The sequence below is a fragment of the Natronomonas salinimetallica genome (assembly GCF_013839515.1).
Classification (GTDB): domain Archaea; phylum Halobacteriota; class Halobacteria; order Halobacteriales; family Haloarculaceae; genus Natronomonas.
In genome coordinates, this window is record NZ_JACDNQ010000006.1 from 1 (window position 1) to 56,416 (window position 56,416).

At 66.5% G+C, this 56,416-nt stretch carries 53 protein-coding genes, 1 tRNA gene and 1 pseudogene (1 of these 55 cut by a window edge); 27 read left to right on the plus strand and 28 right to left on the minus strand.

Annotated elements, in window-relative coordinates:
• Both HZR14_RS14365 and HZR14_RS06135 read right to left on the minus strand, forming a co-directional pair.
• Positions 1–198 (minus strand): SDR family NAD(P)-dependent oxidoreductase (locus HZR14_RS14365; protein ID WP_255479187.1); only part of this gene is annotated, 198 nt, incomplete at its 3' end.
• A 104-nt stretch (positions 199–302) separates the two neighbouring features.
• The gene (locus tag HZR14_RS06135; protein WP_181691991.1) at positions 303–1,283 is read right to left on the minus strand and encodes a DUF4382 domain-containing protein; all 981 of its coding nucleotides are present in this window, start codon (positions 1,281–1,283) and stop codon (positions 303–305) included.
• A 667-nt stretch (positions 1,284–1,950) separates the two neighbouring features.
• Here HZR14_RS06135 and HZR14_RS06140 point away from each other — a divergent pair.
• Positions 1,951–2,388 carry a universal stress protein gene (locus tag HZR14_RS06140; RefSeq protein WP_181691992.1) on the plus strand — a complete coding sequence of 146 codons (438 nt, stop codon included), beginning with the start codon at positions 1,951–1,953 and terminating at the stop codon, positions 2,386–2,388.
• On the opposite strand, the pseudogene HZR14_RS06145 reads toward HZR14_RS06140, so the two are convergent.
• From HZR14_RS06145 to HZR14_RS06155, 3 genes and pseudogenes are all read right to left on the minus strand, one after another.
• Positions 2,387–2,857 (minus strand): annotated as a pseudogene (locus HZR14_RS06145) (LLM class flavin-dependent oxidoreductase); the annotation flags it as partial. The gene HZR14_RS06140 and the pseudogene HZR14_RS06145 overlap by 2 nt on opposite strands.
• 92 nt (positions 2,858–2,949) lie before the next feature.
• On the minus strand, positions 2,950–4,917 hold the full coding sequence (dnaK, locus tag HZR14_RS06150; protein WP_181691993.1) for a molecular chaperone DnaK: 1,968 nt from the start codon (positions 4,915–4,917) through the stop codon (positions 2,950–2,952).
• A 133-nt stretch (positions 4,918–5,050) separates the two neighbouring features.
• Positions 5,051–5,764, minus strand: coding sequence for a nucleotide exchange factor GrpE (locus tag HZR14_RS06155; protein WP_181691994.1), 714 nt, complete (start codon positions 5,762–5,764; stop codon positions 5,051–5,053).
• Between the two features lie 85 nt (positions 5,765–5,849).
• On the opposite strand from HZR14_RS06155, the gene HZR14_RS06160 reads away from it, so the two are divergent.
• Positions 5,850–7,238 (plus strand): DEAD/DEAH box helicase family protein, encoded by a 1,389-nt coding sequence (locus tag HZR14_RS06160; RefSeq protein ID WP_181691995.1) that lies wholly within the window; start codon positions 5,850–5,852, stop codon positions 7,236–7,238.
• A 138-nt stretch (positions 7,239–7,376) separates the two neighbouring features.
• Here the strand turns inward: HZR14_RS06160 and HZR14_RS06165 are convergent, their stop codons facing one another.
• On the minus strand, positions 7,377–9,296 hold the full coding sequence (locus HZR14_RS06165) for a beta-CASP ribonuclease aCPSF1 (RefSeq protein WP_181691996.1): 1,920 nt from the start codon (positions 9,294–9,296) through the stop codon (positions 7,377–7,379).
• A gap of 209 nt (positions 9,297–9,505) precedes the next feature.
• Between HZR14_RS06165 and HZR14_RS06170 the strand changes: the two genes are divergently transcribed.
• Positions 9,506–9,988 (plus strand): DUF7984 family protein, encoded by a 483-nt coding sequence (locus tag HZR14_RS06170; RefSeq protein WP_181691997.1) that lies wholly within the window; start codon positions 9,506–9,508, stop codon positions 9,986–9,988.
• A gap of 17 nt (positions 9,989–10,005) precedes the next feature.
• Here HZR14_RS06170 and recJ read toward each other — a convergent pair whose 3' ends face one another.
• A complete protein-coding gene (recJ, locus tag HZR14_RS06175) occupies positions 10,006–11,442 on the minus strand; it encodes a RecJ family nuclease (RefSeq protein WP_181691998.1) in 1,437 nt (478 codons plus the stop codon).
• 86 nt (positions 11,443–11,528) lie between these two features.
• Here recJ and HZR14_RS06180 point away from each other — a divergent pair, with 86 nt between their 5' ends.
• The 3 genes from HZR14_RS06180 (at position 11,529) to HZR14_RS06190 (ending at position 18,165) form a co-directional block, all read left to right on the plus strand.
• Entirely contained in the window at positions 11,529–12,899 is a 1,371-nt protein-coding gene (locus HZR14_RS06180) for a phosphohexomutase domain-containing protein (protein ID WP_181691999.1), read from the plus strand.
• A 116-nt stretch (positions 12,900–13,015) separates the two neighbouring features.
• Positions 13,016–16,246 carry an isoleucine--tRNA ligase gene (gene ileS / locus HZR14_RS06185; RefSeq protein ID WP_181692000.1) on the plus strand — a complete coding sequence of 1,077 codons (3,231 nt, stop codon included), beginning with the start codon at positions 13,016–13,018 and terminating at the stop codon, positions 16,244–16,246.
• Positions 16,246–18,165: a hypothetical protein gene (locus tag HZR14_RS06190; protein ID WP_181692001.1), complete on the plus strand. Its 1,920-nt coding sequence runs from the start codon at positions 16,246–16,248 to the stop codon at positions 18,163–18,165. Before ileS ends, HZR14_RS06190 begins: the two co-directional genes overlap by 1 nt.
• Before the next feature lie 96 nt (positions 18,166–18,261).
• On the opposite strand, the gene HZR14_RS06195 is transcribed toward HZR14_RS06190, so the two are convergent.
• Positions 18,262–18,365, minus strand: a tRNA-Arg gene (locus HZR14_RS06195).
• Between the two features lie 114 nt (positions 18,366–18,479).
• Here HZR14_RS06195 and HZR14_RS06200 point away from each other — a divergent pair.
• From HZR14_RS06200 to HZR14_RS06215, 4 genes are all read left to right on the plus strand, one after another.
• Positions 18,480–19,016, plus strand: a complete 537-nt coding sequence (locus HZR14_RS06200; protein WP_181692002.1) for an AAA family ATPase — start codon at positions 18,480–18,482, stop codon at positions 19,014–19,016.
• Entirely contained in the window at positions 19,013–19,417 is a 405-nt protein-coding gene (locus tag HZR14_RS06205) for an RNA-binding domain-containing protein (RefSeq protein WP_181692003.1), read from the plus strand. Before HZR14_RS06200 ends, HZR14_RS06205 begins: the two co-directional genes overlap by 4 nt.
• 56 nt (positions 19,418–19,473) lie before the next feature.
• Positions 19,474–20,703, plus strand: coding sequence for an SPFH domain-containing protein (locus HZR14_RS06210; RefSeq protein WP_181692004.1), 1,230 nt, complete (start codon positions 19,474–19,476; stop codon positions 20,701–20,703).
• 68 nt (positions 20,704–20,771) lie between these two features.
• Entirely contained in the window at positions 20,772–21,371 is a 600-nt protein-coding gene (locus HZR14_RS06215; RefSeq protein WP_181692005.1) for a winged helix-turn-helix transcriptional regulator, read from the plus strand.
• 239 nt (positions 21,372–21,610) lie between these two features.
• Here HZR14_RS06215 and HZR14_RS06220 read toward each other — a convergent pair whose 3' ends face one another.
• The gene (locus HZR14_RS06220; protein ID WP_181692006.1) at positions 21,611–22,678 is read right to left on the minus strand and encodes a phytoene/squalene synthase family protein; all 1,068 of its coding nucleotides are present in this window, start codon (positions 22,676–22,678) and stop codon (positions 21,611–21,613) included.
• 745 nt (positions 22,679–23,423) lie between these two features.
• Positions 23,424–24,515, minus strand: coding sequence for an aminopeptidase (locus HZR14_RS06225; RefSeq protein ID WP_181692007.1), 1,092 nt, complete (start codon positions 24,513–24,515; stop codon positions 23,424–23,426).
• 161 nt (positions 24,516–24,676) lie between these two features.
• On the opposite strand from HZR14_RS06225, the gene HZR14_RS06230 reads away from it, so the two are divergent.
• The 3 genes from HZR14_RS06230 (at position 24,677) to HZR14_RS06240 (ending at position 27,396) form a co-directional block, all read left to right on the plus strand.
• The gene (locus tag HZR14_RS06230) at positions 24,677–24,982 is read left to right on the plus strand and encodes a DUF7562 family protein (protein WP_181692008.1); all 306 of its coding nucleotides are present in this window, start codon (positions 24,677–24,679) and stop codon (positions 24,980–24,982) included.
• 60 nt (positions 24,983–25,042) lie between these two features.
• On the plus strand, positions 25,043–26,347 hold the full coding sequence (locus HZR14_RS06235; RefSeq protein WP_181692009.1) for a ribonuclease catalytic domain-containing protein: 1,305 nt from the start codon (positions 25,043–25,045) through the stop codon (positions 26,345–26,347).
• Positions 26,348–26,607: 260 nt separating this feature from the next.
• Positions 26,608–27,396: an SDR family oxidoreductase gene (locus HZR14_RS06240; RefSeq protein WP_181692010.1), complete on the plus strand. Its 789-nt coding sequence runs from the start codon at positions 26,608–26,610 to the stop codon at positions 27,394–27,396.
• 63 nt (positions 27,397–27,459) lie between these two features.
• Here HZR14_RS06240 and HZR14_RS06245 read toward each other — a convergent pair whose 3' ends face one another.
• Entirely contained in the window at positions 27,460–27,744 is a 285-nt protein-coding gene (locus tag HZR14_RS06245; protein ID WP_181692011.1) for a DUF7091 family protein, read from the minus strand.
• A gap of 231 nt (positions 27,745–27,975) precedes the next feature.
• Here HZR14_RS06245 and HZR14_RS06250 point away from each other — a divergent pair, with 231 nt between their 5' ends.
• Positions 27,976–28,905, plus strand: coding sequence for a replication factor A (locus tag HZR14_RS06250; RefSeq protein ID WP_181692012.1), 930 nt, complete (start codon positions 27,976–27,978; stop codon positions 28,903–28,905).
• On the plus strand, positions 28,906–29,502 hold the full coding sequence (locus tag HZR14_RS06255; RefSeq protein WP_181692013.1) for an RPA family protein: 597 nt from the start codon (positions 28,906–28,908) through the stop codon (positions 29,500–29,502).
• A 24-nt stretch (positions 29,503–29,526) separates the two neighbouring features.
• Here HZR14_RS06255 and HZR14_RS06260 read toward each other — a convergent pair whose 3' ends face one another.
• The 7 genes from HZR14_RS06260 to HZR14_RS06290 all read right to left on the minus strand — a co-directional run bounded on the left by HZR14_RS06260 (position 29,527) and on the right by HZR14_RS06290 (position 35,773).
• The gene (locus tag HZR14_RS06260) at positions 29,527–30,516 is read right to left on the minus strand and encodes an A24 family peptidase (RefSeq protein ID WP_370464961.1); all 990 of its coding nucleotides are present in this window, start codon (positions 30,514–30,516) and stop codon (positions 29,527–29,529) included.
• Positions 30,517–30,648: 132 nt separating this feature from the next.
• Positions 30,649–31,221 (minus strand): hypothetical protein, encoded by a 573-nt coding sequence (locus HZR14_RS14170; RefSeq protein WP_220132461.1) that lies wholly within the window; start codon positions 31,219–31,221, stop codon positions 30,649–30,651.
• Between the two features lie 81 nt (positions 31,222–31,302).
• Positions 31,303–31,866, minus strand: a complete 564-nt coding sequence (locus HZR14_RS06270) for a GMP synthase subunit A (protein WP_181692014.1) — start codon at positions 31,864–31,866, stop codon at positions 31,303–31,305.
• 72 nt (positions 31,867–31,938) lie between these two features.
• On the minus strand, positions 31,939–32,919 hold the full coding sequence (locus tag HZR14_RS06275; RefSeq protein ID WP_181692015.1) for a DUF7544 domain-containing protein: 981 nt from the start codon (positions 32,917–32,919) through the stop codon (positions 31,939–31,941).
• 339 nt (positions 32,920–33,258) lie between these two features.
• Positions 33,259–34,794 (minus strand): (R)-citramalate synthase, encoded by a 1,536-nt coding sequence (locus tag HZR14_RS06280; protein WP_181692016.1) that lies wholly within the window; start codon positions 34,792–34,794, stop codon positions 33,259–33,261.
• Positions 34,795–35,038: 244 nt separating this feature from the next.
• Positions 35,039–35,389 (minus strand): DUF192 domain-containing protein, encoded by a 351-nt coding sequence (locus tag HZR14_RS06285; protein ID WP_181692017.1) that lies wholly within the window; start codon positions 35,387–35,389, stop codon positions 35,039–35,041.
• A 222-nt stretch (positions 35,390–35,611) separates the two neighbouring features.
• Entirely contained in the window at positions 35,612–35,773 is a 162-nt protein-coding gene (locus HZR14_RS06290; RefSeq protein WP_015408294.1) for a preprotein translocase subunit Sec61beta, read from the minus strand.
• Positions 35,774–35,866: 93 nt separating this feature from the next.
• Here HZR14_RS06290 and trxA point away from each other — a divergent pair, with 93 nt between their 5' ends.
• Positions 35,867–36,133: a thioredoxin gene (gene trxA / locus HZR14_RS06295; RefSeq protein WP_181692018.1), complete on the plus strand. Its 267-nt coding sequence runs from the start codon at positions 35,867–35,869 to the stop codon at positions 36,131–36,133.
• Positions 36,134–36,230: 97 nt separating this feature from the next.
• Here trxA and argF read toward each other — a convergent pair whose 3' ends face one another.
• The 9 genes from argF to HZR14_RS06340 form a co-directional block, all read right to left on the minus strand.
• The gene (argF, locus tag HZR14_RS06300; RefSeq protein WP_181692019.1) at positions 36,231–37,121 is read right to left on the minus strand and encodes an ornithine carbamoyltransferase; all 891 of its coding nucleotides are present in this window, start codon (positions 37,119–37,121) and stop codon (positions 36,231–36,233) included.
• A 10-nt stretch (positions 37,122–37,131) separates the two neighbouring features.
• Positions 37,132–38,190: a [LysW]-lysine hydrolase gene (locus HZR14_RS06305; RefSeq protein ID WP_181692020.1), complete on the minus strand. Its 1,059-nt coding sequence runs from the start codon at positions 38,188–38,190 to the stop codon at positions 37,132–37,134.
• Positions 38,187–39,314 carry an aspartate aminotransferase family protein gene (locus HZR14_RS06310; protein WP_181692021.1) on the minus strand — a complete coding sequence of 376 codons (1,128 nt, stop codon included), beginning with the start codon at positions 39,312–39,314 and terminating at the stop codon, positions 38,187–38,189. Before HZR14_RS06310 ends, HZR14_RS06305 begins: the two co-directional genes overlap by 4 nt.
• Positions 39,315–39,327: 13 nt before the next feature.
• Positions 39,328–40,149 (minus strand): acetylglutamate/acetylaminoadipate kinase, encoded by an 822-nt coding sequence (locus tag HZR14_RS06315; RefSeq protein WP_181692022.1) that lies wholly within the window; start codon positions 40,147–40,149, stop codon positions 39,328–39,330.
• Positions 40,146–41,234 carry an N-acetyl-gamma-glutamyl-phosphate reductase gene (gene argC, locus HZR14_RS06320; RefSeq protein ID WP_181692023.1) on the minus strand — a complete coding sequence of 363 codons (1,089 nt, stop codon included), beginning with the start codon at positions 41,232–41,234 and terminating at the stop codon, positions 40,146–40,148. The genes HZR14_RS06315 and argC overlap by 4 nt, the downstream gene beginning before the upstream one ends.
• Positions 41,231–42,094, minus strand: coding sequence for a lysine biosynthesis protein LysX (gene lysX, locus HZR14_RS06325; RefSeq protein WP_181692024.1), 864 nt, complete (start codon positions 42,092–42,094; stop codon positions 41,231–41,233). Before lysX ends, argC begins: the two co-directional genes overlap by 4 nt.
• A 63-nt stretch (positions 42,095–42,157) precedes the next feature.
• The gene (gene lysW, locus HZR14_RS06330) at positions 42,158–42,340 is read right to left on the minus strand and encodes a lysine biosynthesis protein LysW (protein WP_181692025.1); all 183 of its coding nucleotides are present in this window, start codon (positions 42,338–42,340) and stop codon (positions 42,158–42,160) included.
• A gap of 211 nt (positions 42,341–42,551) precedes the next feature.
• Entirely contained in the window at positions 42,552–44,153 is a 1,602-nt protein-coding gene (argH, locus tag HZR14_RS06335) for an argininosuccinate lyase (protein WP_181692026.1), read from the minus strand.
• Positions 44,154–44,157: 4 nt separating this feature from the next.
• Entirely contained in the window at positions 44,158–45,357 is a 1,200-nt protein-coding gene (locus HZR14_RS06340; RefSeq protein WP_181692027.1) for an argininosuccinate synthase, read from the minus strand.
• A 287-nt stretch (positions 45,358–45,644) separates the two neighbouring features.
• Between HZR14_RS06340 and HZR14_RS06345 the strand changes: the two genes are divergently transcribed.
• On the plus strand, positions 45,645–46,121 hold the full coding sequence (locus HZR14_RS06345; RefSeq protein WP_181692028.1) for a DUF456 family protein: 477 nt from the start codon (positions 45,645–45,647) through the stop codon (positions 46,119–46,121).
• Positions 46,122–46,670: 549 nt separating this feature from the next.
• Positions 46,671–47,303: a hypothetical protein gene (locus HZR14_RS06350; protein ID WP_181692029.1), complete on the plus strand. Its 633-nt coding sequence runs from the start codon at positions 46,671–46,673 to the stop codon at positions 47,301–47,303.
• Positions 47,304–47,363: 60 nt separating this feature from the next.
• Here the strand turns inward: HZR14_RS06350 and HZR14_RS06355 are convergent, their stop codons facing one another.
• Positions 47,364–48,074, minus strand: a complete 711-nt coding sequence (locus tag HZR14_RS06355) for a DUF7345 domain-containing protein (protein ID WP_181692030.1) — start codon at positions 48,072–48,074, stop codon at positions 47,364–47,366.
• Positions 48,075–48,211: 137 nt separating this feature from the next.
• On the opposite strand from HZR14_RS06355, the gene HZR14_RS06360 reads away from it, so the two are divergent.
• The 9 genes from HZR14_RS06360 to HZR14_RS06400 all read left to right on the plus strand — a co-directional run.
• Positions 48,212–49,045, plus strand: coding sequence for a DUF7093 family protein (locus HZR14_RS06360; protein WP_181692031.1), 834 nt, complete (start codon positions 48,212–48,214; stop codon positions 49,043–49,045).
• A 26-nt stretch (positions 49,046–49,071) separates the two neighbouring features.
• Entirely contained in the window at positions 49,072–49,464 is a 393-nt protein-coding gene (locus HZR14_RS06365) for a DUF5611 family protein (RefSeq protein ID WP_181692032.1), read from the plus strand.
• A gap of 99 nt (positions 49,465–49,563) precedes the next feature.
• Complete coding sequence (locus tag HZR14_RS06370) at positions 49,564–50,001, plus strand: DUF302 domain-containing protein (RefSeq protein ID WP_181692033.1); 438 nt, start codon at positions 49,564–49,566, stop codon at positions 49,999–50,001.
• Between the two features lie 103 nt (positions 50,002–50,104).
• A complete protein-coding gene (locus tag HZR14_RS06375) occupies positions 50,105–51,133 on the plus strand; it encodes a radical SAM protein (RefSeq protein WP_181692034.1) in 1,029 nt (342 codons plus the stop codon).
• A gap of 303 nt (positions 51,134–51,436) precedes the next feature.
• Entirely contained in the window at positions 51,437–52,168 is a 732-nt protein-coding gene (locus tag HZR14_RS06380) for a GNAT family N-acetyltransferase (protein WP_181692035.1), read from the plus strand.
• A gap of 57 nt (positions 52,169–52,225) precedes the next feature.
• Positions 52,226–53,332, plus strand: coding sequence for a pyridoxal phosphate-dependent aminotransferase (locus HZR14_RS06385; protein WP_181692036.1), 1,107 nt, complete (start codon positions 52,226–52,228; stop codon positions 53,330–53,332).
• A 58-nt stretch (positions 53,333–53,390) separates the two neighbouring features.
• Entirely contained in the window at positions 53,391–54,266 is an 876-nt protein-coding gene (locus HZR14_RS06390) for a polyprenyl synthetase family protein (protein WP_181692037.1), read from the plus strand.
• Positions 54,267–54,361: 95 nt separating this feature from the next.
• Positions 54,362–55,195 (plus strand): ribose-phosphate diphosphokinase, encoded by an 834-nt coding sequence (gene prs, locus HZR14_RS06395; RefSeq protein WP_181692038.1) that lies wholly within the window; start codon positions 54,362–54,364, stop codon positions 55,193–55,195.
• 130 nt (positions 55,196–55,325) lie between these two features.
• Positions 55,326–56,416 carry the 5' portion of a DNA-methyltransferase gene (locus HZR14_RS06400; RefSeq protein WP_181692039.1) on the plus strand. 4 nt of this gene lie beyond the right edge of the window, so 1,091 of the gene's 1,095 nt are visible here — the first part of the coding sequence; its start codon is at positions 55,326–55,328; its stop codon lies off the right edge, out of view.

Sequence of the window (56,416 nt, forward strand, 5' to 3'; positions counted from 1 at the left end):
ACAGGCTGTCAGACGCAGTCTGACAACGTCGTCGAAACAGGAAGCCCCTGCCTCAACGAGTCCGCGACAGCGGGCGAGTAGGCAGGGGTAGTTCACGACGGTGGTTGCGCCCTCGCGGGCGAAGCGTTTCGCCATCGACGCGCCCAGACCCCGGCTCGCGCCGGTCACGATCACCGTCTCATCGTCGAGTCGTCCCATGACGGCTTGATCGGTGGGGTACGACAAAAGTAGTACGACGAAAATACGACCAGAGTACGACGAAAATACGACAAAATACGTGAATACGATCGAGCGTGGCCGCCCTAGTTCTTGGAATCGGCCGCGTCGGTTCCCGATTCGGTAGTGCCGCCGCTATCTGTGCTATTGGCGTCGGTGTCGGTGTCGGTGTCGGTGTCGGTGTCGGTGGTGTCGGTGTCGGTGGTGTCGGTGTCGGTGGTGTCGGTGTCGGTGTCGGTGGTGTCGGTGTCGGTGTCGGTGGTGTCGGTGTCGGTGTCGGTGGTGTCGGTCTCCGTCTCCCCTCCATCATCGTAGATGACCTGCGTCCCGCCGGCGACCGGGCGGACGAGATACTCCCCGTTTCCGCGCTGGAACGGCGCGAAATCGGCGATAAATCTCGTTCGTTCCCCCGCACGGATCTCGAAGGCCTGGTTGAATTTCAACGGTGCGTTGCCGGGCGTCTCGACGACGGCATCCTCACCGTTCGATTCGAGGACACCGTTCGCCTCGCGCACGTCTAGCTGGAGGAACTGATACTCGCCGGTCTCGAGTTCGGTCTCGTCGATGAGTTCGGTCTCCTCTCCCTGTAACTGGACGAGGTCGGCCTCCTGAGGCTCGTCGAACTCGATGTAGTAGCGGCCACCGTCTTCCCCGTCGTCGTCCTCATCGCCCCCGGCGACAGTCCCCTCGTCGTCCTCATCGCCCCCGGCGACAGTCCCCCCGTCGTCCTCATCGCCCCCGGCGACAGTCCCCCCGTCGTCCTCATCGCCCCCGGCGACAGTCCCCTCGTCGTCGGACCCGTCCTCACTCGTATCCCCCGGCTTGACCCAGATCCCATCGAGCGTGACGACGAGCGATTCGAAGTCTCCGATATCGTTCGGCTGGTCAGTGACGCTCGTCGAAAGGAAGCCGTACTGGTTCGTTTCGACACCGTCGTCTCCCGTGCGCTCGTCGTTTTCCCCGTCGGTAATGTCCCCATCCGTCCCCGATCCGCTGCCCGCACATCCGGCCAACGAACCGGTCGCAACGACTGCTCCGAGCCCTCCGAGATACTGTCGGCGTTCCATACCAAATGAAGTAGATCTGATAGTATATCTCTTCTGGCCGATTTGGAACGCCATAACGGCTGTCAACGACACGGCCACATATGACAATTTCTGAAGATAGTAGCTGGATCGAACGCGACCAAGGCGGCGGTCCCAGAGAGTCGGTGATCGATACTCGACGATCGATACCAAACGACCGATACCCCGGCAGACAGAGCCCCCAGGATCGGACGAGCTACGAGAGTCGTCGAAATGTGATCATTCGTTTTCCCACGAGAGGGTATACCGCTTCACAACTCCCGAAGAGTGGCGAAAATAAATGAAAAAGTACTCAACGACAGCCGAACATCCACGAGGCGGGGACAGTCGGTGTCGGCACGCCCTGGGTGCGGGTGGCTCCCGCAAACGTACGATCACAGCAACGTGACTCCGCCATCCCAACGTGTCCACGAAAGTTGAGTTACTGTTCCCACTCTACCGTCCAGCCCCACTCCGACCGTAGCGACGATCACTCCCTTCAGACGGATCGTCGTCGTTGCGTACCGGCGACGCCGGTCCGCGTCAGAGTGGATGGGTGGAGGAGCCACACGGCGGCGAGGTCCGCGCGGGCGTCGAGGACGGGGGCTCGTCCGGACTCGAACGGACGCTTCACCGGTATATTTTCCACGTCGGGACGCGTACGCGTGGTATGCAGTATGATAGCGTGCTGATCGCGACGGACGGAAGCGAGCAAGCGACCGACGCCGCGTCTCACGCCTGTGACCTCGCGAGGCGTCACGATGCGACACTGCATGCGGTCTTTGCGATGGATACCGAAAACCCGGATCTCGGCGACGCCGTCGAGACGGACGCCATCCGGGCGGAGCTCGAAGAGCACGGGGAGACGGCTCTCGAAGCGGTAGCCGAGGTCGCGGCGGCCCACGACGTCGAACTGGAGACGACGCTCCTCGAAGGCGAGCCCTTCGATGCGGTACTCACCTACGTCGAGGAAAACGACGTAAGCGTGATCGTGGTCGGACGCCGCGGCCGATCGGAAAACCTCCGGGTCCTCCTCGGGAGTACGGCCGACTCGATTCTCCGACACAGTTCGGTCCCGGTGTTCGTCTGCCCGAGGACGCCCGGCTGATCGCGTCGATGCTTTCGCGGACCAGCCGGCCCCTGTCGTCGGGATCGACGTCGAAGGCGGGGTATTCCGGATCGCGGTCCCCGGAGGCGACCCCGAGCACGAGCCGGCCGTCGGAGAGCCGATCGACGGTCGCGGCGGCCTTCGCGACGTGGATCGGATGACGCAGCGGGAGAACGACACTCGAGGTCCCGAGCGCGATCGTCTCCGTGTGGGCAGCGATATATGAGAGAAACGGCCACGTGTCGAACGCCCCGCCGGCATCGCCGAAACGCGGCCAGTACGTCGGCACGTCTCTCGCCCACAGCCCGTCGAAACCGAGCGACTCGGCGTGCGTTGCGAGACGGACTTCCGCCTCGATCGGCGGCGTCGATTCTCGCACGTCGGTGAGTGGCAACCCGACGCCAAACGAGAGTCCAGAGCCACCGAAGAGCCGCCGATACCCGGCGTTCGCGTGACCCACGTCGGTCATGGTGTCCACTCCGTGCTGTAGACGTATCCGTGCTCGGGAGCCGACAGACGGACGCCGTGCTCGGAGGCGAATCAAACGGCTGCTCGGAGGCGCTACTTCTCGTCGTCCTCGCCGTCTTCGTCGACGTCCTCGAAGTCCGCATCGACGAACTCCTCACCGTCGGCGTCAGGGCCACCACCGGCACCCATACCGCCGGGACCGCCGGCACCCATACCGCCGGGACCGCCGGCACCACCCATCCCACCGGGACCGCCGGCACCCATACCGCCAGCGCCACCCATACCGCCAGCACCGGCACCTTCAGCCCCCGCGGCCTGCTGTTGGTACATTTGCTTGCCGACCTCTTGGAGTTCCTCGGCGAGCGCTTCGGTGGCCTCGGTGAGCTCCTCGGTCGTGGCCTCCTCGTCCTCGACGACGGCCTCGAGGTCCTCGATCGAGGCCTCGATGTCGGCGCGGATCTCGTCGTCGATCTCCGCTTCGTTTTCCTCGAGTAGGGTCTCTGCGCGCTGGATCGTCGACTCGGCGTCGTTGCGGGCCTCGATGCGCTCGCGGCGTTTCTCGTCCTCTTCGGCGTGTTCTTCGGCTTCCTCCTGCATCCGATCGATCTCCTCCTCGGAGAGGCCGGCACCGCCCTCGATAGTGATGTCCTCGCTGTTGCCGGAGCCTTGATCCTCCGCGGAGACGTTGACGATGCCGTTCTCGTCGATGTCGAACGACACCTCAATCTGTGGCGTCCCGGCCGGAGCCGGCGGGATGCCGGTCAGCTGGAAGGCACCGAGCAGTTCGTTCTCCTCGGCGATCTCGCGTTCGCCCTGGAAGACGCGGATGTTGACGGATGTCTGATTCGGTGCCGCCGTCGTAAAGACCTTCGAGGCCTCGGTCGGAATCGTGGTGTTCTTGTCGATGAGTCGCTCGAAGAGGCCGCCTTTGACCTCGATCCCGAGGCTGAGCGGCGTCACGTCGAGCAGGACGATGTCGTCGACGTCGCCCGCGAGGACACCGCCCTGGATCGCCGCGCCCAGCGCGACCGCTTCGTCGGGGTTGACGTTCTTTTTGGGCTCTTGCCCCGTGAGTTCCTCGACGTTCTCTTGGACCTGCGGCATCCGCGTCGACCCGCCGACGAGAATGACCTCGTCGATGTCGCCCTTCGAGTAGCCGGCGTCGGAAAGCGCCTGCTCGGTCGGAGCGACGGTCCGCTCGAGGAGACCGGAGGTGAGCGATTCGAACTTCGCCCGCGAGAGTTTCTCCTCCAGGTTGAGCGGCCCCTCGTCGGTCGCGGCGATGAAAGGAAGGTTGATCGTCGTCTCCTTCCGGGAGGAGAGTTCGATCTTGGCCTCCTCGGCGGCCTCGGTCAGCCGCTGGAGGGCCTGTCGGTCGTCACGCAGATCGATCCCGTGTTCGGAGGCGAAGGAGTCGGCCAGATAGTCGATGATCGCCTCGTCCCAGTCGTCACCGCCGAGGTCGTTGTCGCCGTTCGTCGCGACGACCTCGTAGACGCCGCCGCCGAGATCGAGGATCGAGACGTCGAAGGTACCGCCACCGAGGTCGTAGACGAGGACCGTCTGATCGGCGTCGTCGTCGAGGCCGTAGGCCATCGCCGCCGCCGTCGGTTCGTTGACGATGCGTTCGACCTCGAAGCCGGCGATCTCGCCGGCGTCCTTCGTCGCCTGTCGCTGACGGTCGTTGAAGTACGCCGGAACGGTGATGACCGCCTTCTCGATCTCGTCGCCGAGGTACTCCTCGGCGTCGCGTTTGATCTTCTGGAGGATCATCGCCGAAATCTGCTCGGGCGTGTACTCCTCGCCGGCGGCCTCGACGGTGTAGTCGTCGTCGCCCATGTGGCGTTTGATCGAAGCGATCGTCCCGTCGGGGTTCTGGACGGCCTGGTTTTTCGCCGGTTTCCCGACGAGGCGTTCGTCGTCGTCGCTGAAGGCGACGATCGACGGTGTCGTCCGTTCGCCCTCGCCGTTGACGATGATCTCGGGGTCGCCACCCTCCATGACCGCAAACGCGGAGTTGGTGGTACCGAGGTCGATACCGAGGATCTTGTTGCTCGCCATGTTGGACGCAACTACCGGTCTGAATCGGTTAAAAGTTGCTAGACGCGGCGAGGCGGCTGTGAGGCGATCCGCGCCCCGTCCAGTGGTTTTCGAAATCCGGCGTTTCCACGACCGGGAGATATAAACAGAACCGCTATTCGTCCGGACTCCCGTCAGTCCCGTCCGACACCGTCACCTGTGCCGTCCGGAGCACCTTCTCGGCCATCTCGTAGCCGGGGCGGTGGAGTTCGGCCACGGTGCCCTCGGGGGCCTCGCTCTCGACGCGGAGAAGCACTTCGTGTCGTTTCGGGTCCGTCTCGGTCCCGGAGTCGGGTTCGATCGGTTCGACGCCCTCGTCGGTGAGGACCTCATCGAAGCTCCGGAAGGTCGCCTCGACACCCTCACGGATGTCCGCGTCCGCGTCCTGTTCGAGCGCCCGCGAGAGGTTGTCTCTGACCTCCAGGAGGTCCTCGACGAGGGACTCCGTCGCGCGGGCCTGTTCTTGTTCACGCAGCCGTTTTTGACGTTTCTTGTAGTTTTGGAACTCCGCCTGCTTGCGCTTGAGCCTGGATTCGAGGTCCTCGCGCTCGGCCCGGAGGGCGGCGGCTTCCTCCCGAAGCGTCGCGATTTCCTCGGCGATCGACTCGGGGGGATCCTCCGTGATCCGGTCTGTGATCTCCTCTATCGGCGGCCCGCCGGCCGCTCCGTCGTCTCCGGTCGGTTCCCCTTCGGTTCCGGTCGGTTCCCCTTCGGTTCCGGTCGGTTCCCCTTCGGTTCCGGTCGGTTCCCCTTCGGTTCCGGTCGGATCCACCGACGGCTCCTCGCCGTCTGCGTCCGCGTCGACGGCGTTCGCCTGCTCGTCGCTCATGTGTGGACGTACCCGTCGGCGGCAATAAGGATTCACAAACAGACTCGCCCGCTGGAATTAAACCGCAGCCACGCCGAACTCGGACGTGGTCACGCTCCGATACGACGGGGGGACGATCCGAATCGAAGACGCCCCCGACGAGCTCGCCCGACTGTCGTTCGTCGAGGCCGACCCTCGATCGAAGACGCACCGCGCGCCCGCCCACCGCTATCCGTTCGTGCGGCGGACGTGTACCGACCGGGGGCTTCACCCCGAGGACCGTGTCCTCGATTGCCCCCCGCTCGACGGTCTCTCGACGGACTACGACCTTCGGGGGTACCAGACCGAGGCGCTCGACGCCTGGCGTGACGCCGGCGACCGGGGCGTGATCGAACTGCCGACCGGCAGCGGCAAGACCGTCGTCGCGATCGGGGCCATGGCGGCGCTTTCGACCCCGACGCTCGTCGTCGTACCCACGATCGACCTCCTCGAACAGTGGTCCGACGAACTCGAATCGGAGTTCGGCGACAGGGTCGCGATCGGTCGCCTCGGCGGGGGCGAACAGCGCCTCGAACCGATCACCGTCGCGACCTACGATTCGGCGTACCTCCGGGCCGACGAGGTGGGAAACCGCTTCGGCCTGGTCGTCTTCGACGAGGTCCACCATCTCGGCGGCGAGGGGTATCGCGACGTCGCGCGGCTCTCGGCCGCACCGGCCCGACTCGGGCTCACGGCGACCTTCGAGCGCCCCGACGGTGCCCACGAGGCGGTCGAGAAGCTCCTCGGTCCCGTCGTCTACCGGCGTTCCGCGGACGACCTCGCGGGCGAACACCTCGCCGACTACGACATCAAGCGGATCGACGTCGAGTTGACCCCCGAGGAGCGCGAGACCTACGAGGCCCACCAGGGGACGTTCACGGATTACCTCGCGCGGTCGGGGCTCCAGCTTCGCTCCGGGAGCGACTACCAAGAACTCGTCAAGCGCTCGGGATCGGACCCCGAGGCCCGCGAGGCACTGCTCGCCAAACAGCGCGCACGCGAGGTGATGATGAACGCCGATCGGAAGGTCGACGCGCTCGCCGACGTCCTCGACCGTCACCGCGAGGATCGGGTCATCGTCTTCACCGCCTACACCGAGCTCGTCTACGAACTGGCCTCGCGGTTTCTGCTCCCGCCGATCACCAACGAGACGCCGGCCGACGAGCGTCGTGAGATCCTCGATCGGTTCCGTCGCGGGGCGTACTCCCGCGTCGTCGCCGCGAACGTCCTCGACGAGGGCGTCGACGTGCCCGACGCGAACGTCGCGGTCGTGCTGTCGGGGAGCGGCTCCGAACGGGAGTTCACCCAGCGGCTCGGCCGGGTGCTGCGTCCGAAAGACGGCGGGGCTACCGACCCCGACGCCGATACGACGCGGTCCCGGGCCGGCAGAGCCATTCTGTACGAGGTCGTTACGACGGAGACCGCCGAGGAACGAGTCGCGCGGCGACGGCGGTGACGGTGTGGGCAAAGACCCGGAAGTAATACTGGTGGACGAAATCAAATGAAACCGACTCACGAGTGATCCGCCGTTCGCTCCGTCGAACGGCGTGATCCTCGTGAGTCGTGTGTACATTCTTTTGTCCGTCAGTATAAGCTATTTGAATCGGAACGTCTCGAGGTTCTTCGGCGCGAACGTCCGCATATTGAAGTCGTGATACAGTGCCGAGGAGAGGTCCTGTACGGAGGACTCGTCGCCGTGGACACAGAGGACCTTCTCCGGGCGGGGATTCATCGTCCGGACGAAGTTCATGAGCCCCTGGCGGTCGGCGTGCCCCGAGAAGCCGTCGACCGTCTCGATGTCCATGTTCAGCGTGAGCGTTCCGCGGCTGTTCGAGCGGTCGTTCATCGGGATCTCGTCCCAGCCGTTCTGAATCCGGCGGCCGAGCGTTCCCTGGGCCTGGTAGCCGACGAAGACGAGTTTCGATTCCGGTTCGCTGCCGACGTGGGTGAGCCACGACATGATCGGGCCGCCCTCGATCATGCCCGACGTCGAGAGGACGATACAGGGGCCGCCGTCGGCGATCTCCTGGCGTTCGTCCTCGCCGCCGTCGATGTGGTTGAACTGATCGGCGAGAAACGGGTTCTCGTCGTCGTGGAAGATCCGGTCCCGGAGGTCGTCCCGGAGGTACTCCGGATAGGTGGTGTGGATCGCGGTCGCCTCCCAGATCATCCCGTCGAGGTGGACGGGCACCTCGGGGATCTCGCCCTTCCGCATCGCCTCCTCTAGGACGAGCATGATCTCCTGGGAGCGGCCGACGGCGAAGGCGGGGATGAGGACCTTTCCGCCCTCGGTCGTCGTCTCGCGGATCACCTCTTTGAGTTTCTCCTCGGAGTCCTCCTGGTCGGTCTGGTAGTCGTTTCGTCCGCCGTAGGTCGACTCCATGACGAGCGTCTCGACGCGCGGGAAGTCGTTGACCGCGCCGTTGAAAAGGCGGGTGTCGTCGTAGTGGATATCGCCCGAGAAGGCGACGTTGTAGAGGCCGTCGCCGACGTGGAAGTGCGTGACGGCCGACCCGAGGATGTGGCCGGCGTTGTGGAAGGTGAGTTTCAGGTCCGGCGCGATGTCGGTTACGTCGCCGTACTCGACCGGGATACAGTGTTTGATCGCCTCCCGGACCTGTGCGGAGTCGTAGGGGGGTGTCCGTCCCTCCTTGGCGGCGACGTCGAGGTAATCGAGGGTCAAAAGCCCCATCAGGTCCCGCGTCGGCTCGGTACAGTAGATCGGGCCGTCGTAGCCGTACTTGAACAAAAGCGGCACCAGCGCGGAGTGGTCGAGGTGGGCGTGGGTCAATACGACGGCGTCGATGTTCGAGGCTCCGGCACCGAGCGCCTCGGGCACCTGCAGATACGGGACCTCGCCTTCGGCTCCGGGTTTGTCCCCGCAGTCGATGAGGACGCGCGTCTCCGGCGTGTTGAGGATGAAGGCGGCGCGGCCGACCTCCCGACAGCATCCGAGCGTCGTGATCCGGACCCACTCGTCGTCGGACATCTCCTCGCGGTGTATCTGTCGGCCGATACGTTCGAGGATGTCGCGGCGCTCCTCGCGTTCCTGTTTGAGGAAGTTCCGGACGTTCGAGACCGTCGAGGACTCGATCGGGGGCGTCCGGACGACCTCGGGCGTCCAGCCGACCTGTTGGGTGATCTCTCTGAGCGTCGAGCCGTGGCGGCCGATGACCATCCCCGGCTTTTCGGCCTCGATAACGACCTCGCCGGTATCGGCGTGGAAATCGAGGTCGGTGACGCCCGCCTCATCCGGGATCACCTCGCCGATCGTCTCGCGGGCCTCGTTCGGTCGGGCCAAGACGTTCGGGTCGGGCCGGACGGTGATCCGTTTTCGGAGCTTCGAGGCGAGCCGCCGGATCAGATCGCCGTCGCTCGCGAACTTCTTCGGATCGCGGGTATAGACGACCAACTCGGGGCCCTCGTATTTCACGTCCGACACGGAGATGTCGTTCGGTACTTCGCTAACGATCGTCGCCTTGATATCATCGAGTTTCCGCTCTACTGCACTCATGCGTTAGAAATTCCTTGAATCGGGCTCCGGTAGCTCGGCGCGTTGCGTTCGGTGGTGGCGGACTGGTTCGCCGACTGCGTCGGTGACAAGTGTCATGGATTCGGATCGGCGGTGGCTGTCGTCGAACGACGGCCGCGGGAGGTACCGGAAAACCCGCTCGTAGTCGTGTCTAACCCACTACTAATATAAAACCCTTCGCAAAGGGACGTATGGAGATCACGCCGGCGACCGTCGCGGAGGAACACGAGCGGCTCAGAGGGCGGGATTCGATCCCCGTGCTGATAAACGAGACCCGGGACAGACTCGGGTCGTGCTTCGGCGTCACCGTCGACCACGTCACGGCCGAAGGATACCGAACCGAGGTCGACGACCTGTTCGCCGACGGCGACCGCGCGGTCAACGTCGCCGCGCTATGTGGCCTGCTCCGCGATCTCGATTGCGACGGTGATTACCCCGGCTTCGTCGTCGACGAGTTCCTGGGCCGGAAGCTCGCCGCCACCATCGCCGGCGGGGAGCCGTTCGCGCTCCTGGCGGAGGCGACGTTTCATTTCGCGGACGTACACACCCACGGCGATCCGGGCGATCCAGCCGGGGCTGACGACCTCGATGCCGCGCTCGCGGCGGGGTTTCAGACGCGTCTGCCCGGTTGGGAGTGGACGGAGGGGCCCGGTCCGTTCGGCTCGAAGCGGTAGCGGGACCGGCGGACCGATCACCCGAGTTGGTCGCCGACGATCGAGTCGGCGCGTTCGATGAATTCGGACTCGGTGCCCGTGGGGATCGTCGCGCCGGCAGCGACGTCGTGGCCGCCGCCGTCGCCGCCGACCGCGCGGGCGGCCTCGCCCACCGCGGCCGACAGGTCGAGGCCCCTCCCGACGAGCGGTCCGGTCCCGCGGGCGGAGACCTTCGTCTCCGTGTCGCTCTTTTCGGCGAAGGCGACGATAGGAACGTCCCGGGAGACGCCGTCGGCCCCCATCGACATCCCCGCGATGATGCCCACGATCGTCTCCCGGATCTCGTCTCCGGCATCGAACCACTGGAGGGTGTCCTCGCGGGTAACGCCGCGTTCTTCGACCCACTGGATCCCCTCCGAGAGGTTCCGACGGTGGTTCGTGAGTAATCGTTTGGCCCGCTCGAAGGCCGCTTCGCGGTCGCCCAGACAGACCGCGAGGCCGACGTCGGCCCGGTCGTATCGGGCCGTCGCGTTCAAAAGCGTCGAGAACTCGCTGGCGTCCCGGAGTTCGGTGCCGACGGGCTCCTCGGAGAGGAGGTAGCTCGTGCCGACCAGCCGGTCGATCTTGAACGCCGGGACGCCGCGGGAGACGGCGCGTTTGACGAGCGCGCTCGCGAGCGTCCGTTTTTCCCCCTCGGAGAGGTCGACCCACCGCCGCCACTCGCCCCCGGACCGACAGGACACGTCGACCCCGTCGAGAAACGAAACGACGCCACGTTCGTCGTTCGTGATCCCCGGAATCCGAACGTCGGAGGCGTATTCGAGCAGCTTCGGCAGCGGGCGGGTCTGTTTGCCGTAGATCGCGAGGTCCGTCGTCTCCTCGAGAGCGCCCGCTTCGATCCCCTCCGCGACGATTGCCTCGTTCGCGCCGTGTAGCGCCCCCTCGGAGGCCTGCATGTCGCCGACCGCGCCGACGACAGCGAGCGCCGCGAGGTCGCGGTTGTCGAGCCGTTCGTCCGCCGTCGAACGCGCGGCGAGCGCCCGTGCGAGGACGTAACTCGCCCCCGCCCCCGACAGCTCCGAGGCCCCATCGATCCCCTCGAGCAGGGGATTGAGGTGACACTCCGTGTCGGCCTCGGCGGGCTGGTGGTGGTCGGCGATGACCGGGACGAAATCGCCATCGCGTTCGTGCTCGGCGACGATATCGAGTTGGCCGCTGCCGAAGTCGGTAAACAGCACCGTTCCGTACTCCCGGCCGGCGATGGCCGCGATCGAGTCGGCATCGAGTTGCTTCTCGAAGACCACCTCGAACGGGATAGCGGCCCGTTCGAGCGCGGTCGCGGAGATCGCGGCGCTCGTCAGCCCGTCGGCGTCGATGTGGGAGGCGAGCAACACGCGGTCGGCGGCACACAGCCGTGCCGCACAGGCGTCGGCGCGGGCCTGCAACTCGGGAACGGGGGCGTCAGCGGCGGCCATGTAGGGACGTTGCTCGTTCTCCGAGTTAAACCCCGGGCCGGAGACGTGTCCACCGTTTTTTTGCGCCCCGGCGTCGATCCGGCCGTATGGACGTCGAATTCGGTACCGACGGCTGGCGGACGACCACGACGGAGTTCACCGAACCGCGGATCCGGGCCGTCGGACAGGCGGTCGCGGACCACCTGCGTACGGCGGGCGAGGACGCCCCCGTCGCCGTCGGCTACGATCCACGGGCGGACTCGCGGGACGCCGCCGAGGAGCTCGCCCGGGTGCTCTGTGTGAACGGCTTCGATGCCCTCGTGGCCGAGCGCGACACCCCGACGCCGGTGATCGCGTGGTCGGTCCTCGATCGGGGACTCTCGGGCGCACTTCAAGTGACCGCGAGCCACAATCCGCCGACGTACAACGGCATCAAGTTCGTCCCCGCCGACGGCGCGCCCGCCCTGCCGGAGGTGACAGACCGGCTGGCGGCGGAACTGAAGCCACCGGAGCCGATCGCCGAGGACCGGTGGGGGTCGCTCAGGGAGGTCGACTTCGTCGAGCCGTACCTCGATCACGCGCTGTCGTTCGTCGGGTCGGACCTCGGCGGGCTCGCGGTCGCACACGACGCGATGCACGGCAGCGGCCGCGGCGTCACCGACGAACTCCTCTCGCGTGCGGGGGCGACCGTCACCCGTCTGCGCGACGATCGTGACCCCGATTTCGGCGGGGCGGCCCCCGAACCGACGGCCGAACACCTCACCGCGCTCGCGGGCGTCGTCGACGGGGACGACGCCGCGTTGGGGTTCGCGAACGACGGCGACTCGGATCGCCTCGCGGTCGTCACGCCCGGCCGCGGCGTCGTCGACCCGAACTGGGTCCTCGCGGCGCTGTACGAGTACCGCCTGGAAACGGAGGCCGGCGACGCCGTCCGGACGGTCTCGACGACGGCGCTCGTGGATCGGATCGCCGGGGCACACGGCCACACCGCCCACGAGACACCGGTCGGCTTCAAGTGGGTCGCCGAGGCGATGGCCGACGCCGGCGCGCTCGTCGGCGGCGAGGAGTCCGGCGGCTTCGGGATCACGGAACACCTCCGGAACAAGGACGGCGTCCTCGTCGCCCTCGCCGTCGCCGCGGCCCACGTCCAAGAGCCCATCGACGACCGGCTCGACCGGCTTCGCGCCGAGTACGGCGACATCGTCCAGGACCGTCGTAGCATTGATTGCCCCGACGACAGGAAGGCGGCCGTCCTGGACGAGCTCGGCGAGGCGCTCCCCGGATCGGTCGCCGGCAGCGAAATCGAACGCGTCGGCCGAACCGACGGCTTCAAGCTCTTTTTATCCGACGGCTCGTGGCTGCTCGTCCGTCCGAGCGGGACCGAGCCGAAACTCCGCGTCTACGCCGAGGCCGGACGCGAGGACCGGGTCGAGGCGTTGTTGTCGGCCGGGGTCACGCTGCTCGAACCGCTCGTTTGACACTGCCGGCGATCCCGGTGTCACGCGATTCGCGCGCCGGTGACGCGATCACGTCACCGACGGTAGGCCCGGACGGTACCGAGTCTCATTTAACAGCGGCGGCTGATTGTCCCGATATGAGCAGGTTCGCCGAGGTCGACGACCAGTACGAGCCGGACACGGTCGAATCGCGTGTCTTCGAGTACTGGGACGAGGCCGACGCCTACGAAAAAGCGAAACGCCACCGGTCGGACGGCGAGGAGTTCTTTTTCGTCGACGGCCCGCCGTACACCTCCGGGGCCGCCCACATGGGTACGACGTGGAACAAGACGCTGAAGGACGCCTACATCCGATATAAACGGATGTGTGGCTACGACGTGACCGACCGTCCGGGCTACGACATGCACGGGCTGCCGATCGAAACGAAAGTCGAGGAGAAACTCGGTTTCGAGAACAAAAAGGACATCGAGGCCTTCGGCGAGGAGAACTTCATCGACGAGTGTAAGTCCTTCGCCGAGGAGCAACTCGAGGGGCTCCAGAGCGATTTTCAGTCTTTCGGCGTCTGGATGGACTGGGACGATCCCTACAAAACGGTCGACCCCGAGTACATGGAGGCCGCCTGGTGGGGCTTCTCGAAGGCACACGACCGCGGGCTCGTAGAGCAGGGCAAACGCTCTATCAGCCAGTGTCCCCGGTGTGAGACGGCGATCGCCAACAACGAGGTCGAGTACGAACACGTCGACGATCCCTCGATCTACGTGAAGTTCGAACTGGGCGAGGGCGAGGACGAGCACGACGAACCCTCGTATCTCGTCATCTGGACGACGACGCCGTGGACGATCCCCGCGAACACGTTCGTCGCCGTCGACCCCGAGGCGACCTATCGGGCGGTCGCGGCCGAGCGCGACGGGGACACCGAGATCCTCTATCTGGAGGAGTCGTGCGTCGAGGACGTCGTCGAGCGCGGCGGCTACGACGGCTACGAGCTCGGAGAGGAGCTCCCCGGCGAGGAACTCGTCGGTCGACGCTACGAGCACCCACTCCACGAGGAAGTCCCCGACGCCCCCGACTTCGAGGGGGCGCTCGAAGTGTACGATGCCGACTACGTCGAGGCCGACCGGACCGGGCTGGTTCACTCCGCGCCGGGCCACGGTGAGGTGGACTTCGAGCGCGGCCAGGAGCTCGGTCTCGATGTCTTTTGTCCCGTCGGGCCGGACGGCGTCTTCGAGGACGCCGCCGGCGAGTACGCCGGCGAGTTCGTCAAGGACGCCGACGACGGGATCATCGCGGACCTGGACCGGGCCGGTCTGCTGTTGGCGAGCGAGGAGTACCACCACGACTACGGCCACTGTTGGCGCTGTGACACGCCGATCATCCAGATGGTCACGGACCAGTGGTTCATCACCGTCACCGACATCAAAGCGGAACTGCTCGCGAACATGGAGGACAGCGAGTGGTATCCCTCGGAAGCGCGGGACAACCGCTTTCGAGACTTCATCGAGGACTCGCCGGACTGGAACGTCTCCAGACAGCGCTACTGGGGGATTCCGATCCCGATTTGGACGCCCGACGCCGAGGCCAGCGACGGCGACGTCGAGGGCTGGGACGGCGACGTCGACGACGCCATCGTCGTCGGCACCCGCGAGGAACTCGCAGAGCGCGTCGATCAGTCGATCGACCCCGAGTCGGTCGACGTCCACAAAGACACCGTCGACGACCTCACGATCACCGAAGGGGACGTCACCTACACCCGCGTCCCCGACGTCTTCGACGTCTGGCTCGACTCCTCGGTCGCCTCCTGGGGAACCATCGGCTATCCGAAAAACGAGGCGGCATTCGAGCGGCTGTGGCCCGCCGACCTCATCATGGAAGCCCACGATCAGACCCGCGGGTGGTTCTGGTCCCAACTCGGCATGGGCAGCGCCGCGCTCGATCAGGTCCCGTACAAGGAGGTCCTCATGCACGGCTGGGCGCTCGCCGAGGACGGCCGCAAGATGTCGAAATCGATCGGCAACATCGTCGCGCCCCGGGAGGCGATCGAACGCCATGGGGCCGACCCGATGCGGCTGTTCTTGCTCGGACAGAACCCACAGGGCGACGATATGCGCTTTTCGTGGGACGAGATGGAGAACCGCGAGCGAGATCTCAACATCCTCTGGAACGTCTTCCGGTTCCCGCTGCCGTACATGCGGCTGGACGGATTCGATCCGGGGGCCGTCACGCTCGACGGGGCCGAACTCGAGACCGTCGACGAGTGGATCCTCTCGCGGCTCCAGTCGGTCACGGCCGAGATGACCGACGAGTGGGACGCGTACCGACAGGACAAGGCCCTCGACGCCCTTCTCGGCTTCGTCGTCGAGGACATCTCGCGTTTCTATATTCAGGTCGTCCGCGAGCGGATGTGGGAGGAGGCCGATTCGGCGAGCAAGGAGGCCGCCTACGCGACGCTGTATCGCGTCCTCGTCGAGACGACGAAGCTGCTCGCGCCCTACGCGCCGTTCGTCTCCGAGGAGATCTACGGCACGCTGACCGGCGAGGCCGGCTACGACACCGTACACATGTGCGAGTGGCCCGAGGTCGACGAGCGGTTCCGCGATCCCGAGCTCGAAGCGGACGTCGGGATCGTCGCCGCAGTCGAGGAGGCCGGTTCGAACGCCCGCCAGCAGGCCGAACGGAAGCTCAGATGGCCCGTCAAGCGGGTCGTCGTCGCGGCCGACGACGCGCGCTCGGCGGAAGCGGTCGATCGCCACCGCGGGTTGCTTCGCGACCGGCTCAACGCCCGGGAGATCGAATTGATCGGTCCCGACACCGACTGGGGGGAACTCGCCTACACCGCCCGCGCGGACATGTCGGTACTGGGGCCGACGTTCGGCGACGAGGCCGGCGAGATCATGAACGCGATTAACGCGGTCTCGGTGGCCGAGCCGACGCTGTCGGCGCTGTCGGCGGCCGTCGCCGAGGAGCTCGGCCGTGACGTCGAGTTGACCGAGGAGATGATCTCGTTCAACACCGAGACGCCAGCGGGGATCGAGGGAACCGCCTTCGACGTGGACGGCGACGACCGCGGTGTCGTCTACGTCGACACGACGCTCACCGAGGACATCGAGAGTGAGGGGTACGCCCGCGAAGTCGTTCGTCGGATCCAGGAGATGCGAAAGGAACTGGACCTCGATATCGAGGCCGAGATCCGGGTCGACCTCGATATCCGCGACGACCGGGTCGCGGATCTGGTCGATCGCCACCGTGACCTTATCGCCGACGAGGTTCGGGCCGCCGAGTTCGGAGCGGTCGAGGACGGCCACGAGCGCGTCTGGGACGTCGAGTCCGTCGAGATGGACATTTCGATCGAGGCCGTCTCCGAGCGGTGATGAACGCGCGGTCCGTCCTCGCGTATAGCCTCCTCGTCGGCTGTCTCCTCGGCCTCGTTGCGACCGGTCCGGTGGCGGCGGCCGAAGAGCCGATCGAACTCGAACACTCGCTCTCGCAGTCGGCGTCGGCGGACCGGATCGACGTCGAGACGCGGTTCTCGATCCCCGAGTCGACCGTGGAGTTGGAGGTCAGACTTCCCGACGGGGCCGACGTCCACGGAGGAACCGGGTTCGAGCGGATCGACGACCGGACCTACGAGTGGACGGGGAGACGGGCCGACCCGAGCCTCGAATACGAGTACGAGGGGACCGTTCACGGGACCCACCGCGGTCGCGAGGGGCTCTCGTTCGTCGTGGCGGAGGAGTGGGCGCTCGTCCGGACGCCGTCGGTCGGCGTCTCCTGGCGGAGCACCGATCCCGAGTCCGAACTCGTTCGGAGCAACGCCGTCGACGGCGACGGGATCGCGAGCACACACATGGCGTATCTCGGGCCCTACACCGAACACACGAGCACGGCGTCGGGGCAGGCGTTCCGGCTCGTCGTGCCCGAAGCGGCCGACCTCCGTGAGGAGCCCGACGACGTCCTCGCCGCGATCGAGGAGGCCGCCGGACGGCTCGTGATCGGCGAGCGCGATCCCGACGTCTTCGTCGTCGCCGCGCCGACGGCCGATCACACGTGGGCACCGGCCGGCCTACAGCTCGGGGCTGGCGGCGACATGTGGGTCAGAGACACCGAGCGGCTCGGGACGGTACGGAACACCTGGGTCCACGAGTACGTCCACACCCGACAGCGCTACGCGGCGACCGACGCCACCCGCTGGACGATCGAGGGGATGGCCGACTACTACGCTGCCCTCCTGGCCTACGAGGCCGGCGACGTCACGTACGAGACGTTTCGGGACCGACTGGAAGCCGGCGACGACCCCGAGTACGACGACGTCCGCCTCGCCGAACCGGAGACGTGGGCGGAGACCAGGGCCGATTACGATCGGGGAGCGGCGGCCTTCGCATACCTCGATCGACGGCTGCGGGCCGAAGCCGATACCTCACTGGACGCCGTCGTCGCCGGCGTAAACGATCCCGAACGAGCGCTGACACAGCGGCGGTTCCTCCGGGCGATCGAAACCGCCGGCGGCGCTGCCGTTCGGACGGCTGCCGAACGCTACACCGAGACGACCGAGACGCCGCCGATCGCGTCCCGAAGCGACCACGTCGCGGCGTTCGGCGGTCCGGACGTCCGCTACTCGATCGACGAAACGACGGTTTCGGGGCCGTACCGGACGGGAGCGGTCGACCCGCCGACGCTCGTCGTCGGCGAGACGCTCGGCGTGGCCGTCGAAGCCGAAAACGTCGGCACCGAGGCCGGATCGTTCGAGGCCGAGTTCCGGATCGACGGCGAAGCCGTCGCGGTCGAGGACGGACGGATCGGCGTCGGCGAGTCGACGACGTTGCGGTTCGCCCACGGGTTCGACTCGGCGGGCGAGTTCGAACTCGCGGTCGGCAGCGAACGGGCGACGGTGTCCGTCCGGGAGCCGGCCGGCGTCGAGGTGGTCGCACTCGAGGCGGAGCCGGCGGCGGCGACACCGGGCGAACCCATCACGCTCCGTGCGACGGTCGCCGCCGCGGCCGATCGGCCCGGAAAGGGCACCGTCACGTTCGCCGTCGACGGGGCGGCGGTGGCGACCGAGTCCGTTCGGGTCGGTGAGGGTACGACGTCCGTCGAGGCGGCTATCGGGCTCGACGAACCCGGCACGTACGCGGTCTCGGCGGGGGGACGATCGACGACGGTGACCGTCGACGGTGGCGAGGCTGGATCGTCCGGCCGGGATCCACCGGCGGTCGGCGACCAGCCCGGATTCGGCCCGGGCGTGGCCCTCCTCGCCTTGCTCGTCGCGCTTGCGGCCTCGGGGCGACGCTGAGAGAGCGCCGAAACGGCGGCTTACAAACAGAATCGAGGAGAAAGCCCGCGACTTTAGTCGTGGGAGAAGTCACTGCTTACTGTCGTTCGCAAATAACGAGCACGGTGGGATTTGAACCCACGACCATCGGATATCTCCCCACACCGGAACACCGGCGCGGTTAGAAGTCCGACGCTCTGTCCTAGCTGAGCTACGTGCCCTCGAAGGAGGGTAGTCGTGGACCCCTCAAAAACGACACGGGTTGTGTCGGGGGAGTCCTCCGGGGCGCAGACACAACAAAGGCTTCAAACGCTCGCTCGCCGTACTGACAGTGAATGCGAGTCATCGCAACCGTCGGATTGGCCGGCAGCGGCAAAGGCGAGTTCGCGGCCGTCGCCGAGCGAGCGGGCGTGCCGGTCGTGACGATGGGCGACGTGATCCGCGCTGAGTGTCGTAAACGCGGGCTGGACCCGGCCGAACGGCACGGTGAGGTGGCGAGCACGCTCCGCGAGGAGAACGGTCCAGCGGCGGTCGCCGAGGCCTCTTTACCCCACGTCGAATCGGCGCTCGAGGACGCCGATACCGTCGTCGTCGACGGGATCCGATCGGACACCGAGGCCGACGTTTTCGAGCACCGCTTCGACGACTCGTTCACGCTCGTCGGGATCGAAGCGCCCTTCGAGATCCGTCGGACGCGAATCGACGAACGGGGAAGGGACGACGTCGAGAACGGCGAAGACCTCGTCGCTCGGGACGAACGGGAACTGGGCTTCGGCCTCGGCGATGCGCTCGACCGGGCCGACGTCACGATCGAGAACACCGGCTCGCTCGGGGCGTTTCGCGAGCGCGTCCGGGGGGTGTTAGACGAGTGATCTACCGGGCCGACGTCCGGATCACCGCGCCGGTCAACGACACCGAGGTCACCGGTCGCGTCGAAGACGCCGTCAGAAACCTCTTTCCGGAGGCCGAAATCGAACGCCATCCGGGGGAGCTACGGGCGACGGCGCACTCGATGGAGCACTTCTCGGAACTCCTCCACGAGCAGGCAATCCTCGATACCGCCCGAGGCGCGTTTTTCGGGGGGCAAGAGGGCGAGACGCTCAGCTTCGGCCTCAAAAAGCAGGCGGCGCTTCGCGGCGTCGTCAACTTCGCCGTCGGCGGCGAAAGCGAACTGGGCGAGATACGCGTCCGGGTCCGGGTGAACGAACCCGACGTCGAGTCGTTCGTCGATCACATCGCGCCGCCGACCGAGGACGGACGGCCGATCGAGTAGCGGGTTTCGGGCGTGGACGGCCGAACCCTTATGGACGGTTCGCCCCAATTCAGGGTATGTTCGCTCCGCTCCAACTGGGGGGGTCGGTGCTCCCAGTCGTTGCCCTCCTGTTGCTCGTGATTGCGATCGTCGCGGTGTATCAGGCCGTCGAGATCGTCAACGCCTACGAGAAGCGTGCGCTGACGGTGTTCGGCGAGTACCGCCGACTACTCGAACCGGGGATCAGCTTCATTCCGCCGTTCGTCTCCCGGACGTACACCTTCGACATGCGGACGCAGACGCTCGACGTGCCACGCCAGGAGGCGATCACCCGCGACAACTCGCCGGTGACCGCCGACGCGGTCGTCTATATCAAGGTCATGAACGCCCGGAAGGCGTTCCTCGAAGTGGACGACTACAAGAAGGCCGTCTCGAATCTCGCCCAGACGACGCTTCGGGCCGTACTGGGTGATATGGAACTCGACGATACGCTGAACAAACGCCAGGAGATCAACGCGAAGATCCGCAAAGAGCTCGACGAACCCACCGACGAGTGGGGAATCAGAGTCGAGTCCGTCGAGGTCCGGGAGGTCAATCCCTCGAAGGACGTCCAGCAGGCGATGGAACAACAGACCTCCGCCGAGCGGAAACGCCGCGCGATGATCCTGGAGGCCCAGGGTGAACGCCGTTCGGCCATCGAAACGGCCGAAGGTGACAAACAGTCCAACATCATCCGCGCACAGGGTGAAAAACAGAGCCAGATCCTCGAAGCCCAGGGTGATGCGATCTCGACCGTCCTCCGGGCGAAGTCGGCCGAGTCGATGGGCGAACGCGCGATCATCGAACGCGGTATGGAGACGCTCGAGGAGATCGGGACGGGCGAATCGACGACGTTCGTCCTCCCGCAGGAGATGACCTCGCTGCTCAGTCGCTACGGTCAACACCTGACCGGCAGCGACGTGGCGACGCAGACGGACGTCCTCGAGGGCCTCGATTTCGACGAAGAGACCAGAGAGATGCTCGGCCTCGACGACATCGAGGAGATCCTCGGCCAGATCGACGAGGAAGCCGAGATGGACGTCGAGGAAATGGAGGCCGAAGCCGAGGCGATCAAGACCGGTGCCGACCCGACGGGGATCAAAGACCCCGACGAGGTCATCGCCGAGATGGACGAAGAAATGCCGGATGCCGATGTCGACGGGGACACGCCGGATGCCGATGTCGACGAAGAACTGCCGGATGCCGAGGCCGACGAAGAACCGCCGGATGCCGAGGCCGACGGGGACCTAGAGACCGAAACGAACTAGCGCCCGACGGGGGTTTGTCGACCGTCGTTCCCGAAGCTGTTTTATCCTGGTCTCGCGTAGCACCACGTATGACTGACCGGGGGGTCGACGAGGGAAAACGGGCAACGCTCAAGCGCTTCGCTGCTTTGGGAGCGGCGACGCCGCTTGTCCGGCTCTCGAGCGACGACGGAAGCGAAGTCCGCGAGGCCATCGTCGGCTATCTCGCCGGGACCCCGGGTGCACACTTTTCGAAACTGCGGGACGATCTCAAACTCGGGACCGGCGAGACCCAACACCACCTCCGGCGGCTCGAGGACGACGGAGCCATCGAACACCGAAAGGACGGCGAGTACAAGCGGTATTTTCCGGCGGGACGGTTCTCGGCGTTCGAACAGCGGGCGCTCGGCTATCTCCGCCGGGAGACGCCGCGCCGGATGCTCGTCGCCTTGCTCCGGGACCCCGAGGCGTCCGGCCGCGAGATCGCCGCCGCCGTTGGCGTGTCCCGGTCGGCGGTCTCGAAGTACGCCGGGGAACTCGATGCCGCCGAGCTGTTGTCGCGGGCCGATGGCTACAGCGTCGAACGGCCGGAGACGCTGTTGACGCTCGTCGTCCGGTACGCCGATTCGTTCGGTCCCGAGGCGGTCGAACTCGCTGGCGAGGCGGACGGACTCGTTCGGTACGACCCCTGATACGTCTTCAGGTCGTCGCATCCCGGCGGGTGACGCCCCCGGATGAGGCACCCGCCGACACTGGGACCGGACGACCCGTACGAGTTCGCCGCCGAACCGCTCTGTCGTCGCCGAACCGCTCTGTCGTCGCCGAACCGCTCTGTCGTCGCCGAACCGCTCTGTCGTCGCCGAACCGCTCTGTCGTCGCCGAACCGTTCTATCGTACCCAGCTATACGGGAGAAGACGGACGTCGACGGGGTCACTCTACGCTACCGGCGCGGTGAAACGGCATGCTGGCGACGATCTCTCTGAACTCTGAGACGGTATCACGGCTAGCCGACGACGCCGCCTCCAGCACCGCAAAAACCTCCTGACGGGAGACTTTCACCCCCGTTTCGGTGAGCGCGTCCTCGGGTCGGTCGTCGAGCTCCCGGAGCGTCCCGACCGCGAGGACGTACGGGACGAGCCACGCCGAGAGCGTGTTGCCCTCCCGCAGCGGCATCGCTTCGAGATACGTCTGTGCTTCGTCGAGACACGACCGCGCGAGGTCGGCGGTTCGGGAGACGACGCGTGCCGACCCGCTCCGGTGTTCGGGATCGGTGACGGCCTCCTGTGGGATGCCCTCCGCCTCGAGCCACTCGGCGGGAAGGTAGACGTTGTTTTCCTCGCTGTAGTCGTCGTAGACGTCCTTCGAGACGTTGACGAGCTGGAGCAACAGGCCAAACTCCTCCGCGGTGTTCCGCATGGTTCGAGCCCGGCTCTCGGGGATGTCGCCGCGGGCAAGCAGGTTCGTTATCAGCGTTCCGACGGTCCCGGCGGCGTAATAGCAGTACTCTTCGAGTTCCTCGCGGTCGCGGATCCTGAGTCCGCCCTCGTCGGCGTATCGCTCGACGAACATCGCCATCCCCTCGATCATCTCGTGGACCGGGGGACGGACCGCGTCCCGAACGTCCGGCGGGAGGTCGGCGAACGTCGCAACGACGGTCGGAGCCCCGGCGACGACGTCCCAGTCGGCGTTTCGGTCCTCGACCGGCGGAAGGTGGGGCTCGACGGCGGCGCGAAACTCCCCGATCGTCGTCTCCGCATCGGGAGAAAGCGCCGAGTCGTAGGTATACAGCAGCTCCGCCTGCGTTCGCGGGTCGATGTGGGATGCGTCCTCGATGGTGTCGGCGACGCGACAGAGCAGGTAGCCGAGACAGATGTGTCTCGACATCGGATCCTCCAGGACGTCCACCGTCAGGGCGAACGTCCGAGAAACCCGTTGTACCGACTCGTGACACCACGCGTAATCCGGTTCGGATAGCTCGTCCGGTAGCGCACGGCTCATTGGATGGGGTTCGGACTGCGGCCGCGTTGTCCGCGGGGAGTCGATCCTGTTCGTTCCGATCGCGTGCTCGTCTGCTGGGCGGGTCTGATGATACTCATTGGTTGGACGGGCGTTCGTCGCTCAGTGTCGGATAAATACGCGTTCGACCAATAAATAACCCGTGCAGAAATCTACCGAGGTGGGCACGCTGTGACCGGCGTCCCGGACTCGGCCGCCGGTCGCCGTGGGTTCGATGGACGATCAGCCATCTCCGCAGCGGATAGTCGGACGTGCATCAGGTATGCCGTGGCAGTTCTTCAGGATGCGAAAGTTTTATACCGTTTAGGGCTATATTCGTGACTGTAATGTACGGGAGAAGTGACGCGCGTTCAACGTGTTCGGTTCGAACTGGACGGAACGGAACGCGCGGACATCCCGAAGCGAACCATCCAGAGCGGGGGTGTTGTCACGCGCGATAGCGACGCCACAGCCACCGGCTCAGACACCTGCTATCTCGCGGCCTGTTTTCGGCGGCGATCGCCGACGCCGAACCCGACCCGGACGGATACCGGGCTGGCGGCAGCATCCGTCGTCATCCGGATCTCCCGGACCGCCCGACCCTGGGCGAGCGGAACCCTCGGCGTCGTCGGGTGGTTCGAGAGAACGGAGTTCTCTCGTCATCACGAAAGAGCGACGCTCTTTCGAACGACTTCGCCCGACTGCCTGCGGGATCTTCGATCCCGCCCTGTTCACGCCGAGGAGGATGTCATGCTTCGAACCCGTCCTCGAACCGAAACGTCCCGTTACGCTGGACGGTTTTCCCGTCGACTTCGATGAACGACTCCTCGGCCATATCGACGATCATGTCCACGTGAACCGCGGATTCGTTTGCCTCCCGGTTCTCGCCGACACACTCGTCGTAGGCGCGTCCGACCGCCATGTGGACAGTATCGCCCATCTTCTCGTCGAAGAGCATGTTGTAGGTGAACTGGTCGATGTCCCGGTTCATGCCGATTCCGAGCTCGCCGAGCCGGCTCGCGCCCGGATCCGTGTTCAAGACCTCCGTCAACAGCCCCTCGTTATCGGCGGCGGCGTGTTCGACGACCTCGCCGTCCTCGAAGACGAGGTGGGCGTCGGTGATCTCGCGACCCTGGTGATACAGCGGCATATCGAAGAGCACCTCGCCCTCGACGCTGTCGACGACGGGTGCGGTAAACACCTCCCCGCCCGGGAGGTTCTTTTCCGCGTAGTCGTTGAGGGTTTTCATCCCGTCGACCGACATCGTCACGTCCGTCGTATCGCCGCTTTTGATCCGGACCTCGCTCGCGGGATCGAGGACGTCGACCATCCGCGATTGGTGTTCGCGTTGGGCCGCCCAGTCTTTGTTGATCGCGTCCCATACGAAGTTCTCGTAGCCCTCCGTGCTCATTTCGGCGAGTTGGGCGTTCGCCTGCGAGGGAAACTGCGTGAGACACCACCGCTTCGAGAGGGCGACCTCCTGAACTGGCTGGCGGGCCCTCGAATGGGCCGCCTGTGTTTCCGGCGAGACGTCGCTTTGTTCGCTCGCGTTCGCCTCCGCACGGACACGTATCAGGACGTCACTCTCCTCGTAGAGCGCCTCCACGTGCGTCGGCGTCTCGAGGTTCTCGTCGTCGACGGCCCGCAGGTACGCCCGCTGGGCGCGGCCATCGTTTGCGAGGTGAACCGGTGTCGCTCCCCGGTCCCCGACGACCTCGTGGAGGGCGACGGCGAGGTCCTCGGCGGCGCTCGGCGCGCTGATGACGACGTTGTCGCCGGCCTCGACGCTGGTGGAGTGGTCGACGACGGTCTCGGCGTGTTCACGGATTCGCGGATCCATGCCCGACACTGATGGCGCGGGCGTCTATACGCTTGTGGTGGCTACAGTTGTCCCTCGGCATACACGTCGTCCCTCGGCATACACGTCGTCCCTCGGCATACACGTCGGAACACCCCCGAGCGGGGGATACGCCTAAGTTACGGCTCCGCGAAGGCGACGGCATGTGGGGCCGGCAGGACCGAACCGACGTCACCTGCATCGCCTGCGGCGAGTCGCTCGAACGCCCCGACGCCCGCGAGTACGACAAGCACGGCGATCGGTGGGATCGCCGACAAAAGGAGTTCGAGTACCTCTGTAAGCCGTGCCACCGGGAGCTGTGTCACAAGCCCCGGCGAGGGCTCGAATCGCTGCTCGTGGGCATCGAAGACGGATCGGTTCCCGACCGCCGGTTCGTCGAACGCTACTACGAGGCCCTCGAAGGCGGATCGGAAGCCGAGGGCGAAAGCGAACGGAGCAGAGATTCCTGATCGGGAGCCGTCGGTGAGCCCCTCGCAACGCCTAACTGTCCCAGCGCACTACGGTCCGGTATGACAGAGCGCGACGAGCAGGCGTACGCTGGAACTGCGGAGGGGCAAGGTCCCGTCAGGATCGATGAGGATCTCGCCCACCACCTCGCGAACAAACGCGAGGAGCTCTTCGAGGAGTTCGAGATCCGCGACGAGTTTCCACGGGACGTGATCGAGGAGGCGAAAACCCGCGCGAAAGATCCCGAAGGCGACATCGTCGAGCAGCTCGAGGAGCGCCGCGATCTCCGGGAGCTGACGACGTGGACGACCGATCCCGCCGACGCACAGGACTTCGACGATGCGATCTCTATCGAGCGCACCGACGAAGGGTACCGCCTGTGGGTCCACATCGCCGACGTGAGCCACTACGTTACCCCCGAGACCGCGATGTGGGAGGAAGCACAAAAGCGTGGCAACACCGTCTATCTCCCCGCCTACACGATCCATATGCTCCCGCCGGTTCTGGCGGAGACGGTGTGTTCTCTCGTGCCGAACGAGGACCGACTCGCCCACACCGTCGAGATGCACATCAACGAAGAGACCCTCTCACACGAGTCGATCGACATCTACAAATCGGTCATCCACTCCGACGCCCGCCAGACCTACAACGACTGTGAGGACCGGCTCGAGGAGCCCGACGCCCCGCTCCACGAGGAGAACGCCCTGGCGTACGAACTCGCCGAGAAGCTCCACGAGCAGCGCAAAGAGGACGGCTCGCTCGTCCTCAACCCCAAACGCGACCGCGCACACACCATCATCGAGGAGTGCATGCTCAAGGCCAACAAGGCCGTCACCCACGAACTCCAGTGGAACCGCGGACTCGAAGCGATGTTCCGGGTTCACCCCCAGCCGACGCCACAGGAGTGGGACGAAGCGCTCCAGGAGATCCAGGAACTCGACGGCGTCTCGATCCCCGGCGACGCCTGGGACGACCCACGGAAAGCCGTCAACGCGACCCTCGAGGAGGCCCCGGGGCGACAGCTCAACAAGATCCAGTGGGCCGTTATGAAGGTGATGCCCCGGGCGAAGTACATGTCCGACCCCTTCGGTGGCCACCACGCGCTGAACTTCGAGATCTACGGCCACTTCACCTCGCCGATTCGGCGGCTCTCCGATCTCGTCAACCACTGGATCATCCACACGAACGACGTACCGGAGGGCGTCGCCGACCTCTGCGATCACGCCAGCGACAAACAAAAAGACGGCGAGACGTGCGAGCGGATCTACAAGGACTTCCTAGAGGAGGTCGGTCTCGATCCCCACGCCGTCAACAACCGCGGAATCGAGGTCGTCGACGATCACGAGGACGCCGAGTACACGGTCTGACGGTCCCGGATACACGGTCTGACGGTCCCGGATACACGGTCTGACGGTCCCGGATACACGGTCTGACATCCCCCCTCAGAAATAAACGGAACGGGGGTATCGAAGGTCCCAGGGACCGTCGGACCGTGAGTCCGTCATCCGTGTTCGAGCGAACCCCGCTTGCCGTGCGCGGGACGGGCGGTCCGACGGTCGCCGAGAGGAACCCTGTGGATCGGCGTCCGGACGGACTCTTTTATCCTACCGGCGGCCGTCACGCCGGTATGGATCTCGGAATCGACGGGAACGCGGCGCTCGTCACCGCCGGTACCGCGGGACTCGGGCTTGCCAGCGCCGAAGCGCTCGCCGAGGCGGGTGCCGACGTCGCCGTCTGTGGCCGGGACGAGGATCGACTCGACCGGGCCGAGGCGCGACTCGGGACCGCGGGCGACGGCGACGTACTCGCGGTTCGGGCGGACATCACCGACCCCGACGACGTCGAGGCGTTCGTCGACACCACGGTCGGGACGTTTGGACGGCTCGATCACGTCGTCACGAGTGCCGGCGGGCCGCCGCCAGGGTCGTTTCTGGACACCGACGACGAGGACTGGTACGACGCCTACGACATGCTCGTGATGAGCGTCGTCCGGACCGTTCGGGCGGCCCACCCGACGCTATCCGCCGATGGCGGCGGTACCGTCGTGACGATCACCTCCCGGACGGTCAGGGAAATCCTGGACGACCTCGTCCTCTCGAACGCCGTCCGGCGGGCGGTACTCGGCCTCACGAAGAGCCTCGCCGACGAGTTCGCGCCGGCGATCCGCGTCAACACGGTGTTGCCAGGGGCACACGAGACGAGTCGTATCGAGGAACTCATCGAAGCGAGCGTCGACCGCGGAGAGTACGAACACTACGAGGACGGCTTAGCGGAGTGGTCCGAGGGGGTTCCGCTCGCGCGCGTCGGCGACCCACGCGAGTTGGGCGATACCGTCGCCTGGCTCTCGAGCGACCGAGCATCGTATATCAACGGCGTTGCGGTCCCGGTCGATGGCGGATCGATGCGCGGAATCTGATATGGGACCGTCCGCCGATACGAGGTGACGCCCCAATCCGAGGCGGCCGACCGATGCGGCACGCTACCACGTTTCGATCCGATCGGCCCGAACGTCATCGACACAGCCCCGACAGTCCGGATGGTCCGGGTCGTAACACGCCGGGCGGCCGTCCTCGTCGACGGGGACTGCCCGCTTTTCTGCGTGGCGGCGACAGACGATCCGCGCCCGCCCCTCTTCGTCGGTCGGGAGGTTCGAGAGCCTCGCCGTCTTCGCATCGGTGTAGGCGCGTTTCGTCTCCTCGTAGCGTCTGCCGACCGCGTTGAGCTTCGTCCGGAGGAGCCGTTCGAGCCGACGACGGTTGCTCACACGGGGTGATACGAGCGCCAGGATAAAAGAGCCGTCGGCGGATCGGCCGCGACCGCTCGGGGCTCATCGTGCTGGGCTTCGTGCTGTCGGACGGGCGTCCGTGAGACGTACCGCGCCCGCAGGGGGACGTCCGGGCGTATCACTTTCACCATGCTACCGACGGTTTTTATACCATTGGGAACCAAACGGCGTACGTCTCCCACTGAAAACACGCGGAGACGGAACCCACCCATGACAGACCTGCGAGAGCACGCAGTGGACATACACGAACAGTTCTCCGACAGCCTCGACGTCGGCGTCGACGAGATCGAATCGCGCCTCGAGACGCTCGTCTCCGAGTACCGCGTTCCGGTCGACGAGGCCAGACGCAGCATCGTCTCGACGTACCTCGACGAGGCCGACATGGACCGCGAGGACCTCTCCGGCGGGACGAGCCAGTCGGCGACCGTCGCCGACATCGATACCCCCGAGGAGTGGCTCGATCTGACGGTCAAGATCGTCGACCTCTGGGAACCGGGTTCGGACTCGATCGCACAGGTCGGTCTGCTCGGTGACGAGACCGGTACGGTGAAATTCACCAAGTGGGCCAAAAGCGAGTTGCCCGAACTCGAGGAGGGGTCGGTGTACGACCTCGAGGGCGTCGTCACCGACGAGTATCAGGGCCGCTTTTCCGTGAAACTCAACTCCGCGACGACGATCGAGGCGCTCGATACCGACCTCGAAGTCGGCGACGACGCCACCGACGTCGAGGGCGCGCTCGTCGACATCCAGTCCGGCTCGGGGCTGATCAAGCGCTGCCCCGCCGAGGACTGTACCCGCGTCCTCCAGAACGGTCGCTGCTCGGAACACGGCGACGTCGAGGGCGAGTTCGACCTCCGGATCAAGGGCGTCCTCGACGATGGGGTCGAGATCCACGAGACGATCTTCAACCAGGAATCCACGGAGGAACTGACCGGCATTACCCTCGAGGAAGCCCAACAGATGGCGATGGACGCCCTCGATACCGAGGTCGTCGTCGAGGAGATGCGGGAAACGGTGTTGGGTCGGTACTACCGCGTCGCCGGTCCGACGCTCGGTAGATACGTGCTGGCGAACGACATCGAGCGCCTCGGCGCGCCGACCGACGCCGAACGCGTGCTCATCAGAGCGAGGTCTATGTAAATGAGTGCATCCGTCCCCACCCGCGAGGTCGCCCGACGCGCCTTCGCGACAGAGTTCAACGACGCAACGTACACGTTCAAAGAGTCCGATGACGACCGGGCCCCGGTCTACTCGCTGTTGCCGACCGGCCAGCGGGCGAACCGGGTCTTCGTCGCCGGCACGCTGACCGAAACCGAGGACGTCGGCGACGACTCGGAGTACTGGCGCGGCCGGATCGTCGATCCGACGGGCACGTTCTTCACCTATGCCGGACAGTACCAACCGGAGGCCACGTCGGTACTCAGAGAGACCGAGACGCCAGCCTACGTCACGGTCGTCGGCAAGCCCCGGACCTACGAGACCGACGAGGGCGACGTGAACGTCTCGTTGCGTCCCGAATCGATCTCCGTCGTCGACGATACGACCCGCAACCGTTGGGTCGTCGAGACGGCCGACCGGACGCTCGATCGGATCGAGGCGTTCGACGGGACCAACGAGTACGCGACGATGGCCGAAACGCAGTACGGCTCGGAACTGTCGACGTACCGCGACGGCGTCATCTCCGCGCTGGAGGATCTCGAGGCCGCCGCCGACGAGGAGATCCCCGCGGAGGCGTAGGACCCGACCTCACACGTCCCCCGTTCAGAGTCCGACCGCAGAGAGGAGCCAAAACAGCACGTCGCCAGCGGTCAACGAGACGAGGAGGCCGACGAGTATCGGGACGATGAACGGGATCCCGGGGCTGATCCAGACGGACGTTCGGTCCGGCTCCGAGAGCACACGGAGCCCCGCGCGCAGCCCCGCCGGCGTGGTGCCGTAGGCGGCATACTCCGTGAGGAACGCGTCGGCACCCCAGGGGTCGTCCTCGGCCGCTTCGAGGGCTCCCGGATCGTCCCCGGCTTCCCCGCTTTCAGCGCCCTCGATCGCTCCGTCTCCGGGCTCGTTCGGGTCGGTCGGGACCGAGTTCCGAAACCGGTCGGGATCGTTCCGGAGGTCGGAGAACGTGATTCCGCGCCACCGGAGATACATCCGAAACGCGTCGATATCCAGCCCGCGGCGCGTGAATCCGCCCGGTGTTTCGAGCAGCCGGCCGTACTCCGTCGGTATCTCCTCGATCGGAACGGGACGGCCGATGAGCATCGCCGGTGTGAGTTCGCCACGGGGGAGGTTCCGGACCGCGAGCGCGAGCGGATACAGAAGGCCGATCAACACGGCGTTCGAGAGGATGGTGAACGAGAGGACGCCGAGCGGGGCGTCGTGGATCGGATACGTGGCACCGAAGACGTCGTACGCCGGGTAGACGGGAAACACGACCGCGAGGGTAATAATCGCCTTCGCGTCCGCACCGCCGAACCCGCCGATACGCCAGAAGACGTACCCGAGCGGTGCGACGAACCCGAGTGAGATGGCCGACTGTATCAAAAACAGCTGTCGTCCGGTCCCGAGCGCCGTGAGCGCGAGCAGGTCCCACGCGAGCGCGAGCACCCCGACGGCCACGAGCGGGAGCCAGGTCCGGTTCGGTACCCGACGTGTCCGGACGTCCCGATAGGCGGCCCACGCGAAGACGGGGACGGCGAGCAGGCGCAACAGGTCGGGGCCCGATCCGATTCCGGAGAGCGGCGACGTGAACACGACGAGTACTGCGTCCAGGTGGGTTATAAACGCCGGCCATCGCTCACGGATCCGTACCGCCACACGAACCGGGCGGAACGGCGGTGATCGGACGAACCGGGCGTGGGTCGGACGAACCGTGAGGACGCCCGATCACCCGGATTCCGATCGCCTGATCTCCACCGGAAGCGGAGGGGACCGCCACCGGGTCCCGCCGTCGGCCCGCAACTCGAAGCACAGCTCGGCGTCGCCGGCCTCCTCGCCGAATATCTCGACGTGAGCCCCGTCGACCGCCGTCCGCAGCGGAGCGTCGTCCCCGGTGACCGGCAAAACGGCCTGTGAGAACTCCGTCTCCGGGCCGAGCGGAATCACTTCCGCCCCTTCGAGCAGAAACCGGGTCCGCCCCGCCCGTCTCCCGCCGACGGCGATGCTGACCGGGGACTGATGCCAGTGGGAAACGTCCGCGCCGTGCCAGTGAATGTACGCGAGGCGGGCGTCGTCGGCGAAGCCGCTCGACGCCTCGAAGTCCGGTTCGACGAATTCGATCGGGAACGCGGAACTAAGATATCGCTCGCCGACCCGGAGGTCGGGGTCGGGCGTCTCGGTGTCGTCCCCGCCGTTCCCGCCGTCCGCCCCGGTCGGGTCGGTACCGGATCCCGAACAACCGGCCAGGAGTGCGATACCGGCCGTATCGAGCAGTCCTCGTCGCGTGAGTTCCGAAGTCATCGGTGCGTCGTCCCCGATTCCCCGTGCGTCCGATTCAACGTTGTGCGATCGGGTCGCCGGATGCACGGCCGCGAGGGAATTTTATACTGTATTGGGGTGTTCACAGATCGCGAGGAAGTTCTCGAAGACCGCTTCGCCCTCCTCGGTGTGGGCGACTTCGGGGTGCCACTGGACGCCGTACAACTCCCGGTCGGTGTCGCTCATCGCCTCCGTGGGACAGACGTCGCTCGTGGCGGTACGAACGAACCCGTCGGGGACCGTCTTGACCTCGTCGGCGTGGCTCGCCCAGACTCGGGTTTCGGGGGCGAGGGACCCGACGAGTGGGTCCGTCCCGTCCTCGATGGTGACCGTCACGTCGGCGTAGCCGCCGTACTCGCCCGGGCCGACCTCGCCCCCGAGCTCCGCGGCGATGAGTTGCATCCCGAGACAGATACCGAACACCGGGATATCGAGGTCGAGATACTCGACCGAGCGGCCGATCCGATCCATGTCGGGGCCGCCCGAGAGGACGATCCCGTCGGCGTCGATCTCGCCGGGCGGCGTCTCGTTGTCGAGGATCTCGGTGTCGACGCCGAGATCACGCAGCGCGCGGTGTTCGAGGTGGGTGAACTGCCCGTGGTTGTCGACCACGACGATTCGAGTCATTGGGTGTTCGTATCGGATGTGGGTGTAAAAAGGGCCTGATACGCCCAGGGGTGTCGCGGGAACTACCCGGTATCACTCCCGGACGGCCGCCCGCCGGTCGGGAACGAGATCCAGCGAGTCATCCACGTCCCCGAGCACCAACAACGCGTAGTACCTGAGGTACGTCACTACCGGGACCCGGACGAACAGCCACAGGACGACGAGTCCCACCACGAACAACGCCCCGATTCCACCGAGGACCACGAGCCCGGCCGCCGAGGACAACGAGACGGTGAGATAGACCACCGCACCGATGAGGACAAACGGGATCAACAGCGTGATTCCGGCGATACCGACGGTCACGGACGCGAGGAGTCCCGCCGCGACCGTCAATACGAACCCGATGACGACGTAGGCGAGATACTGCTTCGGGTGGGCCCTAACCGATCCCCAGAGCCGACGCCACGCCGCGAGGACGCCGCTGTCCGTTTCGATCATGATGGGGACGACGAAAACGGTCGTGAACGACGCGACGAGCGCGTACAGCAGGCCGACGAGGAACACGACCGGGAGCCCGACGAAAAACAGCGTCGCGGCGGGGACGATCGGACCGCCACCGCCGATCCCCGGGGCGATCAACAACCCGATCCAGCCGACGACGAGCGCGAGCACCGGCAGCCCGATCGCGATCCGAAACCCGAACAGTCGAAGCCCCTGTCGCCACCGCCGCCGCCAGTGACGACGGATCGAAACATCGCCCGTCCGGAGCGACTCGACGAGGACGAACTCCATGACCGCGCCGACGACGCTGTATGCTATCCCCACCAGGACGATTACGGCGACGACCGCCCCGACGACCGCCATCGCGTCGGGAGCGAGGCTCGGGAGGTCGGTACCGACGGACTCGTCGATACCCCCGGACGCGTTGGACTGTACGCTCGGAAGGCTCAACCCCCCGCCGACGAATAGCACGACGACCGCGAGTTTCGCCCACCGACGGGGTTCGAACGGAAGGAGGAACTCCCTGGTTACACCGAACGCGTCACTGACGGCGTCGACTGCGTGGAGGGCCATACCGGAGGATCGCCGAGGTGGCACATATTGGTTGGGGTGGGTGAAAAGCCGATAGACGGTGTGAACGAATGCCCCGCCGGGCACGCCGTCCGGTGCGCCGCTGGGCACGCCGTCCGGGGAGATACCGGAGCGTTCGGGGATGGGCGGGACCACTCACGAGCCGCCGCGTCAGCGTAGCGCTACCGTCGCGTCAGCGTAGCGCTACCGTCGTGTCAGCGTAGCGCTACCGTCGCGCGCAGTTCGTGTCCGCGCGCCCCCCGAAACGGTGGGGTCCGTGCTGCCGGCGCGACCGACCGGACGCGGGCCACGTTCGTGGGTACCATACGTGTCACGATCCCATCAGTCGTCGGCCAATACCGGCGTGTCGGCGTCCGCCAGGAGGCGATCGAGCGAATCGACCATCGCCCGCACGGAGGCGGTCGTGATGTCCGAATCGGATGCCGCGACGGTGACCGTCCGGTCGCCGCGGGACATCTCCACTTCGACGGTGACGACGGCGTCGGTGCCACCGGTAATGGCGTCGACGTGATACGACTCCAGTTGGGCGCTCGAGGCCGATCCGAGCGCCGACTTGACGGCGGCGATAGCGGCGTCGACGGGACCGCTACCGGTGCCGGAGGCGACGCGCTCCTCGCCGTCGACTTCGAGGCGGACGGAGGCGGTCGGCGTCCCGCTCCCCGAGGCTGCCGTGAGATCGAGCAACTCGACGCGGCGTTCGCGCTCGTGGCCCTGTACCTCCTCGGCGATGGTGAGTAGATCGGCATCGGTGACGCGCTTGCCGCGGTCGCCGAGGCGTTTGACCCGGCCGACGATCTCGCCGAGGTCCTCCCCGGAGACATCGATGCCGTGTTCGGCGAGGGCGGCCTCGACGCCGGCGCGCCCGGCGTGTTTGCCGAGGACGAGCCGGCGGGTTCGGCCGACCTTCTCCGGGGGATACGGCTCGTACATCGCGTCGTCTTTCAGCGTGCCGTCGGTGTGAATGCCCGACTCGTGGGTGAAGGCGTTCTCGCCGACGACGGCCTTGTTGGGCGCGAGGGGGACGCCCGTCTTCGAGGCGACGAGTTGGCCGAGGTCGTACAGCATTTCTGTGTCGACCGTCTCGACGCCGTAGCCGTGATCGAGGGCGATCGCGACCTCCTCGATGGCCACGTTACCGGCCCGTTCGCCGATACCGTTTATGGTCCCGTGAACGAGGTCCGCGCCCGCAGCGACGCCGACGAGGGCGTTCATCACGGCGAGTCCGAGGTCGTCGTGGGTGTGCATCGAGGTCGGCCCGAGTTCGGAGAGTTCGGCGTAGATCTCGAACATCCGGTCGGGCGTGGCGTGGCCGACGGTGTCGGGCGCACAGATCCGGTCGGCCCCGGCCTCGATCGACGCGTCCATGAGTTCGCTCAAGAACCCGAGGTCGGCCCGGGAGCCGTCCTCGCCGAGGACTTCGACCCAAAGGCCGTGTTCTTTGGCGTACTCGACCAACTCGACGGTCTCCTCGATGACCGCCCCGCGGGTGCTGTCGACTTTCTCCTCGACGTGGCGGTCGCTGGCCGGCACGACGAGGTTGACCCCGTCGACGCCGCAGTCGAGCGCGAGATCGATATCGTCTTTGACGCCGCGGGCGAAACTCGTCACCCGCGCGTCGAGGCCGAGTTCGGTGACGCGGGCGATCGTCTCGCGCTCGCCCGCCCCGGTACAGGCGCTGCCGGCCTCGACGATGGCGACGTCCGCCTCGTCGAGCGCCAGTGCGATCTCGGCTTTTTCGTCGGGCGTCAGCGAGATTCCGGGGGCTTGTTCGCCGTCCCGGAGTGTGGTGTCCAAAAACTGTACGTCACGGCCGTCGAGGGGAGCAGTCGCTGGGTGATCCCCGAACAGTGTCCTCACGGTAGAAACCTCGTTATGTGGCGAGCGGTCGAATTTCTCGACCAGCCGCCTCGCGGCGACTTACTCTATCCTCTGCCGTCTCGGAGTTCGGCATGGTGTGCATCAACGATCGTCACGGACGTTGATTAAGCTACTGGTTGCCGCAGCCCCGGCTCGTTCTCCCTCTCGTTTCTTTCGGCTCTCCTCACGGTGACTCGGCTCTCCTCACGGTGACTCGGCTCTCTTCACGGTGACTCGGCTCTCCTCACGGTGACTCGACCCGGACGGCGTCGCCGACGGAGACGTCGGCGGCCGCCCCGCCCGGAAGTTCGATCACGGTGTCGGCGTCGGCCCGGCCGTAGCCGGTCCACGCCGACAGCCGCTTTACCGCCCGGACCTTCCCGTCGACAAGCCAGACCGCGTCGACGTCGAAGGGAACGAACACCATGTGAAGTCCGCGCGCCGAGACGCCCGAAAACGGAAAGACGAGCGCGTACCCCTCCGGGATCGATCGGCGACCCATCAGGCCGATCCCCTGGGAGACGATCCCCTCGGCGACCTCGACGTCGGTCGCGAGCGCTCGCGTTCCCTCGGCGGCTTCGTGGACGACGCGCACGGGTACTACTGGGTCGGAGCCGTATAAAATAGGCCGGTAACTGGACCGGAGTCGTACAGGAGGGGTTGGACGCCGTCGAGCGTCACAGACCGGCCGGTGACGAGCCGTCGAACGCCGCGAAAAACGACGCTATAGTGAACATCGCAACTATGTACACATCGATCGCACTGCCGCCGTGCGATCGAGTGTGTCTTGTCTTCCGATCTCTACTATAGTCCCGCCTCAGGCGAGCGCGTTCAACATCAGCACGAACACGCCCAACAGGACCCCAAACGCGACGACCGTCCGCGGGTCCATGGTCGGCGTGTTACTGTCCTCGGAGTCGAAATACCGGACGAGTCCGGCGCTGGACATCAGACCGCCGGAGTTTTCACCGCTGCTCATACCCCATGGTTCGCCCCAGAGACCCTAAGCGTTTCGGCACCGGCCCGTGCCGTTTGGAAAACTCTTATGCGCTCGGCTGGGGTATCGGTAGCCATGTCCGTTACGCTCAAGGACTTTTACGCGGACTGGTGTGGCCCGTGTAAGACCCAGGATCCGATCCTCGAAGAGCTCGCCGAGGACTTTCCCGACGTCGAGTTCGAGAAAGTCGACGTCGACGACGAACAGGACGTCGCGAACGAATACCAAGTCCGGTCGCTCCCGACGCTCATCGTGGAGAACGAGGGGGGCGTCGTCGAGCGGTTCGTCGGGGTCACCCAACGGGACGACCTCGAATCCGCGCTCGCCGAGGCGGGTGCCTGACCGCCCGGCGTATTCCGTCCCCCCGGCGCGTACCGTCCGCGCGATCCCCCGTCCCGAAGGCCGGCCGACACCGTCGTCGACGTCCTTCGGCAGCCTCCTACAGCAACGACGCCAACAGCCCCTTCTGTGCGTGCAGGCGGTTCTCGGCTTGATCCCACACGATGGAGTTCTCGCTCTCCAGGGCCGAATCGGTCACTTCCTCGCTGCGGTGGGCGGGCAGACAGTGCATGAGCAGCCGGTCGCCGAGTAACTCCTCTGTCACCTGGAAGCCGGCCGTCGAGAATGCGTCGAGCTTTTCGGCCCGTTCGGACTCCTCGCCCATGCTCACCCACACGTCCGTATAGAGCACGTCGGCCCCCTCGAGGGCCGTTTCGGGGTCGCTGACGACGTCCGGGGCGCTCCCGAGTTCGGCGGCCCGGTCGAGCACCGCGTCGTCGACGCCGTATCCCTCGGGCGTGGCGACGACGAGGTCGAGGCCGACCATCGCCGCTCCGAGGACGAACGACTGACAGACGTTGTTCCCGTCGCCGACCCACGCGACGCGGGCGTCGAAGCCGTCGAAGCGTTCTTTGATCGTCAACAGATCGGCGAGCGTCTGGCAGGGGTGGGCGTCGTCGGTCAGCCCGTTGACGACGGGTACGGTCGCGTACTCGCCGAGTTCGACCACGTCGGCGTGATCGAAGACGCGCGCCATGATGACGTCGACGTAGCGGCTCAGCGCCCGCGCCGTGTCCCTGACCGGTTCGCCGTGGCCCAAGTGGATGTCGTCGGGGCCTAGAAAGATCGCGTGTCCGCCGAGCTGTGTCGCGCCCGTCTCGAAGGAGACCCGCGTCCGGGTCGAGGGCTTCTCGAAGATCATCCCGAGGGTCTTGCCGTTCATCGCCTCTGCTGTCTTCCCGCGGGCGGTTCGCTCCTTGAGGTCACTCGCCCGCGTCAGTACGTCGTCGAGTTCGTCGCGCGTCAGGTCGTCGATGTTCAAGAAATTCATGGTACTCCGGTCAGCTAAGCTCCTCCGCGACGGTCTCCAACACGGCGACCGCGCGGTCCAGTTCCTGTAGTTCGAGGCGTTCGTTCGGCGCGTGATCGAGATCCGAGTTACCGGGGCCGTACGTCGCCATCGGGCAGTCCCACGCCCCGGCGTAGACGTTCATGTCGGCCGTTCCGGTCTTTCTGAGGAGCCGGGGGTCGCCGCCGGCCTCGCGGATGGCGACCCGAAACGCCCGCGCCACGGGGGTCCGGGGGCTCTGCATCGTCGGCTCGACCGCGTCGGTCCAGGTGACGGTCCCGGCCTCGAGTTCGGCGTCGGCCAGCGCTTTGACGTCCCCGGTCGAGTACCGCGGCGGGACCCGCAACTGGACGTCCAGCGTCGTCTCGACCGCCAGGCCGTCCGCCGTCACGCCGCCTTCGACCGAAACCGGCTTCGGCGTGACCTGTTCGAATATCGGGACGTCCTCACCGCCGTCGCCGAAACGGTCCTCGACCGCCGACCACCACGCGATCGCCTCCTGGATCGCGTTGTTTTCCGGCCGGGACGTGTGGCCCGACTCCGAGGTACAGCGGTAGGTACCGCTGAGTATGCCCCGGTAGCCGAGCGTGATCCCGTCCGAGCCCGAGGGTTCGCCGTTGACGACCGCCGCCGGAGCGTTGCGCTCTTCGACGAGGTATCGTGCGCCGCGGGAGTCGACCTCCTCGCCGACGACGCCGACGAACGACATCCCGGTCCGGACGGCCGCGACGGCGAGCGCCGTGAGCGGCCCCTTCGCGTCGACGGAGCCGCGGCCCCACAGTTCGGGGCCGCGTTCGCCCTCCTCGATCCGGACCGGGATGTCTCCCGGGACCGTATCGACGTGTGAGGTGTAGAGGACGCTGTCGTCGGCCGGCGCACGGACGTTCCCGACGTCGTCGATGAACACGTCGCGGCCGTGCGCCTCGAAAAAGGCGGCCAGCGCCGCCGCACACTCGTCCTCCTCGGGCGTCGGCGAGGGAATCGAAACGAGCTTCTCGAGCAACTCGCGGGCCTCGGTGTCGACGTCGGCGTCCTGGGACGTCCCGCTCACGCGATGACCGCCTCCAGCGCCTCGAGGAACTCGTCCGCGTGCTCGCGCTCGACGGTCAACGGCGGCAGGAGCCGCAACACGGTGCGGCCGGCCGGCAGCGCCAACACGCCGTGATCGATCGCCAGATCCCGCAACAGCCGGTTCGAGCCGCGCTTGACCTCGATGCCGATCATGAGGCCGTGGCCGCGGACGTCCCGGACATCGTCGCCGAGCCGGGACTCGATCTCTCCGCGGAGGTACCCGCCCACATCCGCCGCGTGGCTCGGAAGTGACTCGCGTTCGATCACGTCGAGTGTCGCCCCCGCCGCGGCCGAGACGACCGGGCCACCGCTGAACGTCGAGCCGTGATTGCCGGCGTCCTCGGCGATCCAGTCGCGACACAGCGTCGCGCCCATCGGGAGACCGTTCGCGAGCCCCTTCGCGGTCGTCAGGACGTCCGGGACGACGTCGTACTTCTCGGCGGCCCACAACTCGCCCGTACGGCCGAGGCCGGTCTGGATCTCATCGAGGATCAACGCGGCACCCGAGGTCGCCGTCTCGACGCGCACCGACTGGAGGTACCCCTTCGGGACGGGGTTGATCCCGCCCTCCCCCTGCAGGGGTTCGAGGATGACCGCGGCGGTGTCCTCGTCGATCGCCTCGGCCATCGCCTCGCTGTCGCCGTACTCGACGAACTCGACGCCCCCGGCGAGGGGGCCGAACCCCTGTTTGTATTTGTCCTTCCACGTCGCCGCGAGCGACCCCATCGTCCGGCCGTGAAAGCCCCGCTTCGTGGCGACGATCTTCGAGCGCCCCGTCGCGTGACGGGCAAACTTCAGCGCCGCCTCGTTGGCCTCCGTCCCGGAGTTACAGAGCCAGACGTTGTCGACGTCGACCGGACCGACGTCGGCGAGCCGCTCGTATAACGCTGTCCGGGCCGCGTGGGGATACGACGCCTGTACGTAGCACAGCTCCTCCAGTTGTGTGGTCGTCGCGTCGACGACCTCCGGATGGCAGTGACCGGCCGGTGTACACGCGTAGCTCGCGCCGAAGTCCAGATACTCGTTGCCGTTCGTGTCGTAGAGATAGACTCCCTCGCCACGGTCGATTCGGATCGGTTTTTCCGAAAAAATGAAGCCGCTCATGGTTGGTGTAGTGTCATTCGAGCGCGCCGGGCAAGACGTGCGTGCCGCCGCCGTCTATCGCCGACCGGATCGGGGACTCGGCGTTCGCGTCCGCGACGACGACCCGCTCGGCACCGCCCTCGAGGGCCTCCGTCGCCGCCATCACCTTTCGGCTCATAAAGCCCTCGGCGGCCGTCTTCAGTTCCGCGTACGCCTCGGGAGTCTCGACGCGGTCGATGACCGTCGAGGCGTCGTCGGGATCGCGGTAGACGCCGGCCACGTCGGTCAACGAGACGAGCGTCCCGCCGAGCGCCGCGGCGACCGCCGCGGCGGCGCGGTCGGCGTCGGTGTTGACTGCGGTCCCGTCGTCGGCCAGCATCGGCGGCGACGCGACGGGCGTGTAGCCGTCGTCGAGGAGCGTCTCCAGCAGATCGCCGTTGACCGACTCGATCGTCCCGGAGTGATCGCCACGACGGATCTTTTTCGTGCCGTCCTCGACGACCCGGATCGCGGACTTGCGCGACCCGGTAAGCAAGCCGCCGTCGATGCCCGAGAGCCCGACGGCGTCGACGCCCTGTGCTCTGAGGCCGGTCACGAGGTCGGTGTTGACCCGTCCGGCCAGCGCCATCTTGAACACGTCCATCGTCTCCTCGTCGGTGAAGCGGCCGACGACCCCCGAGGGTGTCTCGACGTATTCGGGATCGATCCCCATCCGTTCTAAGGCGTCGTCGACGGCCGTCGAGCCGCCGTGGACGACGGCGACGTCGGTCCCGGCGGCCCTCACGTCCGCGACGTCCGCCAGGGCCCCCTCGGGTTCGACCGCGCGGGCACCGCCGATCTTGACGACGACCGTCATGGCGCACCCACCGGGTGCATACCGGTGAACTGGAGGCCGGCCGTCTCCTCGAGTTCCAGCGCGACGTTGGCCGCGTGGACGGCCTGCCCCGCGGAGCCTTTCATCATGTTATCTATCGCCGAGAAGACGACGACCCGGCCGTTTCGCGGGTCGAGTTCGAAGCCGACCTCGGCGTAGTTCGAGCCCGCGACCGACTTGGGTTCGGGATACCGGTATACCCCGGAACCGCCCGAGACGATCCGGACGAACGGCTCCTCGGCGTAGCTGCCACGATACGCCTTCCAGAGGTCGGCCTTCGAGACGGGGCCGTCGGGGTAGACGTGACAGGTCGCCGAGGCACCGCGAGTCATATCGACCGCGTGGGCGCTGAAGGAGACCTGCGTTCCGAGGAACGCCTCTATCTCGGCCTCGTGGCGGTGACCCGTCGGCGCGTAGGGCCTGACGACCCCCGACCGTTCGGGGTGTGAGGAGGCCTCGCCGCCGCCCGCGCCGCCCTCCGAGGAGCCGACCTTCACGTCGACAACGATGCGCTCGTCGCCCGAGAGGACGCCGGCGTCGAAAAGGGGCTTCAGCCCGAGGATCGCCGCGGTGGCGTTGCAGCCGCCCGAGGCGATCAACTCCGCGCCGGGGAGGCTCTCGCGGTTGAGCTCCGGCAGGGCGTACTCGGATTCGGCGAGCAGTTCGGGCCGGTCGTGGCCGTCGTACCACTCGTCGTACTCGGCCTCGGTGTCGAGTCTGAAGTCCGCGCTCAGATCGACGACCGTGTCGGCCGCCGCCCGAAAGGCGTCGATGTGCTCCATCGAGACGCCGTGGGGCGTACACGAAAAGAGGACGTCGACGGACTCGAGATCCTCGGGGTCCGAAAACCGCAGCTCCGTCCCCCGCAGGTTCGGGTGGACGGAGCCGACCGTCTTGTTTCCGTAGCTCCGACTCGTCGCCTGGACGACATCGAAGTTCGGGTGGCCGAAGAGGAGCCGCAGCAGTTCGCCGCCGGTGAAGCCGCTGCCGCCGACGACGCTTGCGGTATATTGCCCGTCGGCCGTCGCCTCCCCGCTCGTGCCGTCGGCCGTCGCCTCCTCGCTCATGCCGTCACCTCGACGTTCCGGACGCGGGCTTCGAGCCAGTCGACGACCGCCGCGGGGACGTCGATCTCCGTGACCTCGTTCAGCGCCTTGAACTCGACGGTGTGGTTGACCTCGTGGACGGTGTAGGCGTCACCCATCTCCATGAGGTCGACGCCGAGCAGGCCGCCGCCGACCGCCTCCGAGGCGCGCTCGACGAGATCGGCCATCTCCTCGGTGATCTCGATCGACTCGGTTTCGGCCCCTCGGGCGGCGTTCGTCAGCCAGTGCTCCGAGGAGCGGGCCATCGCCGCGATCGGCTCGCCGTCGGTGGCGACGACGCGGATGTCCCGGCCCGGCTTCTCGACGAACTCCTGGATGTAGAACACCTTGTGCTCGTAGTGGCCGAGCGTCTCCTTGTGTTCGAGGATCGCCTCCGCGGCGTCCCTCGAATCGATCTTCGCCATCAGCCGGCCCCACGACCCGATGACGGGCTTCAACACGCAGGGGTATCCGAACTCCTCGATCGACTCCATCGCCGCCTCCTTGGTGAACGTGACCTCGGTCGCTGGCGTCGGCACGTCCGCCTCCGCGAGCGCGAGGCTGTTCCTGGCTTTGTCGGCACAGACCGCCGCCGTCTCCGGATCGTTCACGACCGGCACGTCGTAGGCATCGACGAACCGGGTGATGTAGCGCGACCGGCTGGTCGCGAGACAGCGATCGACGACGATGTCGAGGCCCTCGAAGGTCTCCGGCCGCCCGTGAACGCCGAAGCGCTCCGTGCGGACGTCGATTTTGGTCACCTCGTGGCCGCGGTCGCGCAGCTCGCTCAACAGGAGCTTCTCGTCGCGACGGATCCGCGAGTAGAGGACGCCGACGTTCACGACGTCTCACCGTCCACGGGCGACCGGGCGTCCGAACGGCGGTTCGCACCGACGTCCATCGCCTTACTCCCCCCAGTCCTCTTCTAACTCCGGGGCTTCCTCGAGGGCGACGGGGTCGACGGCGACGACCTCGAGTTCGGCACCCGTGATGGGGCTGTCAATGATCTCGCCGACCTCGACGTCGGCGGGGATTTCGATCGCTTCGCCTGTGATGGGATCTTCCGCGGTGATCGTCTCTTCTGACATCGTGCCGTCTAGTCGGCCGGCAAACCACTTAAAAGCTTCGAACTTATCAGAACAATACAATGACCGATATGACTATCTGACGGCCTAAACGCGTTCAAACAGCGCCCGCCTATATTTAGTATCAGGTATTTGTTAATATTGGCTCGGGCGGGCGCGCGGTTCACAGCGCGGCCGTCGTCGCCCCTGCGGGCCGCCCCGTCCCGGTCGCCGCTTACACACGGCGGGTGACCTCCTTTTCGAGTCGCCGCTCGGCACGTTCGAGCACCGCCCGGCGCGATCCGATCGTATCCCGGTGGGCATCGAGCGCCTCGCGTGCCCGCGCACGGTCGGCGTCGACGGCCGCGGGGGCGGGCCCGCCGGTCGAGTCCCGCGATACGACGCTCGAGGTCGGATCGAGCGCCGCCTCGACGGCCGCCCGGTCGACGTGCGTCTCCAGTGGCTCGTCGAGGACCTCCCTCGCGGCCGATTCGAGCGCCGCGTACGTCGCCGCGACGTTATCCCCGTCGGTCCGTTCGGCCGCGAACGCGACCAGCTCGTGGGCGGTCCGGAACGGAAGCCCCTCCATCGCGAGCAGATCCGCCACCCCGGTCGCCGTCGAGAAGCCCTCCGATGCGGCCGCCCCGAGCGCCGGCTCGTCCCACTCGGCCGTCGCGACCGCGCCCGCGGCGACCTCGGTTGCCGCTTCGACCGCGTCGATCGCCTCGAAGGCGTGCGGGTGGGCGCGCTGAAGATCGCGGTTGTACGCCCGCGGGAGTCCTTTCAGGATCGACAACAGCGCGTTCAGCCCGGCGGCCGCATCGCCGGCCGACCCCCGAACGAGCTCCATCGTGTCGGGGTTCTTTTTCTGTGGCATGATCGAGGAGGTCGATGCGTAAGCGTCGTCCAGCTCGACGTATCCACGGTTCGAGAAGACGACGAGGTCCTCCGCGAGCCCCGACAGCGTCGTCGACAGCGCAGCGACGGCGGCGGTCGTCTCGACGAGGAAGTCGCGAGCGGAGACGGCGTCCATCGAGTTCCCGACGACCCCCTCGAAGCCGAGCAGCTCGGCGGTCCGCTCCCGATCGATGTCGAACGGCGTGCCCGCGAACGCCGCCGCGCCGAGCGGCGAGCGGTTGATCCGCCCGTAGGCGTCGAGCAGCCGTTCGGTATCACGGGCGAGCGCCGACTCGTAGGAGGCCAGGTAGTGGCCCACGGTCGTCGGCTGCGCCGGCTGGAGATGCGTAAAGCCCGGCATGACGGTCTCGGTGTGTGCCTCGGCGGCGTCGGCGAGGGCCTCTCGGGCCCCGACCGTCGCCGTCGCGGCGTCGAGGACGTCCTCGCGAAGCCGATACCGGATGCAGGTCGCGACCTCGTCGTTTCTGGACCGGGCGGTGTGCATCCGCCCGCCGCGCTCGCCGACACAGTCGATGACGGCCGTTTCGATGGCCGCGTGGACGTCCTCGCCGTCCGGGAGAGCCGCGTGTCCGGCGGCCTCGATTTCGGCGAGCGCCCCGAGGACCGCCGCCGCGTCCTCGCGGGCGATGATGTCCTGCTCGTCGAGCATCACGACGTGGGCGCGGTCGACCGCGACGTCGGCCGCGAAGATCCGCTCGTCGGCCGCGAGACTCGACATGAATCCGCGGGCGGGACCGCCGCTGAAGCGCTCTCGGCGGACGACGTCGCCGGGGCCGTCGCTCCCGGATTCGGTGTGTCCGTCGGCGTCATTGCTCCCGGATTCGGTGTGTCCGTCGGCGTCATTGCTCCCGGATTCGGTGTGTCCGTCGGCGTCATTGCTCCCGGACTCCGTGGGTCCGTCGGCGTCCTCGTCGGTCATCGGTTCACTCGTCGTGTCCGTCGATGACGCGGTTCGCCAGGCGCTCTTGGAAGCCGTGGTACTTCGCGACGCCCGTCGCGTCGCCCTGTTCGATGCTCCCGGTAACGTCCTCGGTGTTGAACGAGGCGGCCTCCGCGGAGTAGACGGCGTACGTCGACTCGCGGCCGACGGGGCGGGCCTGCCCGCCCTCGAGGCGGACCGTAACGGTCCCCGTCACACGGGTCTGGGTTTCGGCGATGAACCCCTCCAGAGCGTCGATCAACGGCGCGTTCACGAGGCCTTGATACCCCTTCTCGGACCACTCGTGGTCGACGTGCTTTTTGAAATCGCGCTCCTCTTTCGTCAACACGAGGTCCTCCAGCGCCGCGTGGGCGTTGAGAAGCACCGTCGCCGCCGGATGCTCGTAGTTCTCGCGGACTTTCAGCCCGAGCATGCGGTCCTCCATGATGTCGGAGCGTCCGACCCCGTAGTCGCCAGCGAGATCGTTGAGCTCCTCGATCAGTTCGACCGGCGACGTCGCCTCGCCGTCGAGGCTAACGGGGTAGCCGTTCTCGAAGCCGACCTCGATCTCCAGCGTCTCCTCGGTCGGAGTGCTCGTCCACTCGTAGATGTCCTCTGGCGGGACGTATCCCGGCTCCTCGAGTTCGGATCCCTCTATCGAGCGGCTCCAGAGGTTCGTATCGATGCTGTATTTCCCCTCGTCGCCGCCCTCGATCGGGAGGTCGCGCTCCTCGGCGTAGGACTGTTCGAACTCCCGCGTCAAGCCGAGTTCCCGGACCGGCGCGATGACCTCCAGATCCGAATCACGCCAGACGGCCTCGAAGCGGAGCTGGTCGTTGCCCTTGCCCGTCGAGCCGTGGGCGAGGCCCGTACAGTCCTGTTCTTCCGCGACGTCGAGGATCGCCTGTGCGATCACCGGGCGCGCGAGGGCGGTCCCGAGGGGGTAGCCCTGATAGGAGGCGTTCGCGCGGACGGCGTCGAAACACAGCTCGGCGAACTCCTCGGTCGCGTCGACGACGTAGTGGTCGAGATCGAGCGCCTCGGCCGTCTTCTCGGCCTCCTCGAACTCCGATTCGGGCTGGCCGACGTCGACGGTGACGCCGATGACCTCGTCGTAGTCGTACTCCTCTTCGAGCAGCGGTACACAGACGGTGGTGTCGAGCCCGCCGGAGAAGGCGAGCGCGACGCGGTCGGTTTCTGACATTGTGTTGTGTGATGTGGTATGGCTGGACCGTCGGCCGGACGGTCACCGTTGGGAATCGAGGCGAACGCGACGAGGGAGGTGGGTACTATTCGGGCCTACCGGCCCGTCGCGGTCGCGAGAGAAGGAAGGATCCACCGCTGAGAGCGATCGCGTCGGTGCGGTGGAATCGCGTCATGTACTCGTCTCTATCCGCAGAGCGGTATTAAACGCTTGCGGAACCGTCGGCGTATGTGAGGCCGTACCGATCTCCGACAGCGTTTCGGCGGTCCGCGCCGTCGGTCCGGCCGATGCCTCCCCTCGATCCGGCGGTCGTCGCGTTCGCGCTGCTTTCGGCCGGCGTCCTCGCGAGCTTCGTGCCCCTGGTACCGGGCGGCGTCCTGTCGACACTCGGCGTCGGGTACTACTGGGCGGTGACGGGCGACCCCGGAACGCTCGCGTTGCTCGGTTTCGTCGCGTTGGGCGGCCTCACCGTCGCCGTCGACCTCCTCGGTGGGGCCGTCTCGGCGAGGGCCGGCGGTGCGTCGGCACGGACGACGGCTGCCGCCGCGGTCGCGGCCATCGTGTTGCTCTCGGTCCTCGGCCCGTTCGGGGCGCTCCTCGGCGTCGTCGGGTCGGTGTTCGCCCTGGAGTACCGACGCCACGGCGACGTCCGACAGGGGGCGCACACCGCGGCCATCACGGCCGTCGGGATGCTCGCCTCGAGCGCAATGCAGGCGGTGTTGACGCTATCGATGCTCGCCGGATTCGTGTTCGTGTGGCTGTGATCCGGCGGACCATGTACACGCCGACCGAGGGCCTGGAGGCCCGTATCTGACTGTCCGATTCGGACTGCTGTCGTCCGGGAGCGGCCACCGCTGGCACGGTGCCGACGGTGGCCGGCACATCGGGACACCGATCCGTACGAGAGAGCCCCTCCGGCCGGAGACGCCGCCACGGATCGGCGTGCAAGACGCGGGGTGCGCATCCCGTGTGGATTTTCGCCTCCCCGAGCACGGATTCTCACTTCTTCGAATACGGATTTTCGTCCCCCAAATACAGAATCCCACCTCCCCAAATACAGAATCTCACCTCCCCGAATCAGCCACTACCGGTGTCCCATGAAGTATAGTAGAAATCGGAAGACAAGACACACTCGACCGCACGGCGGCAGTGCGATCGATGTGTACATAGCTCCGATCTCTACTATAACCGTTCACTGGCTTACAAGCTCGAAAAAAGCGCATTTCGGGCCGCTTAAACCGTCTTAAACTCGGGGGAACTCCGTACGACTGTGTTCCCGATTTATCCGTTTTACACCCGTCGTACCGACTGTAATGTCAATCTCAAAAACCGTCGTGGCGGTGCTGGCAGTATTGCTCGTCGCTGGAAGCGGTGCCGCAGTAACGGGCCTGGCACAGACGGACACCAGCGCGTCGACAGCTCCCGTGTCCGACCTCGATATGGACGCGACGCTCGACAACGGGACCGTTACGGTAACGATGACGGACGGCGGTGCGCCCGTAGAGAACGCCTCGATCACCGTCGAAGGTGAAAAAGAGAGAACCGTCACCACCAGCGCGGATGGAACCGCGACGGTCAATCGCTCGGCGCTCAGCGAGGACGGCGAGTCGCTCGAGGAACTCGAAGTCGAGTACGAATCCGACCACGCGGAAGGCAAACTGGAGTACGTCGTCGAGGACAACTCGCTCACCCTCGCCGAAGAGAAATACGAGTACGACGTAGACGAACGGGGAGACGAGCGCGAAGAGGGCGATGAGGAAGACGAGCGCGAAGAGGGCGATGAAGACGACGAGCGCGAAGAGGGCGATGAGGACGACGAGCGCGAAGAGGGCGATGAAGACGACGAGCGCGAAGAGGGCGATGAGGAAGACGAGCGCGAAGAGGGCGATGAAGACGACGAGCGCGAAGAGGGCGATGAAGACGACGAGCGTGAAGAGGACGCCTGATAACGCATACACGCACCTATCCTTCCACCTATCGCCGGCAGTACGAAGACACCGGCCGGACTACCGCTTTCGGCCGACCAACAGCGAGACGAGAATCAGCGCCGAGATACCCAGCGCAAGGGGAGCGCCGCCGTGTGTGACAGGCCTCTCCGGCGAGTGCTCGATCGGGGCCATCTCGCCGCCCGAGGCGGGGGCCGCGACGACCTCGAAGCCCTCGCCGAACGTCGTCATCCCCGGCCAGGCAACGGTGTCACCGTCGTCACGCTCCGGTTCCGGCGAGGCGCTCTCGATCTCGTAGCCCTCCGGCGCGACGACCACCAACTCGCGATCGAGCGTCTCGAACAGCGAGAACGGTTCGGCGAGGACCACGCGGTCGTCGTCGACGGCTGCGAGGTTCTCCCATCGGAACTCGTAGACGACGATCCCCGTCTCGCCGACGGCGGCCGTTTCGACGGTGACCTCACCGACGCGGAGCTCCCGATCGATACCCTCGTTCGCCGTCCCGGAGACGAACCGCATCTCCTCGCCGAAGCGCTCGGCGACGGCCGCTCTGAGGTCCGCGTCCGCCTGGACTTCCTCGAATATCTCCCGGTCTTCGGGGGCTGTGAGATCGAACTCCTCGGTGAACGCGGCGTCGGCGTCGCCGTCGGCGTCGAGTTCGACGACGAACTGGCCGTCCGCGGCCGACTGGGCGGCGGCAGTGCCGGCGGCCCCGGAGAGTGCGAGGGCCGCGATACAGAGGGCGGCGAGGAGTCGTACGACGGTATGCATGCCCGGAGGGTCACCGCCGGGGGCCAAAAACGGCCCGGTTGCCAGTCGGGACGGGATACCCCAACCGGCCCGTTCGCCGGGGCAGAAACGCCGTCCGGACTCAAGTTTTATACCTTCGTCACGGCCACGTGTCGGTAATGGGACTACAGTGTTCGATACTCGGCCACGCCTTCGAGGACGCCGGGGTAGAGCGTGAACGCGAAGAACAGGGCAGCGAGGTGATCACGACCGAGCGCGAGATCGAGCGGTGTCGGCGCTGTGGCACGGAGCGCGTCGTCTCCGAGAGCACGGAGGTCGCCGCCGTCGTCGATGCGTCCGACGTCGGGCTCGAGGGTGACCACGACGGCGTCGGCTCGGACGCCCCGAGTACGACGGACAGCGGAGCGGGCGGCGGAATCGCCAGCGCAGTCGAGCGCAGCGGCGTCGCTGACACGGATTCGGACCCCGAAGAGAGCGGAGCCGGCGTCGGTACGGAACCGGCGGCATCGTCGCAGACGCCGGACGTTCCGGAACCGGCGGCATCGTCGCAGACGCCGGACGTTCCGGAACAGGGGGACGGTTCGATCGGCTCCGAGGAACCGCCGGATCCAGCCGAGGAGGACGCCGAAATCCTCACCGACGAGACGGACGAGCAGGGGCGGAACCCCGGTCAGTGGCCGGAGGAATCGGAACGGTCGACGGCGGGCGATCCGGTTCCGGGCGCAGGCGACGACTCGGTTCCGGGCGCAGGCGACGACTCGGTTCCGGGCGCAGGTGACGACTCGGTTCCGGGCGCAGGTGACGAACTGACGGACCGTCCCGAGGACGAACCCCCCGGCTCCGTCGAGGAGTCCCTGTCGGGGATCACGGTCCCGGAGGGCGAGATCGTGTGTCCGGAGTGCCCCTTCCGGATCGACGCCAACTCCGGGTACCGGGCGGGCGATCCCTGCCCGGAGTGTAACGCGTGGCTCGAAGCCGAACGAAACCAGTAAACCGTCGGATTCCGATACCCATCGGTATGGAAGAGTACAAGATGAGACGCGGGGAGTATCTCGAGGAGCGCGTCCCCGATCTGGAAGCCACCATCGAGGAGTATTTCGGCCCGATAACCGACACCGAGGGGTTCAAAGACAGCGACCTCTACGTCGTGGACGACCCGGACAACCCGGTCTTTACGCGGATCGTCGCGGGGGCAGTATCGTACTCCGGCAAGAAGGACAGACTCGCCGTCCACTTCGAGGAGCGCGACCTCGAATCGCTGATGGAGTCCGGCGACGTCGACGCCGCCGGCGACGCGAACAACGCGAAAAACGACTTCCTGCTCGAGTGTACCGGCCGCGATGCGAAATCGCGCCGCGAGTCGATGAAACGCGCCGTCGAGGACGATGCCGAGACGCCCGACGACGTCTGATACGGTCCCTTTTTTGATCCCGACAACGACGCTCGACCACCGAGGCGACACGGCCGACGTGACCACGCCGTTTTTCCGGTCTCGGCCCCTCCTGACCGTATGAGCCTTGGATTCGATCCGGCGGAGATCGACCCGGACGACATCGGCGAAAAACAGGCTACCCTGGAGATGGACCACGAATCGGCCATCGAACACGTCCGTGAAACGGCCGAGGCGGCCGGCTTCGGCGTCCCCGTCGAGTTCTCACCCTCGGAGATGCTCAACGAGAAGGTCGACGCGAATCGTGACCCCTACTACGTGTTGGGCGCGTGCAACCCTTCGGTAGCCAACCGGGCGCTCGAAGAGACCCTCAAGCAGGGGGCGTTGTTTCCCTGCAACTTCGTGATCCGGGAGGAGGAGCCGGGCCGCCAGCGCGTGTATCACGTCTCGATCATGAGGATCGCCCGGCTCGTCGGGATCGCGCCCGACAACGACGCCTGGGCGTCGATCGTCGAGGACACCGGCGAGTTGACCGAGCAGTTCTTCGAGGACCTGTGACCGCCCCGACGGCCGGGCCGGCGACCGAACCGGCGGCAGCCACGCTGTCCGTCCTGACGGAACACACGACTTTTGGGTCTTGGCGGCCTACGAGCGGTAACGAATGATCTCGAAGGGCTGTGAACAGTGTGCCGCCGGCGGCAAGATGGTGCTTTTCGTCTACGGCTACTGCGACCAGCGCGACTGTTTTTACTGTCCGCTCGGCGAGAACCGAAAGAACGTCACCCAGGTCTACGCCAACGAACGCCCCGTCGAGAGCGACGAGGACGTCATAACGGAGGCCAAGCGGATGGATGCGCTCGGAACATCGATCACCGGTGGCGAGCCCCAGGAGGCGATGGACCGGACGTGTCGGTACCTGAACCTCCTCAAAGAGGAGTTCGGCGAGGATCACCACACGCATCTATACACCGGCATCACGGGCGGTCGCGAGAACATGCGCCGGCTCTCGGAGGCCGGCCTCGACGAGATCCGGTTTCACCCGCCGCTCGAGCTGTGGGGTGACCTACACGGCACCGAGTGGGAGGATATCCTTTATATCGCCCGCGAGGAGGGCCTCACGCCCGCCTTCGAGATCCCCGGCATCCGCGCGGAACCCGAGTTCTTGGAGTTTCTCGATGCGGGGGCCGCCGACTTCTGTAACATCAACGAGTTCGAGATGTCCGACGGCAACTACCGCCGGATGCAGGAGAAGGGCTTCGAGCTGAAAGAAGACCACATGAGCGCCGTCGAGGGCTCTCACGACATCCTGGCGGAGATGGGCGACCACGAAAAGGTGTATTTCTGTACGAGCGTTTTCAAGGACGCCGCCCAGCACCGATCACGGCTGAAACGGATGGCCCGGACCGTCCGCCGGGAGTTCGACGAGATCACCGACGACGGAACGCTCGTCTACGGGAAGACCTGGGAGACGGAAGCCAGACTGGCGGATCTCGGCGTGGCCGAGGAGTTCTACTCGGTCAAATCCGACCACATCGAGTTGGCGTGGTGGCTCCTGGAGGAGATGGTCGAGGCGGGCGACGTCGAAACGGGCGAGATCGTCGAGCAGTATCCGACCTACGACGGGACGGTCGTCGAACGGACGCCGTTATCGGGCGGGACGGCCGACGGACGCCCGGCGGCCGGCGACTGATACGGACCGGCGTCGTCCGGACGTGGTCACCGCCTGCACCGTTCCGGTGGTGACCGCTTCCTCCCTGCACCGTTCCGGTGGTGACTGCTCTCCCCCTGCACCGTTCGCTTTCTCGGCACACCGATCCGTATGGTACCGTCGTCGATACCGACCTCTGGATGTTCGCGTCGGTGACGCAAGGTCGTCACGAGCGTATCGCCGACAACGCGAGGTCGTCACGAGCGTATCGCCGACAGTACGACCGAAACGCCGCCGAGGGTCCCGCGAAAACCTATAAGAGCCCACTCGACGTGTGTCCCAGGTATGGAGACGTCCGAACGGCCGACCTTCGAGACCGAGGCGGGCGAGGAGATCTACCGCTACGTCGAGCGGCACGGGACGGCGGCCCGTCACCGGGTCCGAGAGGTGACGTCGCTGCCGCCCGAGGAGTTCCAGGACGCCCTCGGGGAGCTGAAGGATCGCGGCTACCTCGAGGACGACGGCGGGACGCTACAGATCGCCCTCGATGTCGGCTCGGTCGAGGCGTACTCGACCGACGACGTCGAATACGTCATCCGCCCGGCGAGACAGTCGGACTTCGAGGGGCTCATCGACACGATCCGGGACGTGACCGCGGAGGACACGTACATCGTCGCCGAATCGATCGCCGAACAGCTCCTCTATGAGGACGCCGTCAACCGCCACAACACCGCCGAATCGCGCGTCTTCTTCGTCGCGACGGTCGAAGGGCAGGTCATCGGGTGGTCACACCTCGACCTACCGCAACTGGACAAACTCCAGAGCACCGCACAACTGACCGTCGGCGTCCGCGGGGACTACCAACAGCACGGCATCGGCGGCCGTCTCGTCGACCGTGCCCTGGAGTGGGCCGAGGCCAACGGCTACCGGAAGGTGTACAACAGCGTCCCGATCACGAACGACGAGGCGCTCGCCTTCCTGAAGAGCCGGGGGTGGGAGACCGAGGGTGTCCGGAAGGATCACTACACCATCGACGACAGTTACGTCGACGAGGTCATGCTCGCCTACACGTTCTGAACGCGACCTCCGGGGACGAAACGACAGACCGACGTAGCCCCCGTCCGGAGCCGGGGTATGGACGACTACGAACGGCCGCTTTTTTTCCACCTGATGGAGTACGCGGCCGAGGCCGACGGCGACGTCGTCGATATGGTGTCGGGCAACCCCGACTGGGAGCCACCGGAGGCGATCCGAACCGGGCTGAAGCGGTACGCCGACAGCGGCGTCGACGCCTTCCAGTACCCGCCCAGCGACGGGCTCTCCGACCTTCGGGCGGCGGTCGCAGACCGACACGGCGTCGACGTCGACCGCGTCGTCGTCACGAACGGGGCGGGCGAGGCGAACTACCTGGCGATGGCGACGGCGCTCGAGGCGGGTCCCGCCGACGGGGTCCTCATGGCCGACCCGGTGTACCCCTACTACCACAAACGGGCCCGGATGCTCGGCGGGACACCTCGCTTCGTTCCGAGCGAACCGGACGGGACGCTCGATCCGGCCGCCGTCCGCCGGGCGGCGAGCGAGGACACCGCCGCGATCGTCGTCAACTCACCGAACAACCCGACCGGGGGCGTCTACGGCGGCGAGACGAAACGCGACATCGCCGCCGTCGCCGACGCGAACGACGCCCTGTTGATCTCCGATGAGGTCTACGAACGGTTCGTCTACGACGAGGGGGCCTTCGAGACCGCCCTCGCCGCCGATTCCGACCGTGTCGTCGTCACGAACGCCTTCTCGAAGTCCATGGCGATCACGGGATTTCGGGTCGGCTACGGGATCTTTCCCCCGCGGCTGGCCGAGGCGGTCCGGACTCGTCACATGCTCGTCAACGTCGCCGGATCGCGGCCCGCCCAGCGGGCGGTGCTCGACGCCCTCGAGCAAACCCCCGAGTCGTACTACGAGCGCAACCGGAAACTGCTCGAAGAGCGGATCGAGACGTTCTGTGCGGCTCTCGAGGCGGCCGGGGCGGCGTACACTCGCCCGCAGGGCGGATTTTACGTGATGGCTCGCTTCGAGGGCTACCCGGGGACGCTCGAAAACACCGAACGGCTGATCGACGAGGCCGGCGTCGCCGGAATGCCGGGGGACGCCTTCGGGGAGTCGCGGGCGGAGTGGCTCCGTTTCGCCGTGGTGACCCCGCGGGCGGAGGAGGCCGCAGAGCGCCTGGCGGCGTACTTCGGGTGACCACCCTACGGTTCGACGTATCCGTCACGTACTTCCGAACACCGTTCCTACGGTGGTTATGGAGTATCTCGAGCGCCGTCGGGCGCTTGTCGAGTCGCGGCTCTCGGCCGTGCTCGACGCGGCCGAACCGGAGGCGATGACGGAGCGGGTAGAGCACGTCTCGCTGTCCGGCGGCAAGCGAGTCCGACCGATGGTGACGCTTCTCGCCTTCGAGGCGGCGGGCGGGGAGTTGGTCGGCGAGGACGGCCGCGGATCGGCGGCCTCGGCGGAAGCCGTCGACTTCGCCGTCGGGATCGAGTTGGTCCACAACGCCTCCCTGGTCGTCGACGACATCATCGACGAGTCGGACCTCCGCCGCGGCGTCGAAAGCGCCTGGGCGGCGTTCGGATACGGCCCCGCGATGGCCACGAGCGACGGACTGCTCGGGGAGGCGTTCTCGCTGTTCGGCAGCGACGACCGCGCGATGCGGACCGTCGCCGAGGCGATGGTCGAACTCGGTGAGGGCGAGGCGATCGAACTCGTTGCGGCCCCGACGACCGAGACGGAGTACATGGAGTTGGCCCGCCGGAAGACCGGCGCGCTGTTCCGGGCGGCCGCCGAACTCGGGGCCATCGCCGCGAACGCCGACACCTACACGACCGAATCGTTCGGCGGCTACGCCGAGCGCGTCGGGGTCGCCTTCCAGATCCGCGACGACGTCCTCGACGCGACGGCCGAAGCCGAGGAACTGGGAAAGCCGGCCGGCCGCGACGAGGCCATGGAGCGGCCCTCGCTGGTCCGGATCACCGAACTCTCGCCCGAGGAGATAAACGGTCGCGCCCGCGAGGAGTCCGACGCCGCGCTGTCGGCGCTGTCGGCGGCCGACCCCGGCGATTCGCCCGCCGTCGGTTACCTCCAGGACCTCGCGGAGTTCGTCGTCGTCCGGGAGCGCTGACCGTACACGTCCCGGGACGGCGAGCGGGAAACGACCGTACGTCCCGATCGGAGTGAACGAAAACGCGTTTAGCCCCGCGGGACCCACAGCCGCGTATGATAGTCCCGGGATCCGCCTCACAGGAGGTCGCAGCGGCGCTTGCGAGCGAACTCGGCGAGTCGCTCGCGGCCGTCGAGTACGACTGGTTTGCCGACGGCGAGACGCTCGTCCGCGTTCCGGAGACCGACGACCGCGCGGTCGTCGTCGCCTCGACGATCTCCGACAACGCCCACGTCGAGTTGCTCCAGTTGCAGGACGCCGCCGGCCAGCGCGCCGACGAGGTGATCACCGTCCTGCCGTACATGGGCTACGGCAGACAGGACGAGTCCTTCGCCCCCGGCCAGCCCGTCTCGGCGCGCGCGATGGCGCGGGCGATCTCGACGGGGACCGACCGCGTGGTGACGGTCAATCCACACGAGGGGTCGATCACCGACTTCTTCGACGTCCCGTGTGTGGCCGTCGACGCCGCCGGCCTGCTGGCCGACCCGCTTCCCGAACTCTCCGACCCGCTGTTTCTGTCCCCGGACGCCGGTGCGATCGGCCTCGCCGAGACCGTCCGCGACGCCCACGGCGGCGGGGACACGGACTACTTCGAGAAGGTCCGTCACTCCGACACCGACGTCGACGTACGGCCGAGAGACGCGTCGACCACCGGCCGAGACGTGGTATTAGTCGACGACATCGTCTCGACCGGATCGACGATGAGCACCGCGATCGACCAGCTTTCGGATCCGGACCGCGTCTTCGTTACCTGCGTCCATCCGATGCTCGCCGCCAACGCCCGGACCAAACTGGCGACCGCCGGCGTCGAGGCGGTGTACGGCACCGACACGATCGAGCGGGCGGTCTCGACGGTCAGCGTGGCCCCGAGGATCGCGGACACACTGTAACGGCATCGGGATTTGAACCACACCAGACCGAGCGAAGCGGGGCGAACCGTCGCACTGGAACACCCGACACCGTCCGCGTCCCGCGTCGCCGACGAAACGTTAAGGGAGCCGTGCCGGGAACCGGGAATCGATGGAGACCACACACCGCGTCGTCACCGGGGACGCGCGCTCGCTCTCGGAGATCGACGACTGCTCCGTCGAGCTAGTCGTCACGTCCCCGCCGTACCCGATGGTCGAGATGTGGGACGACCTCTTTTCGGGGCTCGATCCGGAGATCGGGGAGCGTCTCGCGGACGGCGACGGGCAGGCCGCGTTCGCCCGAATGCACGAGGAACTCGAGGCGGTCTGGAGAGAGATCAAGCGGGTGCTCGTCGACGGCGGTATCGCCTGTGTCAACGTCGGTGATGCGACGCGGACTGTGGATGGAAGCTTTCGGGTCTTTCAGAACCACTCGCGGGTCATCGACGCCTTCGAGGGGCTCGGATTCGAGCCACTCCCGGAGATCCTCTGGCGGAAGCCGGTCAACTCCGGGACCAAGTTCATGGGGTCGGGAATGCTCCCGCCGAACGCCTACGCCACGCTCGAACACGAGTACGTTCTCGTGTTCCGGAACGGGGAGGAAAGCCGGAGCTTCGAGCCGAGATCGGAGCGTCGATACAGTTCGGCGTACTTCTGGGAGGAGCGGAACCGGTGGTTTTCGGACGTCTGGACCGACATCAACGGCGAAGCCCAAGCGCTCGGCGACGGCGACCTGCGGGAGCGCTCGGCGGCGTATCCGTTCGAGATCCCACACCGTCTGATCAACATGTACTCCGTCTACGGGGATACGGTCCTCGACCCGTTTTGGGGAACGGGCACGACGTCGCTCGCGGCGATGGTCGCCGCTCGGAACTCCGTCGGGTACGAACTGGAGTCGGAGTTTGCACGGCTGTTCGGGGAAGCGGTCGGGGACGTCCCCGAGTACTCCCGCGACGTCGTCGAACGGCGCTTGGAGGGACACGAGGCGTTTGTCGAAGGGCGTCTCGCGGACGGAAAGGAGTTCAAGTACCAAGCCGATCACTACGGTTTTCCCGTCGTTACGAAACAGGAGACGTCGATCCGATTCTACGTCGCGTCGGCGGTCCGCGAGACGGACGGAAAATACATCCTCACACACGAACCGATCGAGGGAACGAATCCCTGGACCGAAGAGCGTGCGGGCGACGTTCCGTCGTCCGATCC

Excerpts from the sequence above, each read along its gene's own strand:
- HZR14_RS06135 (WP_181691991.1), bottom strand. The coding sequence starts at position 1,283 with ATGGAACGCCGACAGTATCTCGGAGGGCTCGGAGCAGTCGTTGCGACC.
- HZR14_RS06140 (WP_181691992.1), top strand. The coding sequence starts at position 1,951 with ATGCAGTATGATAGCGTGCTGATCGCGACGGACGGAAGCGAGCAAGCG.
- dnaK (WP_181691993.1), bottom strand. The coding sequence starts at position 4,917 with ATGGCGAGCAACAAGATCCTCGGTATCGACCTCGGTACCACCAACTCC.
- HZR14_RS06155 (WP_181691994.1), bottom strand. The coding sequence starts at position 5,764 with ATGAGCGACGAGCAGGCGAACGCCGTCGACGCGGACGCAGACGGCGAG.
- HZR14_RS06165 (WP_181691996.1), bottom strand. The coding sequence starts at position 9,296 with ATGAGTGCAGTAGAGCGGAAACTCGATGATATCAAGGCGACGATCGTT.
- HZR14_RS06170 (WP_181691997.1), top strand. The coding sequence starts at position 9,506 with ATGGAGATCACGCCGGCGACCGTCGCGGAGGAACACGAGCGGCTCAGA.
- recJ (WP_181691998.1), bottom strand. The coding sequence starts at position 11,442 with ATGGCCGCCGCTGACGCCCCCGTTCCCGAGTTGCAGGCCCGCGCCGAC.
- HZR14_RS06180 (WP_181691999.1), top strand. The coding sequence starts at position 11,529 with ATGGACGTCGAATTCGGTACCGACGGCTGGCGGACGACCACGACGGAG.
- ileS (WP_181692000.1), top strand. The coding sequence starts at position 13,016 with ATGAGCAGGTTCGCCGAGGTCGACGACCAGTACGAGCCGGACACGGTC.
- HZR14_RS06190 (WP_181692001.1), top strand. The coding sequence starts at position 16,246 with ATGAACGCGCGGTCCGTCCTCGCGTATAGCCTCCTCGTCGGCTGTCTC.
- HZR14_RS06200 (WP_181692002.1), top strand. The coding sequence starts at position 18,480 with ATGCGAGTCATCGCAACCGTCGGATTGGCCGGCAGCGGCAAAGGCGAG.
- HZR14_RS06210 (WP_181692004.1), top strand. The coding sequence starts at position 19,474 with ATGTTCGCTCCGCTCCAACTGGGGGGGTCGGTGCTCCCAGTCGTTGCC.
- HZR14_RS06215 (WP_181692005.1), top strand. The coding sequence starts at position 20,772 with ATGACTGACCGGGGGGTCGACGAGGGAAAACGGGCAACGCTCAAGCGC.
- HZR14_RS06220 (WP_181692006.1), bottom strand. The coding sequence starts at position 22,678 with ATGAGCCGTGCGCTACCGGACGAGCTATCCGAACCGGATTACGCGTGG.
- HZR14_RS06225 (WP_181692007.1), bottom strand. The coding sequence starts at position 24,515 with ATGGATCCGCGAATCCGTGAACACGCCGAGACCGTCGTCGACCACTCC.
- HZR14_RS06230 (WP_181692008.1), top strand. The coding sequence starts at position 24,677 with ATGTGGGGCCGGCAGGACCGAACCGACGTCACCTGCATCGCCTGCGGC.
- HZR14_RS06235 (WP_181692009.1), top strand. The coding sequence starts at position 25,043 with ATGACAGAGCGCGACGAGCAGGCGTACGCTGGAACTGCGGAGGGGCAA.
- HZR14_RS06240 (WP_181692010.1), top strand. The coding sequence starts at position 26,608 with ATGGATCTCGGAATCGACGGGAACGCGGCGCTCGTCACCGCCGGTACC.
- HZR14_RS06250 (WP_181692012.1), top strand. The coding sequence starts at position 27,976 with ATGACAGACCTGCGAGAGCACGCAGTGGACATACACGAACAGTTCTCC.
- HZR14_RS06255 (WP_181692013.1), top strand. The coding sequence starts at position 28,906 with ATGAGTGCATCCGTCCCCACCCGCGAGGTCGCCCGACGCGCCTTCGCG.
- HZR14_RS14170 (WP_220132461.1), bottom strand. The coding sequence starts at position 31,221 with ATGACTTCGGAACTCACGCGACGAGGACTGCTCGATACGGCCGGTATC.
- HZR14_RS06270 (WP_181692014.1), bottom strand. The coding sequence starts at position 31,866 with ATGACTCGAATCGTCGTGGTCGACAACCACGGGCAGTTCACCCACCTC.
- HZR14_RS06275 (WP_181692015.1), bottom strand. The coding sequence starts at position 32,919 with ATGGCCCTCCACGCAGTCGACGCCGTCAGTGACGCGTTCGGTGTAACC.
- HZR14_RS06290 (WP_015408294.1), bottom strand. The coding sequence starts at position 35,773 with ATGAGCAGCGGTGAAAACTCCGGCGGTCTGATGTCCAGCGCCGGACTC.
- trxA (WP_181692018.1), top strand. The coding sequence starts at position 35,867 with ATGTCCGTTACGCTCAAGGACTTTTACGCGGACTGGTGTGGCCCGTGT.
- argF (WP_181692019.1), bottom strand. The coding sequence starts at position 37,121 with ATGAATTTCTTGAACATCGACGACCTGACGCGCGACGAACTCGACGAC.
- HZR14_RS06310 (WP_181692021.1), bottom strand. The coding sequence starts at position 39,314 with ATGAGCGGCTTCATTTTTTCGGAAAAACCGATCCGAATCGACCGTGGC.
- HZR14_RS06315 (WP_181692022.1), bottom strand. The coding sequence starts at position 40,149 with ATGACGGTCGTCGTCAAGATCGGCGGTGCCCGCGCGGTCGAACCCGAG.
- argC (WP_181692023.1), bottom strand. The coding sequence starts at position 41,234 with ATGAGCGAGGAGGCGACGGCCGACGGCACGAGCGGGGAGGCGACGGCC.
- lysW (WP_181692025.1), bottom strand. The coding sequence starts at position 42,340 with ATGTCAGAAGAGACGATCACCGCGGAAGATCCCATCACAGGCGAAGCG.
- argH (WP_181692026.1), bottom strand. The coding sequence starts at position 44,153 with ATGACCGACGAGGACGCCGACGGACCCACGGAGTCCGGGAGCAATGAC.
- HZR14_RS06340 (WP_181692027.1), bottom strand. The coding sequence starts at position 45,357 with ATGTCAGAAACCGACCGCGTCGCGCTCGCCTTCTCCGGCGGGCTCGAC.
- HZR14_RS06345 (WP_181692028.1), top strand. The coding sequence starts at position 45,645 with ATGCCTCCCCTCGATCCGGCGGTCGTCGCGTTCGCGCTGCTTTCGGCC.
- HZR14_RS06350 (WP_181692029.1), top strand. The coding sequence starts at position 46,671 with ATGTCAATCTCAAAAACCGTCGTGGCGGTGCTGGCAGTATTGCTCGTC.
- HZR14_RS06355 (WP_181692030.1), bottom strand. The coding sequence starts at position 48,074 with ATGCATACCGTCGTACGACTCCTCGCCGCCCTCTGTATCGCGGCCCTC.
- HZR14_RS06360 (WP_181692031.1), top strand. The coding sequence starts at position 48,212 with ATGGGACTACAGTGTTCGATACTCGGCCACGCCTTCGAGGACGCCGGG.
- HZR14_RS06365 (WP_181692032.1), top strand. The coding sequence starts at position 49,072 with ATGGAAGAGTACAAGATGAGACGCGGGGAGTATCTCGAGGAGCGCGTC.
- HZR14_RS06370 (WP_181692033.1), top strand. The coding sequence starts at position 49,564 with ATGAGCCTTGGATTCGATCCGGCGGAGATCGACCCGGACGACATCGGC.
- HZR14_RS06375 (WP_181692034.1), top strand. The coding sequence starts at position 50,105 with ATGATCTCGAAGGGCTGTGAACAGTGTGCCGCCGGCGGCAAGATGGTG.
- HZR14_RS06380 (WP_181692035.1), top strand. The coding sequence starts at position 51,437 with ATGGAGACGTCCGAACGGCCGACCTTCGAGACCGAGGCGGGCGAGGAG.
- HZR14_RS06385 (WP_181692036.1), top strand. The coding sequence starts at position 52,226 with ATGGACGACTACGAACGGCCGCTTTTTTTCCACCTGATGGAGTACGCG.
- HZR14_RS06390 (WP_181692037.1), top strand. The coding sequence starts at position 53,391 with ATGGAGTATCTCGAGCGCCGTCGGGCGCTTGTCGAGTCGCGGCTCTCG.
- prs (WP_181692038.1), top strand. The coding sequence starts at position 54,362 with ATGATAGTCCCGGGATCCGCCTCACAGGAGGTCGCAGCGGCGCTTGCG.